This window comes from Shewanella sairae (assembly GCF_023283535.1).
Classification (GTDB): domain Bacteria; phylum Pseudomonadota; class Gammaproteobacteria; order Enterobacterales; family Shewanellaceae; genus Shewanella; species Shewanella sairae.
Genome location: NZ_JAKILT010000013.1, coordinates 1 through 57,671 on the forward strand (window position 1 = coordinate 1; position 57,671 = coordinate 57,671).

Below are 57,671 nucleotides of genomic sequence, written 5' to 3' on the forward strand. Positions count from 1 at the left end.
GCTTTTTTCGTTATTGTCTGGACTCTCTATTACGAAAAGTGACCGAACGAACATGGGGAAATAAAAAGCCCGAACGCAGTGAGGTTCAGTACCCATGTGGAGTAGGGTGAAGCCCTTGTGCTTATCAAACGAAGTTTGATGCATGGGGTGAACGCGGAGAACTTGCTCGAAGCTGGCCATTTCCAGGCGCCTATTTATTCTCGAAAGAGAAGCAAGAAAGCCCGCTACCATGTAGCGGGCTTTTTTACGTCTGTAATACCATTCCATCTTAACACTTATACCATTCCATCTTAACACTTAGTCATCTTTGCCCAGTATCTTCGGCATAGGGGCATCACTCTTTTCGTATCACTAATGAAGTTGTTCCAAGCATCGCAGCAGGCATTAACGATATCCTCATAACCATGAAAGTGACGATTAGCTAAGTAGTGCTGGCGCAACCAACTCCATACCTGCTCTATCGGATTTAGCTCCGGCGAGTACGGTGGCAACTTTATAATGCTGAGGTTGGTAAACTCATCTGCAATATCAGCTGTATGCCAACCTGCGCCATCCATTACCACTACAGCATGTCGTCCCGGTTTTGTCCTTTGCGCAATTTGCGATAGGTGCTGACGCATGATGTCTTTACTTAAGTACGGAACAATTAATGCTTCAGTCTCTCCGGTTTCTGGGCAGACTGCGCCAAAGAAGTGTGCATATTCAAATTGTTGCTGGCGAACTGCTCGTGGGCGGGAGCCTTTTCTAGCCCATATGCGTGTTGTCGTGTTTTGCTGCCCAAAACGCGCTTCATCTTGAAACCATTACTTTTACAAATAGCTAGACAAGCTCGAGTGCTACACTACCAGGTATGTTATACCAATCAGTATAAACATTTAGTCGCTCAGCGAGAGTTTAGCGGTTTTGAGGCAAGGCAACGAGCGAAGGGCATAGTTGTTCTACGTTCAAGTTCGTTAACACAGCATCAGAATCGCTAAAACTCGCCAGTCTGGAACGTTTTTGGCTGCCTACTTCTGTGTTGAATAGATTTATAAGGGAATAACCATTATTACAGCTATTCGCCTTGAATTAGTTTGCCAAAAATCGTTCTGAGCTGAGCAAATTCTTATACTGATTGGTATAAGGATCGTTTCCAACTGGAACTTTTTTAAAAGCCGTTTGGGCTTCTATTGATTGTTTTGGATGTTTGGAACGACTGGTTATCCAACTAATACCAATCAGTATAAACATTTAGTCGCTCAGCTAGAGTTTAGCGGTTTTGAGGCAAGGCAACGAGCGAAGGGCATAGTTGTTCTACGTTCAAGTTCGTTAACACAGCATCAGAATCGCTAAAACTCGCCAGTCTGGAACGTTTTTGGCTGCCTACTTCTGTGTTGAATAGATTTATAAGGGAATAACCATTATTACAGCTATTCGCCTTGAATTAGTTTGCCAAAAATCGTTCTGAGCTGAGCAAATTCTTATACTGATTTGTATAAGGATCGTTTCCAACTGGAACTTTTTTAAAAGCCGTTTGGGCTTCTATTGCTTGTTTTGGATGTTTGGAACGACTGGTTATCCAATTAAAACCCAATTGCTCCAATAACTTGTAAATCGCATTAGGGTGGTAATCCACATTAAAACTCAGCTGGATATATTTGAGGATCGCATCGCCAGTTAGTCTGCCGCCCGAGGCGTTTGTGCATCGGTCTTCAATATAGCAACTAAGCTGCTTCTTTTGAGTTACGGTTAAATAGCTATCACGGCCTTTATTCTTTTTGGCATCGAGTCCTTTACACCATTAGCAAGATATTTGGCGACCCAAGCATTAACACTAGCACGGGCCACTTTCAGTCTTAGTGCAGCTTCAGTTCGGCTGTTTCCTTCTCGGAAGAGTGCAACAGCGAGTAATCGCATGCGTTTACGCGGCTCTTTTTCAGCTCGAGATAAAGCTAATATCTCTTCTGCGCTATAAGTTTTCAAGTGTAGATACAGTTTAAGAATGGTGGCTATATTAGCTCACACCTCATTACTGATTGGTAGAGTCTAGATTACAGCTAACAGTAAGTCAGCCTTACTGGCATAAAAAAGCCAGAGCGGTGCTCTGGCTTTCTAGTTTCTATATCGCGCAAGTAGAGTTTACTTATCTTCTTTAAGCCACTGGGCTGCGCGTTTAGCGAAGTAAGTCAAAATACCGTCTGCGCCTGCGCGCTTAAAGCAAAGTAGTGATTCCATCACGATCGCTTTTTCTGCTAACCAACCATTTTGAATGGCAGCCATATGCATAGCGTATTCACCACTTACTTGGTAAGCAAATGTTGGTACTGCAAGCTCGGTTTTTACACGATGTACGATATCTAGGTAAGGCATGCCTGGTTTAACCATAACCATATCTGCACCTTCTTGGATATCTAAAGCAACCTCGTGCAGCGCTTCATCGCTGTTAGCAGGATCCATTTGGTAGCTATGCTTATTGCCGCCTTTTAGATTACCAGCTGAACCTACAGCATCACGAAATGGACCGTAGTAGTTTGAAGAGTATTTAGCTGAATATGCCATTATTTGAGTATTTACATGCCCAGCTTCTTCAAGTGCCTTACGGATGGCACCAATACGACCATCCATCATATCTGATGGGGCTACAATATCAGCTCCGGCTTCAGCATGAGAAAGAGCTTGCTTAACAAGGATCTCAGTAGTGATGTCATTCATGATGTAGCCGGTTTCATCGATGATTCCGTCTTGACCATGAGTCGTGAATGGATCAAGAGCTACGTCTGTCATGACGCCTAACTGAGGAAATGCTTCCTTCAGCGCACGAACAGCGCGTTGTGCCAAGGCATCAGCATTATAAGCTTCTTCTGCCATTAAGGTTTTCTTCTCAGCTGGAGTCACAGGGAAGAGTGCAATTAAAGGAATACCAAGCTCGACTAACTCTTCAGCTTCTTTCAAAAGTAAGTCGATTGATAAACGCTCTACACCAGGCATCGATGCAACCTGTTCTGTGCGATTGTTGCCTTCTAGAACAAACATTGGGTAGATGAGGTCATTTACCGTTAGCTGATTTTCAGCCATTAGACGACGGCTGAATTCATGTTTACGCATGCGGCGCATTCTACGTTGTGGGTAGGCACTAGTAATAATATTCACATTTGGCTCCAGACGATGGTGATATTAATTTTATATTGGGCTGTATAGTTTAGTACGATTACGCCCTTCATTCTTTGCTTGATAAAGTGCTTTATCAGCTTGCTCTAGCAGCAAGGTTGTATGTTCTTCTGAGGTGACAATTTCACTTTTTACACCGATACTAACGGTTAGCGGGAAGCTATCATCACCCCAAATAATTGGCTGTTCACTAATGGCTTTTCTTATAGTCTCAGCCACTTGTAAAGCACCAACTTGATCAGTGTTGGGTAATATAATAGCAAACTCCTCACCACCAAAACGTGACACTAGATCAGTTGGTCGCTTTAAGTTTTGTTTTAGTGTTGTTGCGACAACCCGTAACGCTTGATCGCCAGCAAGATGTCCATATGAGTCATTGATTGATTTGAAGTGGTCTAGATCAAGCATCAATATCGACATAGGCGTTTGTTGCCTGCGGCTGATCCGTCCTTCAGCAACGATACGTTTATCGAAGGAATTTCTATTTTTTACGCCTGTTAGACTATCTATTTTTGCTTGTTCTGTCAGCTTCTGGTTTGCATCATTGAGCTCACGTAATGCGATTTCTAGTTCTAAGGTACGTTCTTGTACTTTTTGGCTTAATTGTTCACTACTACGGGCTTCGATACGTAGTGCTTTATCTTTATGTTCTTTAGCTTCCTTCGCTTGTGCTAGGGCTTCTTGTTGAATTTTTAATTTAGCTAAACGTTCGTCGTTATAACGTATCGCTAATAGTGCAGCCATGAATAGTACTTCGAAACTTAAGCCAATAAGAAAAGGAGTTTTTGCCTCGATATCCCAATTAATTAAGTCAAGATAAAGTGCACCGGAAAGCAGTGAACCAAGCATCATACCTATCCAGCCGATAGCGAATAGTTTTGCTAATTTATAACCTTTAAATGCTTGTGTCGCCGACATATACATTAACATGACGCTGGCAAACATCACTGAGTATATGGTTAATTTTAAGGCTATGGTGTAGCTAAGAAAAAGCCCACTGATTAGCAGTAATATAGATAGAGCGGCGCAGATGCGGCACAGCCTTAACATGGTTTGATTGTGATATTTAAACTGCATAACTTTTTCTGAAAACAGAAAAACAAACATCATCGATAAGCTTAAAAGTGCCGGTAAAGCATACTGTTGTAATACTGGAAAGTTTGGCCAAATAAACCGAAACGCAAGACCATGCAATGTTGCGACGAAAAAGGTTATTGAGAGCACATATCCGGAAAAATAGGTATAGCTAAAAGAGTGAGATGTTATCGCAATAAAGAGGCTAAAGAGTCCGATAGCTGCGAGAATGCCCAACTGAAAACCATAGAAAACCGCTTGTAGCTCTGCATCTTGATAATAGGCATCACTCGACCATAATGTGAGGGGGATATTGGCTGCACCTGTGTTATCAATTTTTAAGTAAAACTGATGGTTGTCTAATTGATTACTTGAGAAAGAATATAGAAAGTTTGTACTGATAACCTCTCTTTGCTTAAAAGGTAATAGGTCGCCTAAGTGCAGGTGTTCAACCAATTGTGAATTTTTGACATGGTATAGTTCGATGAAGTCTAAATGCGGATTAGCTAACGACAAGGTTTGCTGCCTAGTCTGTTTTGCGATTTGACTGATACTAAACTTTAACCAATATGTTTTGTTGTTAATCCCACGGATATGTTTATCTTCATATTGCTGCCAATCAATAGCTGCTGACTCTAGGTAAGCTAAATCCACTTTGACTGGTTGCTTTGCTAGGTAAAGTACTTGGCTTAACGGCACTTCGTCAGATGTTTTCTCTGTAATAATAAGCCGCTCTTCTGCGCTAATTATGCCAGAAAAAAAGAGAATAAATATGAGCGCTAGATGGTTAAAGCTAAATCGCATTAATTATGTAAACCAAAAAAAGTACGGCTATTTATATAAGTTTGAGAGGCAAAACCTTTAACGGATTGCTGTCTGAGCACAGCAATATACTCCGCAATATAAGGCAGATACTTTGGCTCATTTTTACAGGATTTTGGCTTAGGTCGCATACTTCTAGGGATGAGGTATGGGCTGTCTGTTTCGATAAGAATACGGTTATCAGGAATAAGCGGTACAATCGAAGCCAACTCTTGGCCGCGGCGTTCATCACAGACCCAGCCAGTAATACCAAGGTATAGATCTTGCTCAATATAGGCTTCTAAAGCAGCTCTATTACCGGTAAAACAATGCAAAAGTGCAGCTGGTAACTGCGGGCGATACTCTTTTAAAATTGCTAAAAAGTCTTCATGAGCATCACGTTCGTGCATGAGTACTGGCATATTAAGCTCAACGGCCAAGGCAAGCTGAGCTGCAAAAGCTTTACGTTGCATGTTACGTGGAGAGAAGTCTCTATTGTAATCTAAACCGCATTCACCGATAGCGATAACGCTTGACTGGCGAACAAGCTCTCTTATCATTTCTGCACTATCCAATTGCCATTCGCTAGCATGGTGAGGGTGAACCCCTGCTGTACTATATAGCTGTTCTGGGAATTGCTGACAAAGCTTGGCAGCTTGCTTACTCTCTTCAATATGGCTACCGATGACAACCATAGAGGTAACAGAGTGCGCCTTGGCATCATCAACAACTCGTTGAATATCTTTTTCTAAAGAGCTGCCAATGAGGTTGACAGCTATATCCATATATTGGGGCATTATTTTAAACGCTTCACTCGAATCGTGGTATTGCGGTCATCAGTTCCAAGCATGAAGGAGCCTAATGCAGCTTTTTCTATAAACACTTTTTGTTCTGCTTTAATTCTATAACTGCGGCTATCTGTTTGCTTCCAAACTTGGCCATTATTAAATGTAATCTTTAATGCACCATAAGGATCTTTAGTTACTTTATTGACTTCTAAATAGATTTTGCTGACTTCGTCTTCTTCTGCTTTCTTTACTTTACCAAAGTTATCTTCTATGGAGCTTTCGACTGTTGAAGCTACTGTTGCGGTTGAAGCCGCAACGGCAATCGCTTCAGTGGTAACGCTTGTTTTTGCTTGTGAGTCTAAAGAAGATGATAGGTTGTCGTAACAGATTAGGCGATCTAGCTTGTCTTTAATTGCAGCGCACTGTGATAGTTGGCTTTCTAATGATGCATTGGCAGTGGTTGAGATAAATAACGATGCAACACTGAGTAGGATTAAACGAGGCTTGATCATCTGTAACTTCCTTTTATTTTTATAAAGCAGGCTTGTAGCTGATTTTACATTTTATTGGGTTAATTGAAACCGCAAAATTAATCTGTACAGCCACTATAAAAATAAAAAAGGTACTATCTAAACCTGTTAAGGACGAGATAATACCTTTTCATAGGATGATTAAGAAAGTGAATTACGACTCAGACTCTTTCTGTTCGTCTCTTTCTGCGTTTTCGTCATCTTCTTCATTATCTTTACTGTAAAAACGCGCTGCAATCAAACCACCTTCAAACAAAATTAGCATTGGAATCGCTAACATTGTTTGCGAAATAATATCTGGTGGTGTTAGTAGCATACCGATAATGAATGCACCGACTACGATATAAGGGCGTTTTTCTTTTAGGTCAGCAGGAGTTGTTACACCGGCCCAACATAGCAGTACAACCGCTACAGGGATTTCAAAAGCTAAACCAAAAGCAAAAAATAGTTTTAGAATAAAGCTTAGATAACTACTGATGTCGGTTGCGACTTCCACCCCTTCTGGTGCGGCACTGGCGAAGAAGCCAAAGACGACCGGAAATACGATATAGTAAGCAAACGCGATACCTAGATAAAAAAGCAGTGTGCTACTAGTGAGTAATGGCACTACCAAACGCTTTTCATGCTTATATAAGCCTGGTGCGACAAAAGACCACACTTGATAAAGGACATAAGGAACTGCAACAAAAAACGACAGCACTAATGTCAATTTAAAAGGGGCAAAAAATGGCGCAGCTACATCAGTTGCAATCATACTGCTTGATTCAGGCAGAACTTGCATTAATGGTGTGGCCATATAATGGTAGATATCGTTAGCCCAGTAAACTAAGCAAAGAAATACCAAAAGAACACTACCAATTGCTTTTAATATCTTGGTGCGTAACTCAAGCAAGTGGCTAATTAATGGCTGCTGTTGTGACATGGACTACCCATTAGGTTTGTCTGAATTAGCACTTGTTGTCGAGCTTGTCTCTGCAGTCGAGGTTTCTTTGGCTGGAGTAGTATCTTTCGCCGCAGGAACGTCTTCTACTTGATAAGGACGATTAACAGATTGAGCCGCTTCTTTTAATTGATCGATTGAATCCTGTAACTCTGGAGAAAGGTTTTTTAAGCCCTGACTCTCTGCATTTTTCAAATCAGAATGCAGTTGCTCAATTTTAAGCTCTTGCTCTAATTCGTCTTTTACCGAGTTAGCCATTTTTTTCATGGCGCGGATCCAGCTAGAAATTGAGCGCACAGCGGTTGGGAGTCTTTCAGGGCCAAGTACTACTAGGCCCAAGATCCCAATCAGCAGCAACTCCATAAAGCCGATACCGTCGAACATAGTCGATTACGCCTGTTCTTTACCTTTAGACTCAGCCTTTTTTTCAGCTGTCTCAGCAACTTTTGCAGTTTCTGTCACTTTTGCAGTGTCAGTAGCTGGCTTGTCAGTTGCATTATCTTCTAAAGCTTTCTTTTCTTCTTCAGAAGACATGGCGTTCTTAAAGCCTTTAACTGCACCACCTAAATCGCCGCCTAGTGAACGTAACTTCTTAGTTCCAAACAATAATACGACAATTAAAGCAATAATAAGAAGTTGCGAAATACTAATGCCACCCATGGATGAATCCTCTTAATTAGATACTGGTTCTATTATGAACCTTTGGTTAATTAGGTCTAGCTAAATTTTGCGATTCTTTGGTCTAGATCGCCATCCAAGCACCCACAGAGTGAGGCCTATGCCAATACTGCCATAAGACGCCCATAGTGTAGCGTCTTGGTTTAACAAAATAGTGCCACAGATCACTAAAACAGCCGATGTAATTAAAAGATAGTTACTTTTATGAGCTTTTTGTTGATGTTTGAGATACCGATCTAACAAATTATTTTGATTTTTAGATAGGTTGCGGCCCATTTTGAGGTTGTCGTAGATCAACTCTGGCAATTCGGGCAGGTATTCTCCCCAATAAGGTAACTGTTGTTTAACTTTTGCCGCCATGGCTTTAGGTCCAACTTGCTCAGCCATCCATTGCTCTAAAAACGGCTTAGCCGTTTGCCATAAGTCAAGTTGTGGGTATAACTGACGCCCTAAGCCTTCGATATAAAGCAAAGTTTTTTCAAGTAGCACTAGCTGAGGCTGTACAACCATGTCAAAACGTCGCGCGGTTCTAAATAGCTCAAGTAGCACATGGCCAAAAGATATTTCATCGAGTGGTTTATTGAACATAGGTTCGCAAACCACTTTTACTGCTTGCTCAAAAGCAGCGACGTCAGTATCGGCAGAGACCCAGCCTGACTCTATATATAACTGAGCAATACGGCGATAATCGCGATTAAAGAACGCAAGAAAGTTTTCAGCTAAGTAACGCTTATCTTCATCGGTTAGCGTACCCATGATGCCGCAATCTAGACCGATATAGAAAGGATCGTTAGGGTGCTCACGGCTAACAAAAATATTGCCTGGGTGCATATCGGCGTGGAAAAAGTTGTCACGAAATACTTGAGTGAAGAACAGCTCAACGCCGCGCTCCGCAAGCAGCTTTAAATTAGTGCCTTGGGCTTCAAGTGCAACTTTATCTGACACTGGTACGCCGTCAATACGCTCCATGACAATTAAGCGCGTGAAGCAAAGGTTTTCGTACATGTAGGGGATATAAAGCGCGTTTGAGTCGATAAAGTTATTACGTAGTTTAATCGCATTCAAGGCTTCGAGTTTTAGGTTTAACTCACCTTCAATTGTGGTGCGGTAATCTTCAATGACTTCGGCAGGGCGCAAGCGGTTATTTGCGCCCAGTAAGCTTTCTAAGAAGTCAGCAGCCTGCGACATAAGTAAGATATCAGCATGCACTTTTTGCTCAACGTCAGGGCGCAGCACTTTTAGTACGACGCTAGCACCATTAGATTTCAATGTCGCAGTGTGAACCTGAGAAATAGACGCCGAGGCTAAAGGTGTGTCATCAAAGTCATCAAAGTAATCTTCGATAGGTGCACCTAACTCTGCTTCAATTGATGCGCGCGCGACAGCAGAATCAAATGGCGGCACTCTATCTTGCAGCATCGCTAGCTCTTCAGCCCATTCGTCTGAAAGCAGATCGCGGCGGGTTGATAGCATTTGTCCAAACTTGATATAAACAGGCCCTAGCTCTTGCATGGCGAGCTTTAAACGTTCGCCGCCTACTTTATCTTTGTGCTTATTGCGCAGCCAGAAGAAGCAACCTCTTAGTAATTTAAAGTACCAAGGCGTTAACTTAGAGGGAATTAAATCGTCCAAGCCGTAATGTAATGCAGTACGAATGACGTGATAAGCGCGCCTGATACTTTTTACTGTCATGGTTTAATCTTTACCCTGTTTATAAGCTGATCTACTCGAGAGGATAAGGCGGCAACATCAGTGACTAAGTCATCGATGTTATCGCTTAAATGTATGTACTCGAGTTTATGAGGAGCGAGTCGATATTCTTCGGTGGTTAGCTGGCCTATATGTGAGCGTGTTTTGCGAAAAACGCTCGATAAATCATGTTTTGCTTGCTTTAAACCTTGGCCAATAAAATGTGTTGGTACATCACCAATGTAGCGCGAAAGCGGCTCGGCGAAATCAACATCAATGTGCTGCATGTAATGGCTAAAGCTTTGCAAAAGGCCTAAGTCACCTTCAAGGCTAAGCTTATCTTGCTTAATGAGCTCGGTCAGGTTGGCGCCTTCAGTTAATTGATACAAGGTAGTGATATCGGCATTCACTTTAGTGGTGACTTCACCTTGGTAACTTGAAAAGACTTGAACCTCATCGGCAAATAAAAAATACAGAGGCCAATTGAGTTGAGAGAGTTGAATACATAATACTTTGCCATGCAGAATACGCAGCTTGGCGTAGTCTTCAGGAGATTGCGAGATCAGTTTATTCAAACTGATCTCAATCGCGGCGCAGGCAATTAATGGCAGGTCACGAGACATAGCGAGTCCAATCAGAATTTGTAACCTTTGTGTAAGGCAACAATACCGTCAGTCATGTTGGTGTAGTTGACTTGTTCAAAGCCAGCGTCTTCCATCATCTGCTTTAAGGTGTCTTGATCAGGGTGCATACGAATTGATTCCGCTAGGTATTCATAGCTGTCTGCATCTTTAGTGATCAGCGAGCCCATTTTTGGCAATACTTTAAAGCTGTATAGGTCATAAACTTTACGCATGATTTCATGCTGAGGCTTAGAAAACTCAAGTACCAGTAACTTACCACCGGGCTTTAATACGCGTAACATTGATGCGATCGCTGCGTCTTTATTGGTTACGTTACGTAAACCAAATGCGATAGTGATAATGTCAAAGTAGTTATCTGGAAATGGCAGTGCTTCAGCGTTAGCTTGCACATAGTCAACGTTACCTACAATGCCTTTATCTCTTAACTTTTCACGACCTACTTTTAGCATTGAATCGTTGATATCAGCCAAAATTACTTGGCCTGTATCACCAACTATACGCGAAAATTTTGCGGTTAAATCGCCAGTGCCGCCAGCTAAATCGAGTACTTTCATACCAGGGCGTGCACCCGCACTTTCGATAGTGAAGCGCTTCCACATACGGTGGATACCGAAAGACATAACGTCATTCATAATGTCGTACTTAGCTGCGACAGAATGGAATACGCCAGCAACCATGTCGGCTTTCTTCTCTGCTTCAATGGTTTTGTAACCGAAGTGAGTGCTCTTTGGATTGTCGTCTGACATCTATGTGTTCCTATAACGTTAACGATTAAATTGTTGCGATTGTAAGCCATCAAAGACAATTGCTGAATCTTTCATCTATCAGTCTGTGATGAAGGTTAACTATCCGTATGAGGATAATAAAAAAATGCGTGATGGCGCAGTCCATCGCAAAATTGACAGCGCATTACACCACACTATTTACCAATGTTGAATAGTTATTACATGCTATAGAGCATTAATACGTCCGTTGATATATGAGTAGATCAATTCGCTGATACTTTGCCCTGTTTCACGGTGTCCGGCTATGGCTCCAGCGACGTGACAGCTCGGTGCTGCTTCGGCCAAATGTAAGTATATGCTTGGGCAATGTTTCGCTATATAACTCACGTAGTGTAGGGCGTCGAGCAGTGGAATCCCTGCAGCGGTTGAAGCACTGCTAGGCATATTAGTAATAGCATCGAGATCGAGTTCTATAGCAACGGGCAATTGGGTGTTATTGAGCTGTTTGCTTATCTGTTGCAGTGCGCTTTCAAGACTCAGTTCGCGCCTAACCCAAATTTGCTGCAGGCTATGCCAGTGCCCGCCAAAGGTTTCCAGCTGTTGTAGCGTTGTTTCGCTATTTTTAAGCTCGTGCAAACCTAGCACATGGTAATAACCTAATGCGCCAGATGCTGCGGCGTAGCTAAAGCCATTGCCGCTATGACGGCCTTCTTTGGGTCTGAAGTCTGAGTGTGGATCAAGGTTTACTGCGGCAATGGGGCGTTTTAAAGCTGCTTTAGCAGCCATCAACAGGCCGTAGGCATTGTTGTGCCCACCGCCGATCACGATAGGCTCTAAGCCAGCGTTAAATATTGTCGATAGCACTTGAATCACGCGCTCATCGAGTTGATCAACATGGTTTCTTAATTGCTCTGTTTCGCTGTTTTCTGGCAATGCTAGGTCTTCAGTTGTTATCTGGCCTAATACTAGGCACTCATTGCCGCTAAGAAACCGATTTGATTGTAAATTCAAAAATTGAGCCATAGCACTGTCAAATGCATCGGTCGCGCCGCCGCGCCCTAAATTAGCTCGTGGCCCAATATCTTCACCTATCCCTAAAATGACAAAGCGTACACCGCTTGCTTTGGCATGATTTAAGTTGCTGTCGAGCGCTAGGTTGACTTCCGGAAGCATCACGCGTTGACCAAGTTTGGTTTCGCCGTTACGGGTGTTGAGTAAGCTTTGCAGTTTATCTTGGGTGAAAGTAGTGAGATTCAGCATGATGTTATTCTTATTGTTAGCTTTGATGCGTTCTAGTTTAAGCGGATAAATTTTGTCTGCAAGTTATACTGATTTTAGGTGGAAAACAGCGACAAAAAAGCCAGTCACTAGGACTGGCTTAATATAGTGTAATAGCTTTGGCTATTTACATTTTTAGTACTTAATCAATATCAAGCGGCTCTGGCGACAGGATAATACCGGTATTGTCAGCATAAACATGATCGCCCGGTAAGAAAGTTACACCACCAAAGTTTACAGGGATCTCAAGTTCACCTACCGCATTGCTGTCTGCGCCTACAGGGATAGAGGCTAACGCCTGAATACCAATGTCTAAATCTTCTAATGCATCAACATCGCGAACGGTACCGTAAACGATAATACCTTCCCAATTGTTTTCTACCGCTTTAGCGGCGATATTTGCATCAAGTAGCGCACGGCGCAGTGAACCACCGCCATCGATAAGGAGCACCTTGCCTTCACCATCTTCTTGGACAGCATCAATGATCAGGCCATTGTCTTCAAAACATTTAATGGTGCTAATTGAACCACCAAAAGAGTTAGACCCCCCATAATTACTGAACATGGGTTCGACAACATCTACAACATCGATATAAGTGTCACAAAGTTCTGAGGTGTTGTATTCCATAAGAACACTCCTAATAGATAGAGATGCCCAGTAGTCCGAGCAAACAAGTAATTGCACTCAGTATATAAGGGATTCTTAAAAAGAAAAGCGTTATCAATCACGCAATTGTCCAATAGAAGTGCGGTTGCTCTCATTGTAGTAAAATTTCTCCTTAGTGGTTAATAAAAGCGCTAAAACATGATTCGGGTCATTATATGACGTTTTTTTATTACAAAATGCAGTGCTATTTGTTAGCATGTCATCAGATAATTTAACTTAAACGTAATTTTTAACCGCTTTAGGGGCAAGGATCCCTCGAATAGCTTAGGGAAGGCATAGGGCCTAAAGAAGGTGCCTTATGGAAGCTGTGAATACGATAGAAATCATTGGTTATGCCGCGTCAGTTATGGTGGCTATTTCATTGATGATGAAAGACATTATTTGGTTAAGATGCCTTAACTTCGCAGGTTGTTCTTTGTTTGTGATTTATGGCGCATCTATTGAAGCTTGGCCAGTTGCGGGAATGAATGCATTTGTTGCTTGTATCAACATCTACCATTTATTGAAACTTTACCGTACTCGTAATCAAGTGGCACTATCTGCAGAATAACGCTTTTGCTCACCTTAGAAAGCCTAGCGACTGTACCAGCTTAGCCGACCTTAGGCTGGTCAACTCAACATTCCCCCACTTCTAGTAAACTACCTTCAAATTCTATATCTGCGGGCGGTTGTATTTATGCCTCAATCAAGACTTGCTTGCCGGGCTGTGTCATAAAACTTTAGATAAGCTGTCACCGTGGCGTCATAGAGTTTACCTAGTTTGCAACCTATAGAGAGGCGAGTAATCACTTAGGGGCATGGTTATGGTGTCAATTACCGCGTATGACAAACAGCTGTATCGATACATAGTGCAACAAGGCGAATATCATGGCCTGCAAAGACTGGCGTTGTCAGTATCAACTTCGGGCAATGGTCCTGTTTATTTATATCTTGCGGTGTTATTGCTTCTCGTCGACTCTAAAGGAGAAAGCTTTCTTTTTTCGATGGTTGCAGCCTACCTTGTCGAGCTCCCTCTATATTTTGTGCTTAAAAACATGATCCGTCGCCCTAGACCCTGCCATGCACTAGTCGATGGCAGCGCAAGCATCGAGCCTGCGGATAAGTTTAGCTTACCCTCAGGCCATACAGCAGCGGCTTTTGTGATGGCCACCAGTGTTTACTTTATCTATCCCGAACTTGTTTATATTGCGGTGACATGGGCGCTTGCCATTGGTATCTCGCGGGTGCTTCTCGGCGTACATTATCCTTTAGATATTGTCGCCGGAGCATTGCTGGGTATGGTGTCGGTTCTTATTAGTCAGCAAATTATCTAGGAGCGTAAATTGCGAATTCTTTATGGTGTTCAAGGGACTGGTAATGGCCATTTGAGCCGCGCTAGAGTGATGGCTAAGGCACTGCAGCGTAAAGGCGTAGACGTTGACTTCTTCTTTTCAGGGCGATCACCGGAGCAGTTTTTTGATATGCAATGCTTTGGTCATTATAAAGTGCAATCAGGGCTAACCTTTGCAACAGAAGCTGGGCGGGTTAGCGTGGCTAAAACGGCCAAGCAGAACGCGTGGCTGGGCTTTATTAAAGATGTCAAAAACCTTGATTTGACTGGCTATGATTTAGTGTTAAATGACTTTGAGCCTGTATCTGCTTGGGCAGCTAAGAACCAGAGGATCCCTTCTATTGGGATCAGTCATCAGGCGGCGCTGCACTTTCCGGTGCCTAAAGCAGGTGACAGTTGGTTTAACGATATGATGTTGAATTACTTCGCCCCGGTTGATATTGCATTAGGCTGCCACTGGCATCACTTTGGCTTCCCTATCTTACCGCCTTTTGTTGAGGTTGACGTTGTCGAGCAACAACTCGCACACCAGATTTTAGTGTATTTACCTTTTGAATCACCGGACGATATTGCCCGCTTTTTGGCCCCGTTTAGTGATTACACCTTTTTGGTTTATCACGCTTCTGCTGCTTCGGGATCTTTACCTGAGCATATCAAATGGCATGGCTTTGATCGTCATGGTTTTAAAGCTGCTATGGCAAATTGTGGTGGAGTGATTGGTAATGCTGGCTTTGAGCTGGCAAGCGAAGCATTAACCTTAGGTAAAAAACTGTTAATTAAGCCATTGCTAGGCCAGTTTGAGCAGCTATCTAATGTTGTTGCACTTGAATTGTTGGGCGCTGCAGAGTGCATGAAAACAAGTTTGGATTCTGACGTATTGAGGCGCTGGTTAAAAGCACCAATGCCAGAAGCGATTGCCTATCCAGAGGTTGGCGATGCATTGGTAACATGGCTACTAGAAGGGGATTGGACTCAACCAGAAAAACTTTGTCAGTCATTGTGGCAAGAAGTGACCCTACCCGTAAGTTGGCAGAAAAAAAGCCCGTAACCGAGTCAATGTGGCTTGTTAAAGGCGTATAATTAAATCATCTATCGTCAGGATTTTAATTAAATAATACGGCTATGCAGCTAAAACCATTAGCGAAAGGGCGCTTTCATTCTTTATGGGAACAAGAGCATGATGCGATTGAGCAGATCATGCGCGAGTGTATTACCGAAACCAAAGTGGTCGCTGCACAGCATAAATTGATGCAGCAAGGACAGCAGATTAATGCGTTGATTTTAGTGCCTCATGGCCGGATCTCTATGGGTTATACCGCCAGAAATGGTCGTAGTTTTCAACTCGGCACTATGATGTGTGATTCGCAACTGTTTGGTGAAATGGAGTTCTTTACAGACTACTTATGTCAGCTTGATATCATTGCCGAAGAGTCACTTGAGATCTCAATTATCAATGGTGATAAATTGCAGCAAGCATTAGCTAAAACGCCGAAGTTTGCCTTGTTCTTCGCCAGTGCGATTGCCATTGATTACCAAGATACAGTCGATATTTTTACCCGGCGTATGTTGTACCCCATTGCTTACAATATTGCTTATGATCTCTATCATCAGTACCTCCAAGATCAACCTGTAAAAGGGTTTACCAAGTGTTATCTTGAGGCTGAGCGTTTTGCGACAACAGATAGAGTGTATCGTAGAGCAGTGAAAAAGCTTGAGGAACAGGGGCTAATTAAACGTGATAAAGAAGGTCTGATTATTCAAGACTTAGAAGGTCTTAAAGCCTTTATAGAATAGCCCCAGTTGGATAACAAAACTGGAGCTAGATAATAGCTAGCTTGTTGAAGTTAGCTTTAGCTTAGTTCAGCCACTCATGCCTTATTGGCAGGCTGTTTCTAAAGCTAACTCAATCATGTTATTGAAGGTCAGTTGGCGCGCTTCTGCCGTTGTTTCTTCACCTGTTAAACAGTGGTCTGATACAGTTAGAATCGCTAATGACTCAAAACCTTTATGATGAGCAAGGCCGTATAAACCAGCAACTTCCATATCCACGCCAAGCACGCCAAAACGTTCAAGTGCAGGGATCATATCTTCATCAGGATCGTAGTACATATCACCGCTGAACACGTTACCCACTTTTACGTTGAGCTGTTTTTGCTTGGCAATCATGTAAGCTTTGTGCAATAAATCAAATGTTGCTGATGTAGCCATTTGGTAGCCACTGCTGCGCTTGGCATTGGTTGGTGAGTCTGTGCCAGCAGCTTGGGCTAAAATCACGTCATTGATTTTCACATCGTGCTGAGTTGCACCTGCGCTACCTACACGAATGATACGTTTAACACCAAAGTCCGCCACAAGCTCGTGGGCATAAAGCACCATAGATGGAATACCCATTCCGTGGCCCATGACCGAAATACGCTGACCTTTATAAAAGCCAGTGTAGCCAAGCATATTACGAATGTTAGTCACTTCTACCGCATCGTCTAAAAAGTTTTCAGCGATGTATTTTGCGCGTAGTGGGTCACCAGGCATGATGATGGTTTCAGCGAAATCGCCAAGTTTGCCATTGATATGTGCAGTCATGAGTTATCCTCTTTTTTGATTGCCCGCGATACTAAATGGCATTTGCGATGACATAGAGGACTTAAGTCCGCATTCACTCAATTTGAGACAGATTTTGGTATTAGCTCACACTGTATTTGCGTTAACTAATTCTAGCGAGGGAGATGAGGGGTAATTTTTTGGGGGAATTGAAAAGATAGGATCACCTAAGCAGGTTTAGGTGATCATATATAAACGTAAAGCCGTAAGCTTATTTGTGGTACTTCACTGCCATATCGATTAATGGTTCGCGGCTAGCCTTGGCTGCGCGCAGACGGGCAAGGTACTTTTCCCATAAATCCATTTGATGAGTGGCAAGATCGTGCAGCACCTTCCAAGAAAACAAACCAGTATTATGGCCATCGTCAAAGGTGATTTTAACGGCGTAATTACCAACCGGGTCAATGGCGCTGATATTGACGTTTTTCTTATGAGTCACCAGCACAGGGTTACCGTGGCCATGCACTTCTGCTGATGGCGAGTATACACGCAGCATTTCACAGCTTAGCTGGTGGGTCTCACCATTATCGAAAGTCATCTCAAGTTGGCGAGATTTACGTTTTAGCTTAATCGCTATCACATTTGGTGTGCTGTTATCTTGAGTCATCTATTAACCGGCATAATTTTAACGAGTATTAGAAACAGAATAGCGGTTAAGGAGCATATTGTCCTTAACCGCTATCACTAATTTAGCCATTATTTGGCAACGATTTTAAGCTGAGCTTATAGAATAAAGCGGCTTAGATCTTCGTCTTGTACTAAGTTATCTAGGTGCGCTTTAACATATTCGGCATCGATAACTGAAACAGAGCCAGACTTGTCAGATGCTTCGTAAGAAAGCTCTTCCATCAAGCGCTCCATCACTGTGTGTAAGCGACGTGCACCGATGTTTTCAGTACGCTCATTTACTTGCCAAGCAGCTTCTGCAATGCTGTCGATACCATCTTCGGTAAACTCGATGGTGACGCCTTCAGTGCCCATCAAAGCGATATACTGTTCAGTTAGCGATGCGTGTGGCTCAGTTAAGATACGCTTAAAGTCACCAGCTGTTAGTGCATCTAGCTCAACACGGATAGGCAGACGACCTTGAAGCTCAGGGATCAAGTCAGATGGCTTAGACATCTGGAACGCGCCCGATGCGATAAACAAGATATGATCCGTTTTAACCATGCCGTGTTTAGTATTAACCGTACAACCTTCAACAAGAGGAAGTAGGTCACGCTGCACACCTTCACGAGATACATCTGGGCCTGACGATTCGCCACGCTTACAGATTTTATCGATCTCATCTAAGAATACGATACCGTGTTGCTCAACAAGCTCAATTGCTTGTTCTTTTAAGTCTTCTTGATTAACTAGCTTAGATGCTTCTTCTTCAATCAATAGTTTATAAGCTTCTTTGATTGGCATCTTGCGGCGCTTACTCGCACCCGGTCCCATATTTTGGAACATACTTTGTAGCTGGTTAGTCATCTCTTCCATACCTGGAGGAGACATGATCTCAATGCCCGCTTGTGGCGCAGTAATATCGATCTCAATTTCTTTATCGTCTAGCTGACCTTCACGTAACTTCTTACGGAAGATTTGACGTGTTGCGTTGTCATCCGCTTTTTCGCTATCCCAATCTTCTTTTGGCTTAGGTAGCAAGGCATCTAAAATACGCTCTTCTGCCGCTTCTTCAGCGCGGAATTTACACTTCTTAATTTGCTCTTCACGAGTCAATTTAATTGCCGAGTCAGTTAGATCGCGAATGATCTGCTCAACTTCTTTACCTACATAACCCACTTCAGTGAACTTAGTCGCTTCAACTTTAATGAAAGGGGCTTTAGCAAGACGTGCTAAACGACGAGCAATCTCAGTTTTACCTACACCGGTAGGGCCAATCATAAGAATGTTCTTTGGTGTCACTTCTTGACGTAAGTCAGCAGCAAGCTGCATACGGCGCCAGCGGTTACGCAGTGCAATCGCAACTGAACGCTTGGCTTTTTGCTGGCCGATAATGTGGCTATCTAATTCGTGAACAATTTCACGTGGTGTCATTTCAGACATATTCTTTCCTTATGCTTTACAGCATTTTACTCAGCGTTTGCGCTTAGTACTTTAATTCTTCAATTGTCTTAAATTGGTTGGTGAACACACAGATGTCACCAGCAATTGTTAGCGATTTCTCAGCAATTTCGAGTGCACTTAAATCGGTATTTTCAAGTAGTGCAGTCGCTGCTGATTGGGCAAAGTTGCCACCAGAACCAATCGCGATAAGATCATTTTCAGGCTGAACCACATCACCGTTACCAGTAATGATTAATGAAGATTCAGCGTCGGCCACTGCAAGCAATGCTTCAAGCTTGCGTAGCACTTTATCTGAGCGCCAGTCTTTAGCCATTTCCACGGCTGCGCGCATTAGGTGACCTTGGTGCATTTCAAGCTTAGCTTCGAAACGCTCGAATAGGGTGAATGCATCGGCTGTACCGCCAGCAAAGCCCGCTAGTACCTTGTTGTGGTACAAACGACGAACTTTTCTAGCATTGCCTTTCATAACGGTGTTACCGAGAGAAACTTGGCCATCACCGGCGATAACGACTTGGTTATTTCGGCGTACTGATACGATAGTGGTCACAATAAATCCTCTTCTCTAGCCAGCGACATTATGCCTGCTGGTTGACGATAATAAAGATATGGGGATGCTGATTTGAATATCAAGGGGCGGCGGGAGTGCTGGCATAAAAAAACGCTGCAAAAGCAGCGTTTTTATTGAGGTTGGTGATTTAACCTTCCCAGAACCAGATCTGGCAACCGTTAGTGCCAGCGTTTTGCAGCACATGGCGCTGTCTTTCAGCATCGCGCTTTTTGTCATAAGGGCCTAATACAACCTTATACCAAACTCCGCTGCTGCCTGTAGCCTTACGTACTTGTGCCTCAAGACCTTGGAAAGCGATAATCGCTTTTAGCTCATTGGCCTGTGATTCTTTTCTAAACGAACCACACTGCATTTGATAAGGACGTTTTGGTTTATCTGATACTTCAGGAAGATCGACTTCAACCTTCTTGTTTTCTAGTTCTTCAAGATAGGTCCATTCCTCTTTTGGTACCGGAGGAAGTGCGTCAGGATCTTTCTTTTTTGGTTTAGGCTTTGGTTGCTCAACCACCACCGGCGCAGTGGTTGGCTCATCATTGCTGCTTAATATCCACAGTAAATAACCAAAGCTAGCAATACCTACAAGCGTGATAAGCAACAGCAGAATTGGAACGCGCTTTGGCGCATTTCCTTTTGAGCTCTTTTTGCGAGCGCTGTTCTTACCTTTTTGAGCAGGCTTACGGTTTGCATAATCACGATTTGTCATGGGCTAAAGATTACATCCGTTCTAATGTTTCTAGACCAAGCAGGTTTAAGCCTTGTTTTAGTGTCTTAGCGGTTAGCTGTGACAATAATAAACGGCTCTTCTTAAGCTCTTCAGATTCAGCGGCTAACACTGGGCAAGCTTCGTAGAAACTTGAGAACGCACCGGCTAGCTCAAATAGGTAACCGCAAAGGGCATGTGGTTGGCCTTTGCTAACCATACGTGCCATCACTTCGCCAAACTGAGCAAGCTTAGTGCCTAAGTCTTTCTCTTTTTCGTGTTCTAGGATGATTTTTGCATCGCTTAAATCAACATCCTGAGCACGCTTGAAGATCCCCGCTACACGCGTGTAAGCGTATAGTAGGTACGGTGCTGTGTTACCTTCAAAGCTCAGCATCTGCTCAAAGCTGAAGATGTAGTCACTGGCACGGTTCTTAGAAAGATCGGCGTACTTAACTGATGCAATACCCACAACGCGAGCAATCTCAGCTAGTTCAGCTTCGTCCATATCTGGATTTTTGCTACGAACAAGCTCTAGTGCACGAGTATCAGCTTCTTTTAGCAGGTCAATCAGCTTAACTACCCCGCCTGAACGTGTTTTAAATGGGCGACCATCTTCACCGTTCATGGTACCAAAGCCCATGTGCTCGAAGCTCATTTCTTCGCGTACAAATTTAGCCGTTTTAGCTAGCTTGAATACTTGTTGGAAGTGTAGCGCCTGACGTAAATCAACAAAGTACAATGCGCGATCAGCATTAAGTACATTTGAGCGGTAACGCATTGCAGCTAGATCGCTAGTAGCATATAGGTAACCGCCGTCGGCTTTTTGGATAATAACCGGTAGAGGCTCGCCTTCTTTGTTTTTGAATTCGTCTTGGAAAACAACTTTTGCGCCATTGCTTTCAGACAATAGACCTTGTGCATCAAGATCGGCAACCACTTGGGCAAGATCGCTGTTGTAAGCACTTTCGCCGCGCACATCTGCGCGAGTTAGGCTCACACCTAAGCGCTCATATAGCTCATGGCAATGGCTTAGCGATATATCGTTAAATTCGCGCCATAGTTTGTTGCAGTACTCGTCGCCTGATTGTAATTCAACAACCAATTTACGTGCGCGAGTAGCAAATTCTTCTGATTCGTCAAAACGAACTTTAGCAGCGCGGTAGAACGTCTCTAGATCTGACAGTTCCATTTTAGCTTGCTCACCATTGGCAGCTCGCAGCTCTTCCATGTAAGCAAGCAGCATACCGAATTGAGTACCCCAGTCGCCTACGTGGTTTTGACGAATAACTTTGTGGCCCATAAATTCTAGGGCGCGCACAACGCTGTCACCAATAATGGTTGAGCGTAGGTGACCTACGTGCATCTCTTTAGCCAAGTTTGGCGAAGAGTAATCAACAACCACTGTTTGTGGCGCAGGCAGTTCAATACCAAAACTATCGCTGTTTAACCCCGTCATTAACTGGTTTGCTAGGGCGTTGTCATCGATAAAGAAGTTAATAAAACCTGGGCCTGCAATTTCTACTTTTTCAACATGAGCTGATTCAGGTAGGTTATCGATAAGCAGTTGAGCGAGTTCACGTGGATTTTTGCCCGCAGCTTTAGTCAGCATCATTGCCAAGTTAGTTGCAAAATCACCGTGGCTTTTATCTTTCGTTCGGTCAACTTGAATACGTGCTTCAAAGTCTGCAGGAACAATCCCTTGTTGTTTAAGGGCATTTAAAGATTCAGCGAGTAAAGATTGAGTATGTGATTTCATTGGCGTTTAATCGACACTTACATAAAGAAAAATAATAAGGGGTAACCGACTATTTTAGCCGCTAGTGGCGGTGAATTACTATCCTCTAGCGAACTTTTTCTGCTTTGGAGTGAATAAAGTCGATTTAAAGCAAATCTTGTGGGTCTCTATCTATGCTCCAGCGACACTTTTTAGCCAGCGGTAGTTGTTCTATTTGTGGCAATGCTCGCTCAAATTCTGCCTGTAAGCGGTTGCGGTTTTTTGTCTGGAACAATAACTGACGACGATATTTGCCGGCTTTTCTATCGAGCGGTGCTGGCATTGGGCCAATGACTTCGCACTCTTCATCTTGTGGCAGCAAAGCACCAATCTGACTGAGTAAGTTGTCGGCATCGATCGCTTGATGAGCCTCGGCGCGGATTAATATCATGTGCCATGCTGGTGGCAATAACGCTTGGGTGCGTTCAAATAGTTGATTACGGGCAAATTCGCCGTAACCTTTATGCATGAGTTCGCGCAGCATAGCGTTATCGCTTTGATGGGTTTGCAGCAATACTGTGCCGGGCTTAGTAGCACGACCGGCGCGGCCCGAGACCTGAGTATAAAGCTGACCAAAGCGCTCAGGCGCTCTAAAGTCGGCGCTAAACAGGGCGCCATCAACATCAAGCAAGCCAACTAAGGTTACGTCTGGAAAGTGATGACCTTTAGCTAACATCTGGGTGCCGACAAGGATTTTGTATTCACCTTTATGGATAGCGTTTAAGTGGCTTTCCAAAGAGCCTTTATTACGCGTGGTGTCGCGGTCGATGCGTACCACAGGGTGATTTGGAAACTCTTTCTCTAAAAATGACGCTAATTGCTCGGTACCCACGCCTTGCCCTGCAAGCATAGTACTGCCACAGCTGTGGCACTGTCTTGGGATCGCATATTGATTGCTGCAGTGGTGACAGCGAATTTCGCCGAGCGCTTGATGCACGGTAAAAAAAGCATCACAGCGGTCGCATTCATGTAGGTGACCACATTCATGGCAAATCAGCGCTGGTGCAAAGCCGCGACGATTCAAAAACAGAATAACCTGATTACCGGCATCGAGGTGAATACGCATCTCATTTAAGAGTGCGTGTGACATACCTGAGCGCAGTGGCTGATTACGTATGTCAACAATACCTTGGCGCACCTTTTCAGCTGCACCGGCACGCTTGCCTAAATGTAGGTGTTGGTAACGACCATTTAGTGCATTTTGCAGTGTTTCTAGCGATGGTGTTGCGGTGCCTAAAAGTACCGGGATATCTTCTAAATGCCCACGCATAACCGCTAAATCACGGGCGTGATAACCGACGCCTTCTTGTTGCTTAAAGCTTGAATCATGCTCTTCATCTAAGATGATAACGCCGGGATAAAGCATCGGCGTAAACAGTGCCGAGCGGGTACCGATAATAATTGCTGCTTCGCCAGATTTAGCTTGGCGCCAAGCATCTAATCTTTGATTATCGGTCAGCCCGGAATGGATCACCGCCACCTTAACGTTGAATCTGCGACGAAAACGGTTGATGGTTTGCGGTGTTAAGCCAATCTCTGGCACCAGTACTAAAGCTTGCCTGCCTTGCTTGAGTATTGTTTCAAGCATAGCGAGATAGACTTCGGTCTTGCCCGAACCTGTTACACCTTCAAGTAAAGTGCAGTGATAGCCTGTTTGCTGGGTGAGAGTGGCAACAGCAATGGCTTGCTCGGGGTTAAGCCTATGAGGTTCTTCAGTCATCTCAAGCGATTCTCGCCAGCTTAAATCGGTATCGAGCACTCGGGTCTTTTTTTCTATCCAGCCTTTATCATCTAAGGCTTTTACGGCGGCTTTACTTAACTCTAAGCTGGTTATGTCGCTCAGTTCTAAATCGCGATCTCGCAAGCTATGCAGCAGCTTTCGCTGTGCTGGAGCACGGTTTAACTGATTAATATCCGCCTCTTTGCCCGCATCGGTTAGGGTCCAATAGGTCACACTAGAGGCTTTAACCTCTGCGCCTTTACGTAGCGCGACAGGAATCGCTTGCGACAGCATTTGCCCTAAGCTGCAAAAGTAATACCTTGCGGCCCAAGCGGTAAGCTTATACAGCGACTCAGGTAGTAGTGGTTCACTATCTAAAATAGCAACAATGGGTTTTATTTGTTTAGGCGTAAGTGAACAGCTGTCAGTTACAGCAGTAATTAGCCCTATGAGTTGTTGGCGACCAAAGGGCACTTGAACACGCATGCCTTTTTGAGGCGTAATAGTGATGTGTTCAGGGACTTGATAGCTAAAGTTTTGTCGCATTGGCACGGGAAGGGCGACTTCAACAAACAAAGGCATAGGGTTACTATTTCGAAAGGATACTGAGGTTAAGTGTACCGAGGCAATGAAACTAGAGCTAGCGACAATTGATTTAATTGTTGGCGGTAGTGGCAGTATTTAGATTATAAATGCGATAGTGCCCTGAAGACCCTTACAATCATTTGATAACGTTAAGATGCAATGGTCGCGGAAATAAAAATGAGCAAAGGTAGTCTAAAATGAATAGGCTATAATAACTTAAGCTGTCTCTGTTTGGATTGATTACCAATCAATGTGTATACCGTGCTTAAAGTAACTTATTAACATATAGAAGGTTATTCATCGGAACATGGAAGGCCCGAATTAACAGCATTCAACCTCAATAATCATGATAACAATGGCCGAATGGGAAACACACTCTATGAAGAGCATTATATTGGCGCTGATGACGCTGTTAATGTTGGCACCGGCTTATGCCAAAGTATCCCATGTAAGCATTAATCAAAGGCTGTTTGAATTAGGTGGACAACCCCAATTAAAGCTTAATATTGTGTCGTCACATAACAGTGTAAAAAAACTTCAATTTACCATTAGGCAGACTGATGGTGAAGAACGTTTAAGTTTGGAACCACTAAATAATTTTAAAATTAAAGTGGCCGGTATTGAAAGCGTCACAGATAAGAATGCGGTGTTAATTGTAAAAGAGTACCGGATTAATCGTTGGTATCAGCTGAAGGTCATCAGTTTGTTTAATGAGGCGTTGCCAGAATCAGCGATGAATAGCTATTACACATCAGATCGCGCTAAAGCTAAAGTTTCAGAGCAGGGGACGCGAATGTCTGATGCGGTGATGGCTGATGACAAACTCGCGGCAGCCTTAGGTTGGGGAGAGGAGGCTAGCACAGTCAAGATCTCTTTAAATAGTAGCCAGGCTTGTGACGTAGCTTTTAACGGTAAAGAAAGCCTTTGGCGTGTCGCTAATCGTCATGCTCCACAATGGGGATTAAGTGCTTATGGCGCAATGTTGGCTATCTATGAAAGTAATCTTAAGGCCTTTAATCAGCTAAGTATTCATGGTTTACGTGCGGATGCGAAACTAAAGTGCCCATCAGCCAGTATTATTGAAAAATATCAGAATGCTAAGGCGGCTGAGAAAGCGTTTAGCGCAATGGAATAGAGGTTTAATAAACTCAGGAAAACCTTGAACGGCTGGGCTTTTTAGCGCGATTGAAGATTATTCATTATTGCTGTATTTTGCTGCTTGAATCTAGCATGTAGATGCTGTAGTATTCGCCGCCTAAATAATTTTATTTTAACAGCATGTGGTGTCCGACTTCGGGTTGGAAGAGCGACATGGCCTTTTACTGAGGTAATTCCAATGAAAGCAGGCATTCATCCTGATTACGCAGAAATCACTGCGACTTGTACTTGTGGTAACGTTATCAAAATTAACTCTACTGTAGGTAAAGATTTACACCTAGACGTATGTGGTGCATGTCACCCATTCTACACTGGTACCCAGAAAGTTATGGATACTGGCGGACGTATCGACAAGTTCAACAAGCGCTTTGGTGCACTTGGCAAGAAGTAATTATTACTTTTGCAATGAATTTAAAAAAGGCGCCTTTATGGCGCCTTTTTGCTATCTAAAATTTGTATTAGCTGCACACAACCGTATTTTGTCGTACTCTAGTTTTGGTTGATATGTGTAAGCCATGGAGCGGATCATGAAGCCAATGACTTTGGTGCTATTACTGTTAGCGACTGTTCAGGCATATTCGGTACGTGCTAGCGAATGTATGCCAACGCAATTTGATGAAACGGTCACCTTAGCGCATGTCAATGATGGTGATACAATTACCTTAACTGACGGTCGCTTAGTTCGACTTATCGGTATCGATTCTCCAGAAATAGATTTTCAATTCCCTAAGCTTTCTCAACCTTATGCTACTAATGCAAAAGCGTTTTTGGCTAGCATTGTCAAACCCGGTCAATTTTTGCAACTCGCATTTGATAAGAGGCGCCTTGATCCTTATGGCCGCACCTTAGCTTATGTTTATACTGAGCAACAACAGCATCTGCAAGAGCTGATGCTTGCCAATGGGTTTGCTAAATCTAGAGTCTATCAAAATGATTATTTTTGGCAGTGTTTGAGCGCAATTGAGCAGGAGGCGCGTGAAAATAAAATAGGCTTATGGAGTCATAAGGATTATCAACCACTCACAACAGAGCAACTGACTCGAGACGATACCAATAAGTGGCAAGAGATCAGAGGAGTTGTAACTGGTTATGAAAGAAAAGGTCAGAATTTCGAGCTCAATATCGACAATAACTTAGTTTTGATGCTGTCTCAGCAAGATATTGGTAATTTTAGTAACATTTTGACGCTAAACTTACTCGAAAGCTCAGTCGTTGTGCGGGGTAAACTGTATTATTCTTACAGTAAATATCGACTAAATGCCTCGCATCCATCGCAGATAACCTTAGAAAATCGACCTTAGGAATAATATATAGCAATAAAGTTAAAAAATGAGAGGAACTTATTTGAAATGATATGAGATTCAAGTATCTTAGCGGCTATCAGCTAACTGTTTTTTGCTCAATTTAGAATTCTACTTAAAGGATCAATATTGAGTATTTTATAGACCATTAGTTGCAGACCTTTCGCTTAGGATATTATTAGTCGCACTCAGGATTAGAAAAATGGCAGATTTTCGTCAACAAGCCCTCGATTACCACGAATTCCCAGTTCCAGGCAAAACAGCAGTTTGCCTAACGAAACCCGCAGAAACTAGCATGGATCTAGCCTTGGCTTATAGCCCAGGTGTTGCTGAGCCAGTGCGTGAGATTGCGGCTAATCCAGATAATGCTTACCGTTACACAGGTAAAGGTAACACAGTTGCGGTGATCTCTAATGGTACAGCCATCTTAGGCTTAGGTAACTTAGGCCCACTAGCTTCTAAACCTGTTATGGAAGGTAAGGCTTTACTTTTCAAGCATTTTGCGAATATTGATGCAACAGATATTGAAGTTAAACACAGAACTTCAGAAGAATTCATCAACACGGTAGAAGCGATTGCTGACACATTTGGCGGTATTAACCTAGAAGATATCAAAGCGCCTGAGTGTTTTGAGATTGAAAAAGCGCTAATTGAACTGTGTAATGTGCCTGTATTCCACGATGATCAACATGGTACCGCAATCGTTACTGCTGCGGGCATGATTAACGCGCTGGAAATTCAAGGCAAGTCAATCGAAGATGCTGTGTTTGTATGTATGGGCGCTGGTGCGGCGGCAATCGCATGTATGACGATGATTGTTAATTGCGGTGCGCAACGTGAAAACGTTTATATGCTTGACAGAAAAGGCGTTATTCATACTCGTCGTGATGATATCAACGAGTATAAAGCGTTATTTGCTAACAATACTGACAAGCGTACTTTGCAAGATGTGATTAAAGGTGCTGATGTATTCCTAGGTCTTTCTGGTCCTGATGTTTTAGGTGCTGAAGATGTTGCGTTAATGGCTGAAAAACCAGTTATTTTTGCATGCTCAAATCCAGATCCTGAAATTAAACCAGAGCTTGCACACGACGTGCGTAAAGACTTGATTATGGGCACTGGTCGCAGCGACTATCCTAACCAAGTTAACAACGTACTTTGTTTCCCGTTCATTTTCCGTGGAGCATTGGATGTGCGTGCTTCACGAATCAACGATGAAATGAAAATTGCTGCTGTGCATGCAATTGCTGCTTTGGCTAAGGAGCCTGTACCTGCTGAAGTATTAGCTGCCTATCCTAATGTTGATACATTGGAGTTTGGTCCTGATTACGTATTGCCTAAACCAATTGATACGCGTTTATTGCCAAACGTAGCTAAAGCGGTTGCACTCGCAGCAATTGAATCTGGCGTTGCTACAATCACTGAATTACCTGAAGGCTATATGGAGTCGTAAGACTCATTTAGTCATAAAAAGGGGCCTAAGGGCCCTTTTTTGTTGCTGAGTGTTTTTTGATTACGTATAAATACTAAGTGTTGCTCGATTGCGTTGTATTGAAATACCTCTAAACGCTAGCTGAATACTAATAAGATCTCGCGGGAAGCGGACAAATGAAATTGACTCGAATGTTAACTAAAAAACTTACTAGCTTTTGGCTTATGTCACTTGTTGGTGTCGCGTTTATCTGTTTTTTAACCGCTATGGTTAGCTTCGTCCAGCTTACTTATACTTTTCAACAGCAAAAAGTCACAGAGTTAGAGTCGTTGATAGAGCAACAGTCTAGCCGTCCTGAACGTTGGGGGTATCAAGAATGGTTACCGCCACTATTAAATTCATACCGAGCTCACGCCTTTACGCTATTTAAAGGTGAGCAGTTGATCTTTGAATACCAACCAACTCAGCATCAAACTGGTGGTGTGAATTACAAAAGCGAATTGGCAGATGGTCAATTAGTGATGAAGTTAACTCTGCCTCAGCCGTTTAATAAAAGTGATATTGGCTGGTATGGCATATTAATCATCTTTATCGGTTGCCTAGCGGTTTGCTTATTTGTTCGCTTTGGTTTTCGTTGGTTCTCAGCAGAGTTAAATGGGATTGAACACTTAGCACAACGCTCGAGTTTGATTTTATCTGGGCAGCATGACAAGGCGTTAGCGGAAAAGGGTCAAGGTAAACCTAGGTTGATCAATCGTGCATTAACCCATCTGTTATTAGAGTTAGATGACGCACACAAAGAACGCGCGCGTTTTGATCAATATATTCGTTCTAATACCTTTCTTGATGCAGAAACAGGTATAGGTAATAGCTTATTTCTCAAAAATCGACTCGATGCTTTGAGTAGCACCTCGGGCATGATGACACCTGGGGTGCTTTACCTGTTTGAAATGGAGGACTTTGATTTATTGGCAAAAGATCTCGCTGAGCATGAAGTTGACGAGCTGCTGTTACAGTTGATTGGTGTCGTCAACCAAATCTTAGCAGATAAAGCTAACAGCATTTTTTCACGGCGTTCGTATAATCAATTTGCCGTTGTCGTACCACAAATATCCCAAGTCGAAGCAGATCAGTTAGCGGCGAAATTATTGCGGCTGAGCTTAAATCAGCTTAACGCTTTGGTGCCTCTTCCTGAGGACTTTCTGCATTTAGGCGGTGCTTACTTTAAAGTGGGTGATGATAAAGACGCTTTAGTTGAAGAAGCTGAATTAGCATTGCGTTCAGCACAATTCCAAGGCGAAAGTAGCTGGTTTATGTACGACAAAGGGTCCGTTGATGGCGACTTATCAAAAGGTTCTGTACGCTGGCGCAGCTTTATTGAAAATGTTTTAGTCAGTAAAAGAGTATTTTTATTTTCGCAGCCAGTTGTCGATAGTGACTCTTTAGCTCACCATCAGGAAGTGACCTGCCGACTGCGAGATACTCAAGGCAACTTGGTACGTGCAACGTTATTTTTGCCTATGGCGATAAAGTGTGGCTTAGTACCACAAATAGAGCGACAAGTTATTGAGATGGTTTTGTTTGATGTATTGCCTAAACACAAAGACAATACACTTAAGTTTAGCATTAACTTAAGTTTTGATACGTTAACGAGCCGAGCCTTCATTAGATGGTTGAAAACCACACTATTGGAATACCGTCATCTTGCACCACGCCTGATTTTTGAAGTCAATGAAGATATTTTGGTTAATCATCTACAAGAGTTAAAAGAACCACTTGATATGCTGACTAAAATGGGCGCAAAAATTTGTATCGATCGAGTCGGTCTGCAAGTTGTTAGTACTGAATATATGCACCATTATCCCATCTCGCTGATTAAGTTACACCGTTCGATTGTAAACCAGATTCATTTGCGAACAGAGAATCAATTATTTGTTCGAAGTCTGATTGCAGGCTTGTTTCGAACTGATGTACAAGTTTGTGCTGAAGGGGTTGAAGTCTTGCAAGAGTGGCAAACTTTACAAATTCTAGGGGTGAGTGCGGGGCAAGGTAGTTTCTTTAGTGAACCAATTGAGGAAGTATAATCTGTTTCATGTTTAGAGTAGTTTGTTAATGAATGTCTATGAATTGGGATTTTATCTATAATAATCAGGAATAACCCGCTAGACTAATGGCATAATAAGAATCTTGCGCTATTGAAATAGTAATTAGCGGTATTTCATACACGAGTTTAATCGTTTAATACGGCATTATGGGTATTTAAATTAGTTTTAAGATAAATTTTAAGGCATGGATTAATGGAAAAAAGCCTGCTAGGTAAAATCCAGTTTTGGCGTAAACCTGCTCTAACGAAAAGTTTAGGGCTTTATATTTGCGCAGATAAAATATCAGTCTTTCAGGCTTCAGCTGCACAGGTTGAGGCTAAAACTATGACGTACTCGTTTAAGCATCATGGCTGGAGTGATGCATTTTCCCAAGTAGTGAAAGATTTTGGTCCTGCTAATGTCCAAATTGTTCTTGCTGCTAATTTCTACCAGCTCCTTTTAGTCGATAAGCCAAATGTTCCTGAAGAGGAATTAAGCGCCGCATTGCTCTGGTCGGTAAAGGATATCGTTACGCAGTCCGTTACAGACATACACCTTGATTACTTTGAATCCTCAAAACAAACAGCAAATAAAGTGAATGTTGTTGTGACTGAGAAATCGTTGTTATCGCAATTATTGGTGGCAGCCGTAAATTCAGGGCTAGAGGTTGTCGGTGTATCGATTGAAGAGATGGCGGTGAGTAACCTGTTTGATGACAATCAAGCACGAGTGGTACTGAGCCACCGCGAGGGACAAGAATTACTATTAACTGTAGTGAGAAGTGGCGAAGTATTTATGCAACGCCGAGTAAGAGGCTTTTTAGAGATCGATAAAGTGTCTGCTGACGATCTTTCCTATGGTACAGCTGACAACTTAAGTTTAGAGCTACAACGTTCTATGGATTATTTCGAAAGTCAGTTTCGAGAGGCTCCAGTGTCTTCTATTGAGTTAGTTATGGATGGGGAACGAGTGAAGTTGGCTAATTTGATTAGTGCTAACTTTGACCAAAATGTTACCCCTTATGATAGTTCGTCTGTAGAAGCCGTGTTTGCTCAGCTAGCGTTAGCCGAAATTGCTCGAGGACAGGTGCAATGAAGTTAAGAGTTAACTTATATTCTTCGGATCTATTACCAGTAAAGCTGCGCTTATCTTTTTTACGGTTATGTCAGGCGTTTGTTGGCTTGGTTATATTTTTACTGATTTTGACTGCTATCACCATGGGGTTAAATAATGGCTTAGAGTCAGACAAAAAGTTGTTAATGATTGATAAAAAGCACCTTAATTCTGAAAAGCAAAATCTCGAAACCGCTTTAGCACAGCGTGGCCCTACAGAGTCGTTAGTGGCTGAAGTTGAATTAAAGGCACAGCAGTTAGAGTTAAAGCGAAAGTTATTTGACAAGCTAAGCAAGGAAGAAGAGCTTACGAGTTATAGCTATTCCCCCTTAATGACTGATTTAGCCAGTGTGGCAAACTCAAAAGTTTGGTTGAACCGAATTCGAGTAGATGAAAATCGTTATATTTTTGAAGGTTTTACATCCTCTCCAGAAGGGGTACCACTCTGGGTTGAAAGGCTGAAAACCACAAAAACGCTTAAGGGCCATGCTTTTGCTTCTATGACAATGAATTTAGGCGAAAATCAGCCGTTAGCATTTAAGCTAACAAGTGAGGCAGATGCTGATAAGGAAGTGACTAAATGAAACAAAAGTGGAGTCAGCTTGCTGAAAAGTTTGATGGTTTAAGCCAGCGGGAAAGAGTATTGGTTGCAGCTGCTGTGCTTATTGTAACCGGCTTATTGCTCTATTTACCTTTAGAGTCAGCTTTAAATCGTCATAGTAAATTGAGTGCGCAAAATAGTGCTATTGAAAGTGAAAACCGCATTTCAACTGAGCAAATTTCGCTTTATGAGGCGAGTTTACGCAAAGACCCTGACGAAGATTATCGTCACCGTTTGGAAAATATTCACCAACGCCATAAGACTATTGATGATCAATTGTCTTTTCAAATGGTAGATATGGTACCTGCGGATTATATGCCAACTTTATTAGCGGGTTTATTGTCCAATATTAATGGCATCCAGCTTAAATCGTTTAAGTCTATTGCCCCAACGCCTTTATTAGAGGTCGGTGAAGAAAAGAAAATTAATTTGTATAGACATGGTATTCAACTTGAGTTGGTGGGTGACTATTTTTCTGTTATGAGGTTTATCGAGGCAGTCGAAAGTATGCCAAATAAGCTTTATTGGAGCAGCATGGATTATCGAGTCGATGCGTACCCCAAAGCGAATATTTTGCTGGAGCTTTACACTTTAAGTATTAATAAGGATTTTATCAGTGTTGGCAAAAAAGATTAGTGTGCTACTGATTGCTTGCTTAGGTTGTACTTTGATGGCACAGCTTAATGCGGCACAGTTACGAGATCCCACTTTACCAGGCGATGCATCGGGCAGGGTAGATGTTGCAACTCACTCTGGTGAGCAAAACTTAATACTTAATAGCGTTGTAAAAACAGATAGCTCTGCCTATGCAGTGATCAATGATCAAATTTTTACAGTAGGCGAAAGAGTGAAAGGTATCAAAATTGTGGGTATTGCTAAGGACTCTGTTTCGTTAGCTGATGGCCGCAAATTAGAAATGTTTCAAGCTGTTACAGATTTTAAGGGACAATAATTAAATGCGCTCAATGACAAATATCACCCTTTTACTATCACTGATGTTAGTGGCTTGCCAAACAGTAGACAGGCCTGACCCAGTTGAATCGAAACAGGCGTTAGCAGACTCTCTTGTTGCTCAGCAGGCAGCGCCTTCAACGCCACCACCTGCGGTAATGCCAGATGAAGTACAGCGAGAATTATCTTCTAATAGTCTTTTGGAGGGTTATACACCTTCTCAGCCAACAGAACGTCGTTTTGATGTTTCTGCTAATAATGTTGATGCTAAAGTTTTCTTTCCAAGCCTTGCTCAAGGGACGCCTCTAAGCGTAGCTGTGCACCCCAATGTAACTGGAAAAATCTCTCTCTCGTTAAAGAGTGTTACTTTGAGAGAGGCACTACAAGTTGTTGAAGATATCTATGGTTACGAAGTGAGTCGAGAAGGGCGCATATTACGTATTTTCCCAGCAGGTATGCGTACAGAAACATTCTCATTAAACTATCTGTATATGGAGCGCCAGGGTTTATCTTTAACCTCAGTTAACTCTGGACGAATTTCTGATAATAACGATTCGAATTCAAATAGCAGCAATAGCAACGACTCTAACAGCTCTTCAAACAGCTCAAGTTCTGACAGTAACAGTAATAGCAACGAACAAACCAACGGTACTTTTATCCGATCGAAGACCAAGTCCGATTTTTGGGGCGAGCTACAAGAAACCCTAGTTTCTATTATTGGTACAACTGGCGGCGGTCGCCAAGTTGTTATCACGCCACAAGCAGGTTTAGTGACGATTAGAGCTTATCCAAATGAAATTCGTCAGGTTAGAAGCTTTATCAAAACCGCTGAGACTCATTTGCAGCGTCAAGTTATCTTGGAAGCTAAAGTTTTAGAGGTAACCTTATCTGATGGCTACCAACAAGGTATTCATTGGGAAAGTGTGCTTGGTCATGTCGGTAGTACAGATATTTCTTTTGGTACTAGCCCGTCGACAGGTTTAGGCGACACTATTACTTCCGCTTTAGGTGGAGTCACTTCAATTAAACTAGCCGGTTCTGACTTTAGCACTATGATCAGCTTGCTCGATACGCAAGGTGATGTTGATGTGCTATCTAGCCCTCGCGTTACGGCGTCGAATAATCAAAAAGCAGTGATTAAAGTAGGTACTGATGAGTACTTTGTTACCGATGTATCTTCAACAACGGTTGCTGGTAATACCCCTGTTACTACGCCTGAAGTTGAGCTAACGCCATTCTTCTCAGGAATTGCGTTAGATGTAACGCCACAGATTGATGAAAAAGGTGATGTTTTACTGCATATCCACCCGTCAGTTATCAATATTAAAGAGCAGACTAAGACGATTAAGATCTCTGATAGCACATTAGAGCTGCCTCTAGCTCAAAGCGAGATCCGCGAATCAGATACAGTAATTAAAGCGGCCAGCGGCGACGTAGTTGTGATCGGTGGTTTGATGAAGAGCGAAAATATCGAACTGGTTTCTAAAGTACCATTGTTAGGCGATATTCCTTATCTAGGTGAAGCGTTTACTAACCGCGCAAATTCTACTGTAAAAACCGAATTGGTCATTTTGCTAAAGCCGGTAGTTGTTGGTGCAAACACTTGGGAAAGTGAATTAAAGCGTTCTCAAGATCTGCTTGAACGTTGGTACCCTGAGGAGCAATAAGCTTGTATCTGCAGCATTTTGGGTTGACCGAAACCCCGTTTTCTCTTACGCCGAATACGGGGTTCTTCTTTGGCCTGGCACCGCATGTAGAAGCATTGCAAGTGCTACAGACAGCGTTACAAACAGGTGAAGGGTTTATTAAAGTCACCGGCGAAGTTGGAACGGGTAAAACTCTAATTTGTCGCAAATTAATGAACGATCTGCCAGAGCGTTTCCACTGCGCCTATTTACCCAATCCTTACCTCAGTCCTGATGAGTTACGCTGGGGAGTCGCATTGGAATTAGGGCTAAAATATTCAAATCAGATCGATCAGCAACAGTTAACAAGCCTTATTCAGCAACAACTTTTAGCCCTAAGTGCACATGGGCACTCTATTGTTTTAGTGTTAGATGAGGCGCAGGCTTTACCTGACGAAAGTTTAGAGGCACTGCGTTTATTTACCAACCTAGAAACTGAAAGTCGGAAGTTGTTGCAGGTTGTACTATTTGCTCAACCAGAATTAGATGAACGCCTAGCTTTGAATAAGTTTAGGCAGCTTAGACAAAGAATTACTTTTAGTTATTGTTTGCGCGCGCTGACAAACGATGAATCAGCGGCTTATATTCAACATCGATTAACAGTAGCCGGTAGTGAAGCTGGTCGTTTATTCAGTGAGGCGAATGCCAAGCGTATTGCTCGAGCAGCAAGAGGGATCCCTCGATTGATAAATGTTATATCTCATAAATCTTTACTGGTTAGTTTCGGTGAAGGAGCACAGAAGGTTGAAACTCACCATATCGGGGCGGCAGTGGCTGATACTAGCGATGCTATCCAGCACCAATCCCGAACCATTATGTGGTCGCTTGTCGGTATATCTGTTGTGCTTATTGCTTGTGGTGCCCTGTATTGGTTTAAGGGAGGTGTTGTATGAGCATTATTAATAAAATGCTCAAAGATTTAGATAAGCGCCAGCAGCCACATGGTATCGAGAGCATGTCTCCCGCACAGATGGCTGTTTTACCCAAAAAGGCATCTAAAAAACCTGTGTTATTAGCAAGCTTAATATCGTTAGTGGTCGGTGGATTATCGGTTTTTTGGGTGCTTAATGTAAATCAACCCAGCGATGCGCCAATATATAAAGCTGTTACCCTTGAGGCGGCTGTTTCCGCAGATACACCGAATGACAGTCTTGCTGCTAACGATGCGCTACAAGTAACGCAGCAGCCTGCAGCGCAAATAAATACTGATTACACAAAAGAGGAATCAACCGACGAATTGGTTTCAATGAAAGCAAGTCGTGTTGATGCGGATAAAGAGCCGCAGAAACTCAATCAACAGGAGCCGACTAATCTTAAGTCTCTGGCCGCTTCTAAAGAGGCTGTTGTGGCTACAGTATCGAAAGAGATTAATACCGAGACTGTTGAAATAGAAGCTAAATCGGATTTCAATGTAGCCCAGATAGACAAAGATACAACGAAACAAAATCAGGGCTTAAAACCTGCCTCTATTACTCGTGTAAATAATATTGCGGCAGAAGTACCTGCTACGCAGGCGCCAAAGCTTAGTATTTCTCATGCAACGCGCCAAAATAACGAGTTACATAGCAGCAGTAATATGGCTGTTACCGAGGTTAAGCTTAGCCCTAAACAGCTGGCACAGAAACAGATGCAAGCGGCGAGCGATGCACAGCAATCAGGTTTACACAGTGAAGCATTGAAGCATTACGAAGCGGCGTTAGCGCATTATCCGGCGCAGCATGAAGCCAGAAGGCAAGTCGCTGCATTGTATTACGGACAGAATAAGTTAGCTAAGGCTGAACAGGTTTTAGAGCAGGGACGTTTGTTATTTCCAAAGCATTATGAATTTTCATTATTATTATCACGAGTGCTACAGGCGAGCGGTCGAAATGCCCAAGCTTTGCTTAGCTTAAATGCCATTCCTGATGCCAGTGATTTTGCGGTAAAAAAGTGGCACCAGCAAAGCGATTTGGCACAAAAACAAAACAATTACCCGGTAGCAGAGCAGAGCTTTCGTCAACTTGCTAAGCGCGAGCCAAATCAGGGACGCTGGTGGATGGGACTAGCTTACGCTCTAGATTCACAGCAAAAATATACTGATGCCAAGCTTGCTTATCAACAAGCTTTATCTCAGGGAAATTTATCTACGCAGTCAAAAGTATATGTAGATAATCGTCTACTGCAGTTAGGAGCATATTAGTGAAACCTAAGTTAAAAATGCGATTAGGTGATCTGCTAGTTCAAGAGCACATCATTACAGAAGACCAACTGCAACAAGCGTTAACTGAGCAGCGAACTACAGGCAAAAAGCTCGGCCGGACTTTAATTGATCTACTGTGTATTACTGAGCAGCAATTACTGCAGTTTTTATCGCAGCAGCTGAATATTCCATTTCTCAATATCAGTAAACGTGCGATTGACGCCAAAGTCGTTGGCTTACTGCCTGAAGTACAAGCACGGCGTTATCGTGCATTAGTGATAGAAGATAATGGTGATAGCGTATTAGTGGCGATGAGCGATCCAGCCGATCTCCAGGCTATGGATAACTTAGAAGTACTCTTGGCACCGAAAACGATCTCGATTGCGGTCGTAACAGAAGAGCAGTTGTTTGATGCGTTTGATAACTTATATCGTCGTACGGACGAAATCGCACAGATAGCTGGTCGGCTAGAAGAAGAGTACGCTGCTAATGAGTTATTTGATTTAGGTAGCTTAACCGGTGGTGATAGCGATAACGAGACCACGGTTGTAAAGCTGTTGCAGTCAATCTTTGAAGATGCGGTGCAAATGCGTGCATCAGATATTCATATTGAGCCGGGTGAAAAGGCACTGCGAATTAGACAGCGTATTGATGGTCAGCTACATGAAAATATTCTACCTGAAGTCAGTATTGCTGCAGCGCTAGTATTACGCTTAAAGTTAATGGCTGGCTTAGATATCTCAGAAAAGCGTTTGCCGCAAGATGGCCGTTTCCATATGGAAATTAAGGGCCATAAGATAGATGTGCGTATGTCTACTATGCCTATTTATCATGGTGAGTCAGTGGTAATGCGTCTGCTTGATCAATCAGCGGGCCTACTCACACTGAATGAAACAGGGATGCCAGCTGAAATGCTGGCGCGGATCCGCCGACAGATCAAACGACCTCATGGCATGTTATTGGTTACAGGCCCGACAGGTAGCGGTAAGACAACAACCCTTTATGGGGTACTAAGTGAGTTAAATACTGCTGATCGCAAGATCATTACGGTAGAAGATCCGGTTGAGTATCAATTGCCACGGATTAATCAGGTTCAGGTTAATCATAAAATTGGTCTCGATTTTTCGAACGTACTCAGAACAACCCTACGTCAGGATCCCGATATTATTATGGTCGGTGAGATGCGTGACCAAGAAACCGTGGAAATTGGTCTTCGAGGCGCGCTCACTGGTCACTTTGTTTTATCTACATTGCATACTAATGATGCGGTTACCAGCGCGCTGCGCTTATTAGATATGGGCGCGGCAAGCTACTTAGTTGCAAGTGCATTGCGGGTGATTATTGCCCAGCGTCTAGTCAGACGAGTTTGTCAAAACTGCGCAACGGATCATCAACTAAATGCGCAAGATAAAGCATGGTTATCAAGTGTAAGTAAGCTTGATTATTCGCAAGCAACTTTCCGAGTTGGCACTGGTTGCCAAAGCTGCAACGGTAGTGGTTATCGCGGCCGTATCGGCGTATTTGAAATTTTAGAGCTTGATGAGCCTATGATTGAAGCCATGCGAACTGGAAACCCACAAGACTTTACCAAGGCAGCTTACCAAAGTCCGAATTTTACTCCCTTAGCTCAGTCGGCATTAAAGTATTTAGCGCAAGGAATGACGACTATTGAAGAGGTTGCAAAGCTAGTAGAAGACATTGATGATACCACTTTAGAGATGAGTGAGGCTTAATCATGCCGTCTTACCAGTATCGTGGCCGTAGCTCTCAGGGTGAACAGGTAAAGGGAATTATTGACGCAGGTTCAGAAAGTGCAGCTGCCGATCAATTAATGTCTAGAGGAGTGATCCCGTTAGAACTGACGCTCGCCAAAGAGACGAAAGAGTTTAGTTTACAGAGTTTGTTTAAAGGTAAAGTCGCGTTAGAAGAGTTGCAGATCTTTACTCGGCAGATGTATTCGTTAACCCGATCGGGGATCCCAATACTTAGGGCGATCGCTGGGCTGTCTGAGACGACACATTCTGTGCGTATGAAAGAGGCGCTAGATGATATCTCTGAGCAGTTAACGTCTGGGCGACCTTTGTCTTCCGCTATGAACCAGCATCCAGATGTGTTTGACGCACTATTTGTGTCTATGGTTCATGTTGGTGAAAATACCGGTAAACTCGAAGATGCTTTTATTCAGTTATCAGGCTATATCGAGCGAGAACAAGAAACGCGACGTCGAATAAAAGCTGCAATGCGTTATCCAATATTTGTGTTGATAGCTATCGCTATTGCGATGGTGATTCTTAACATCATGGTTATTCCTAAATTTGCAGAGATGTTTTCTCGGTTTGGCGCTGACCTGCCTTGGGCGACAAAACTATTGATTAATACATCGAGTATTTTTGTTAATTACTGGCCTGTAATGATTGTTGGGCTTATCACCGGTTTTGTTGGGATCCGTTATTGGCACAGTACCGAAAAAGGTGAGAAGCAATGGGACAAGTGGAAGTTAAATATTCCTGCAGTAGGCAGTATTATAGAGCGCTCAACTTTGTCACGTTACTGTCGTAGCTTTTCAATGATGCTCAGTGCGGGAGTGCCAATGACGCAGGCTTTAAGTCTAGTGGCTGATGCCGTAGATAACGCTTATATGCACGACAGCATTGTTGGCATGCGTCGTGGTATTGAGTCTGGTGAGTCGATGCTTAGGGTCTCAAACAATAGCCAGTTATTTACACCTTTAGTGTTGCAGATGGTGGCAGTTGGTGAAGAAACTGGGCAGATAGATCAGCTCTTGAATGATGCTGCAGATTTTTACGAAGGCGAAGTGGATTACGATCTTAAAAACTTAACCGCCAAGCTTGAGCCGATTTTAATTGGGTTCGTTGCTTGTATAGTACTGATTTTAGCTCTGGGTATATATCTACCGATGTGGGATATGTTGAATGTTGTAAAAGGCGGTGGTTAATGCAACTGCAGAGCGCTTGTTGTGCATAGTCAGCAAAAGTCAGAAGGTGAATTATTAGCCATTTTAGGCCGAGTATTTGCAATAGTGATACTTTTGATACTATTGTTTTATCTGGGTTTTAGCTATTTTAATGCCGTCAGTAAGGTCGGCCAGCAAAATATTCATTTAACCCATAATCGCTTACTTAATGTGTTGGGCGGGATTCGGTCACAGTGGTTAATTCAAGGTCAACCCACTGAGCTAACGCTTAATTGGCAAACAGAAATAGAGCCAAATGACTATTCTGTAAGCCATGTACAAATGTCATCTGGCGGTTGGCCTATTCCTAGTGAGACAAATGTTGCTGGATGTCGGCAATTGATGGAGAGTTTGTTGGGAGAAAACTACCAGCAAACGCTAATCACCAAGTATGATTTTAGCACTGCAAGCTGCCGATATATTGGCACTGCAGGCGGTAGTATTAACTATCAGACCATATCTGGACGGGTCATTTTTTTGACAGAGGAAGGATGAATAGCGAAATTATCTGTTTTCTAATTTTAACAAACTGTTAGAATAGCCGTATACAACACTGGGGGTAAAATGAAACAACAGTATCAAAAAGGCTTCTCGCTCATAGAGTTAGTCATAGTGATTGTAATATTGGGCTTATTGGCCGCAACCGCAATCCCACGTTTTTTGAATATTACTGAAGATGCTGAAGATGCTAGTGTTGATGGCGTTGCTGGTGGGCTAGCAACTGCAGTGAGCTTTGTTCGCTCTCAATGGGAAGTCGATGGGCGAAATAATGACAGCGTAGTGCTCGATGGTGCTCGCGTTTATCTTGATACCCGATTTGGCTTCCCTACAGGAGCAAGCGCTAAGCAAGCAACGGATATGGATGCTAATAGCTGTAGTGAAGTATTTAATACAGTACTGCAAAATGCACCGCGCAATGTTGAAGCAACAGCTGATGCAAGGGGCGCGCGTTATACCGTAAGCGTTGAAGATGGTGCTGGTGATACTGTTATTGATCTTAACGGTAATGATGTCAATGGAGTGGATTTATGTGTTTATCACTTAGTTGAGTCGCTAAAACTTAATGATAGTGACGGTAAGCCAAATCCTGCTCCTAAACAAACTACAGCTGGTAGTAAAGGCGTGACTTACAACCCTGCTAGCGGTCAAGTACAGAGTTTTATTAACTAAGTTTGCATTGCTTAGTTTATTTATTTGCTAATAACTGAGTCATTTGTGTTTAATAATGCCAATGATTTACGAAATAACGTGAGGATTTTTACATGCAAAAGCAAAATGGTTTTACCCTAATTGAATTAGTGGTTGTGATTATTATCTTAGGTATTTTAGCTGTGACTGCTGCGCCTAAGTTTATCAACTTGCAAACAGATGCGCGCCAATCAGCGCTTCAAGGCGTTAAAGGTGCTATCCAAGGTGCTAACGGTTTAGTGTTTGCAAAAGCGGCGCTAGCGGGTGAGGAAAGAGCTGATGCTGCTGCAGGTACTGATGTGACTATCATTGGTGTTGACGGTTCAGGTACTGAAGTAAAAGTTAAAACCATTTATGGCTATTTAATTGCTAAAGAAGCAGATTTTTCTAAGGCCATGGACGTGAACTTTGCGCTTTCAACTGCGGACGCTGCAACCCAAGCTGCTGCTGATTGGATCATTGAGGAGTCTGGTACAACTGCAATTATCCATCAAGTTGGCGCACCAAATGATTCTAACACGTGTCAGCTAACATATACCCAAGCAACTGCAACAGATATCCCGCAATATGAGATTTCTGGTGAAGGCTGTTAATATCACCTCGTTTATTTGAGAGAAAACATAAATGAAAAAACAAAATGGTTTTACGCTAATCGAATTAGTGGTTGTTATTATTATTTTAGGTATTTTGGCTGTTACTGCTGCGCCTAAGTTTATCAATCTGCAAGGCGATGCTCGTGAAGCGACGCTAAATGGTTTTAGAGGTGCTTTGCAGGGCGCGAATAGCCTAGTGTTCTCAAAGGCTGCAATTGCAGGTGAAGAGCGCATCGCTGATGATGCTGGTTGGTCTAGTAATACTGGCAATACTGATGGTGTAGATATTGGTACAGCTAACCCAATTAAAACTGTTTACGGTTATTTACCTGCAACTTCTGCTGCACTGGAAGAGGCGATGGATATTGACTTGACAGAGTGGACTATTACAGGTTCCGGTCCATTAGTTATTAGCCCGATTGGTGCTCCTGTTGATACATGTCACTTTACTTATGCTGAAGCAACGGACACAACTGGTCCAACTTATACTCTTTACACTCCAGGAAGTGGTGAGGATCCATTTGGCTGCTAAATAGCAACCAATTTTAAAGGCCTGCTTCGCAGGCCTTTTTTGTATCTGGCATATTAATATAGGCTTTATTTGCCATACTTATTAAATTGTTAGACACTAGCTCTTGTGAGTTAGCGCTCAATATATTTTGCTGATAAACCTCTAAATCTAATCCGTTTATCGCAGTACTGTTCAGGACTGACAATGCACAAAACACAGCAACAAACAGGTTTTACCTTAGTTGAACTTGTCACTACCATTATTCTTATTGCCATTCTTGCTGTAGTGGTTGTTCCTCGTTTGCTAACATCTTCAAGTTACAGTGCATTTGCCCTACGCGATGAGTTTATTAGCGAATTACGCAAAGTGCAGATTATGGCGATGAATAATCAAGATCGTTGTTATCGCTTGTCAGTCACGCAAACTGATTATCAAGTTTCTCGCTTCCGCGGTGGCTATAGTAGCGGTTGTACCGGCACGCTGGCGCGCACAGATGCACCGCAATCGTTTCAGGGCGGGGCAAGTTTAGCCTTGCTCAGTAACGGTAATAGCAATTTTAATATCGAATTTAACCAACAAGGTGTGCCATTCGTCGCAGGTGCCCGCTGTAATGGTAACTGTATTAGTGTGATTGCTGACGAAACGTTATTTTTAGCGATAGAATCCGAGGGGTATATCCATGAGGGGTAAGCCGCTGGCAATCATGAGCATACATACTCAAAAAGCATTTACCTTAGTTGAGTTAGTCGTGGGCATGGTAGTGATTAGTATCGCCTTTGTCCTATTAAGCACCATGTTATTTCCTCAAGCTGAACGTTCGGCTGACACCTTGCATCGAGTTCGTTCGGCAGAGCTTGCCCATTCGATTTTGAATGAGATCTGGGGTAAACGATACGATCAAAATACCAATGCTAATGGTGGCGTGCCTGCGTGTGGTGCTGCTGAAAATACCTTACTTGGTTTGCCTAAAGGTGAGGATTGTAGTGTTAGCTTGGGCCCCGATACGATAAATGGTGTAAGAGAAACGAGAAACGATTATAACGATGTCGATGATTATAATGGGCTCAATATCAATAGCCCGATGCTTAACACTTCGGGGACTTATGCTGAGCGTTATAAAAACTACTTATTATCGGTTTCGGTTACTTACAATAATCCTGCGAGTTTGAACACTAAGCTTGTTACCATTAATGTGACTACGCCTAATGGGGAAGTGATAACTTATAATGCGATTAGGAGTAACTATTAATGCCGACATTAATACCTCCAACTTCAAGAGCCCAGTTACGACAGATATGTCAGTTAAATCAGATCGGGCAGAGCAAGAGTAAGGGTTTTACCTTAGTTGAGCTGGTTACCGTTATCATTGTGCTTGGCGTGCTAGTGTTAGGTGTCAGCAGCTTTCTTATATTCGGCACTCGGATTTTTATCGATGCCACATCAGTTGATCAAGTGATGAGCCAAAGCCGTTTTGCAATAGAGCGAATGACCCGTGATATTCGCAATGCAGTGCCGAACAGCATCCGGGTGAGTAATGGCACACGTATTAATGGTATTGCTTGGCAGTGTATTGAAATGATGCCTATCCAAGCCAGCGCATCCTATATTGAGTTACCCATTATTCCCGCCGCGAAAGCACAAGTAGGTACAGTGATGGCGCCGAGTGCTGAAGCACCATTAAGAGCGGGGCAATTTTTACTGGTTTACCCGTTATCGCCTGCCGATGTATATACCTCAACGGCAAACAGTAACACCGAGGGTAAGCTATTTAGTATTAATGCTGTTACGATCAACTCCACTAATGATGTGAGTGTCGACTTTGGTCGCCAAGTGCGTTTTGCCGCACAATCACCAAGGCAGCGCTACTTTGCTGTGCAAGAGGCGGTGAGCTACTGCTTTGAACAAGTCAGCACAGAGCTCAGTTTACTTAACCGTTATAGTGGCTACGGATTTAATAACCCGGTTAATCAACCATCGCCAGATAATATGGGCAATGGCGTATTAATGGCTGAAAATATAGTGAATACCATAGGCAGTAACAGCCCCATTACCTACACTCCAGGCACCTTAAAAAATAATGCTATGGTGCATTTGAACCCATTGTTTGATGTTCAAGGCCAGAGTTTTCAATACCATCATCAAGTGCAGGTGATTAATGTTCCTTAAACAGCAGTCTAAATACCGAGCGAGTATCATGACGAATAGTTCTGCTATGGCTAAGCAACGTGGTAGTGCGCTGGTTATTGGTGTGTTTATTATCACCGTGATGTTTTTGTTAGCCGCGACCTTAATAAATGTACTTAATGATGCGGACCAGCAAGTAAGTGTAGAGGTATGGGGTACAAGAGCATTAGCTGCTGCCAATAGTGGGGCAGACCGCAGCCTAGCGGTTTTATTCCCTATTGATGGCAGTGCCGGTAGTTGCACAACTTTTGCTACTTGGAACATTGGTGCAGACACTGGGTTGGCAGGCTTTCATGGCTGTACAGTGTTGATGGAGTGCTCTAGTGTGACAACGAGTTTCCCAGCCCCTAAAACGAATATGACGCAGTATTTGATTACCAGTACCGCCACCTGCAGTACTGGTGAGTGCGACTCTGGTATCAACAGCGACTCAAGCTGTATTCGCGTGAGCCGCCAAGTAGAGGTTGAAGCTCGTGACTAGATTAAGCCAATGTATATTTGCCGTTTTATTGTATTTAGTACTTGCGGTGTCTGCGCAACCAGCATCAGCTGCGGATTGGAATTGGCAAGATACATTCAATGAAGGATTAAATTCCTATACGGCAAATGGAGAAATTAATTTTACAAGCAACGGTAAGCTTTACAATGCGCCTATTCGTGGACAACTACCATCTTTTAATGTCCGAGAAGACACTAAATCGTGTGTGCCTTCAGGGATGAAAGCTAAAAATTGTAAATCGGGTAGATATACGGCGAGTTTACCTTCTACAAGATTGCCATTTAGTCAATGTCGGTCAAATAGTGATATCAACTTAGGCCCTCCAAGTTCAGCTAATGGCGAAATAATAGTACCTGTTGGTCATTATGGTTCAATCACCTCAAGAGAAGATGGTGGGACTATTACTTTTCAGTCTGGTACAGGAGAAAATATATACCGTATTAAGTCCTTGGATGTGAGAGGAGGAGTGTTGCGATTGGCTCCAGGACAATATTGGATTGAGAATCTGAATATTGCCTCTAAGGCTATAGTTGTTGTTCCACATAACTATTTTGGGTCGGTTGCTATCTTTGTGGGGAATGATTTTACTCTTAGTAATACGGTGCAAACATATACTTCTGATTCATTTTTGATCTATGGTTATTCCGATATTGATATTGCTGCTACGACCACGTTTAGAGGGCATGCCGTTGCCGAAGGGCGATTATCTTTAGGCAGAGCAACAGATGTGGTAGGAGCCCTGACCTCTGATTATATTAGTGTTCCTATGGATGCTCGGGTTAATTATGATGCAACTGCACATAAAATTGATGTAATACCTAATTGTGGAGAAGATGCGCCTAATCCAGCAGTTCCGGCCCAATGTCCAGCCGAACAAAGTAATGTAGAAGGGTTAACTTACCGCACTTATGATGCCAGAGCATGGAGCACAGGAAATAACAGTCCTGTTAATCATGGACAGTTTAATGATTTGATCGATCAAGTTCGTAAAACGACTTATCAAATAGGCGAGTCAATAGAGACTAACTTTGATCAAAAAGGCGATGGTATCAACCCTCACTCAGATGAGGATGCCGATCAAGACTTGTATTTAGGTTTATTCGAGGGGTATATCGATGCCCCTGAAACCGGTGAATATACTTTTGCCATTGATGGTGATGACGCCATTGAACTATTGATTGATGGCGAGGTGATAACCGGTTTTTATAATCGACATGGAACCTGTAATTGTTTAACTAAACAAGGAAAGGTATCTCTTGAAAAAGGCACCCATACCATAGAGCTAAGATTGCATGAAGCTACCGGTCAAGAGGCATTTAGGCTTTACTGGCAGCCGCCGTCTGCTAATTCATTAACCATTGTTCCTAAAGAGCAGTTATTAACCTGTCCAGCACCTCAATTTGAATTTGGCCAAGTAGAGCTTGATGGTAATGGTGTGGCTACCGTTTATTTTAAAAACTCCTACGCTGCAGCACCTGTTGTTATGGCTATGCCGACGATTGATATCACAGGGACTAATGATAATAGTGATCGTCCATCTACTATTAGGGTTAATTATTTAACAGACCAATACGCGCAAATCCAGCAGATAAACTCAAATCCACCATGGGGGCTCAATAAAAAGATGACGAAAATTGATTATTTTGTCATGGAGCCTGGATATCGCTTTATTGAAAGGGGCAGCGCGTTACAGGCTGGCTCAGTATCGACTACATTCTATCAAGGTAAAAATACTACAGGGCCTAATCGAGGTTATCAGAGCATCGACTTTGACCATAATTTTGGTGCGCGTCCAGCAATGATAGGTCAAGCATTGACGCGAGCTAATAACCGTTTTATTACGACGGTAATTAACGATGTCGATTTGAATGGTAGTGATTTTAATATTGCTATTGAAGGTTCTGAAGTTAGCGGAGGGATCTGGCAGCCAGAGCTTTTAGGTTATGCCGCCGGTTTAGGTCGCGGCACAATCAGTGTTGCAGATGAGGAGATTATTTTTAAATTTGGCCATGCTTTAAATCACGGCAGTGGTAATTCAGTAAGAACATTAAGCCAGCAATGCGCATTTAATAACAGTTACTTTGAAAAAGGCTTCTTAGCTCAACCTATTACCATAGCTAATAAAAACCAGCGCAATGGTGGCGATGGTGGTTGGGTCAGGCGTTGTCTTAAGGATGAGTTTAATAATGACGTCAGTTTTGCATTAGACGAAGATCTAAATGATGGTGAAAGACAGCATATTGCCGAAAGCATTGGCTATTTTGCTTTCGAAATCGCCGCTGAGCCACCTGCGGTGAATCATTACAGAATTAGTTTTGATTCTGGTGCATTAAGCTGTGCGGCTAAGCCTATTACAGTGCAAGCATGTGCGGATGCAGATTGTACTTCACTGCTAAACGATCCGGCTTCTGTTGTTATCACAAAAAATGGCGCCGATTATACGACTGCTGATGTTGTTGGCAGTGCTCAAGTAAATATATGGCATCCTCAAGGCGGCCTTGTCACTCTTGGGTTAGGTAATACCGTACCTAGCGGGGAGTTCTTTTGTTATATCGACGGTAATTTAGTTGATAACAGTCAGTGTCAGCTTAGTTTTGAAAATAGTGGTATCTATTTTGATATTGATGATTTAACTGCTTGCAAAAATTCAGCTAACTTTGAAATGTATGCGGTTAAAAAAGATGAGCTAACCCAGCAATGCACGCCGCTATTTGCCAACCAAACAAAGCCGATTTCGATGGCATTTAACTATATTACACCAGATGCAGCAGAGGTTAATGCTACAGAGAAGCTCACCATTAATAGCCTGCATTCACCTGAAACGAGTAAAGATATTGCTGGTGGTGATAGCCAAGAGTTGCAAGTGCATTTTGATGCAAACGGTAAAGCCTTGCTGAATGTAAATTATCCCGAGGCAGGTAAAGTCGAGTTAGCGGCAACACTTACTGAGACTATCAATTCACCAGACGGCAGTACCAGCGAGACTTTAGTGCTTGAGCACAGTGATCAGTTTGTTTCTAAACCCGATGGTTTTCATTTCTTTAATGGCTCAGGCGTTAATGGTTGCAAAGGTGCAAGCTGTAATATTCTAGAGGAAGCGGGTGACGATTTTGCAATGAACGTAAAAGCGGTGTGTGGTGCGGACGATGGCACTAGCTATAAAGACCGTTCCGCACTTAAGAATTTCAGATTTTCCGATATGAAAATTAAGTCTGTGTTGCAAGCACCATTGCTGAGTAATGGTGATGATAAAGATGGAACACTAGGCACGTTAGGGCTTGCCGAGATTAGTTTTACTAAAACGAATAGTGCACCGTTAACAGTGACCAATCAAACATACTCTGAAGTCGGGGCCATGAGCTTAGCGCTCGATGGTGATGTTAACTACTTAGGAACGACTATCGAAGAGGCAAAATCAACGAGTGATCTATTTGGCCGTTTTACGCCTTATTTCTTAAGGGTAGAAGCTAATTCTCCAAAGCTTCAAGCCCAATGTAATAGCTTTACCTATATGGACCAGCCTTTTGGTTTTCAGTCAGGTTCAGAGCCTACCATCGCCGTAAAAGGAATGAATAAAGCGGGCGCTGAAACTGGCAACTATCAAATTGGTGATTGGTGGCGTTATAAAGGTAATCAATGGTTAAATCGAACTTATAGTGACACCTCTGGTGCGACATCAGTTGATGGTGCAGCCTTGCAAATTCTCGATGCGTCACCAGCTTCTGAACAAGTAAATTATTACCCTCAGGATGATACTAATTTAGTACGCAGGGCTTATTTAATTGATACCGAATTACATTATGCGCGTACATCGTCGCTAGCAATCCCTTTTAATGCGCAATTTGACTTGCAACTGCCGCAAGCTGGCGTCACCGATAGTGATGGTATTTGTTATCGAGACTCTGCAGACTCAGCTTGTTTAGACTTCACCTTCAATGACATTGCTAAAGATGATGCTTTTGCCATGCGTTACGGTCGGTTTATTTTACAAAACGGCTATGGGCCATCTACTGAAGAGCTTCGCCTCGCAGTGAATACCCAGTTTGTGAATAGCGGTGGCGTTTGGGAAGTTAATTCAGCTGATATGTGCTCGGAGTTTAATACGACGAGTGCAACCGAGTCTGCAGAGGTAGGCCTGTACCTTACACCTGATACAGGACTTGAAGCGGTTAAAGGTTATACCCAAACAGGGGGGACGGGTCAGTCTGGTATGATTGATGATGGTAATAGCTTTATCTATTTCCCGGCGCCGAATGCGGACGGAGAAGTGGGTTTACAGCAACACGTCGATAAATGGCTAAAATGGTATTGGAATTTTGATTCTACCAGCGGGTTACAGGATCCAAGAGCGACCGCTAATTTTGGTACTTACCGTGGTCATGATCGCATTATTTATTGGCGAGAAGTGAATTAAATGACAATATTTTAGAGTGAGACAAGGTATTGGCTCACTCTTTAGCATTTATATCGCAAAAAACACGGTTTCATTAGCAATTGTTAACCTCTCTGGTCTTGTGGATTTTAAGAAGCGTGATAAAGTTACCTGATTTCTTTTTTCTACGATTCCACATAGACAGGCTGGTTACATGTTCAAGAAGCTACGCGGCATTTTTTCTAATGATCTTTCGATCGATTTGGGTACAGCAAATACGCTAATTTACGTCCGTGAAGAAGGCATTGTACTAAACGAACCATCAGTGGTTGCTATTCGTGGAGAGCGAAGCGGTTCTGGTCAGAAGTCGGTTGCGGCCGTCGGTACTGAAGCAAAGCAAATGCTAGGTCGTACACCGGGTAACATTCAAGCAATTCGTCCTATGAAAGATGGCGTTATCGCCGACTTTTATGTCACAGAAAAAATGCTGCAGCATTTTATCAAGCAAGTTCACAACAACAGCGTATTTCGCCCAAGTCCACGCGTTCTTGTGTGTGTTCCTGTTGGGGCAACTCAAGTTGAACGCCGTGCAATTCGTGAATCGGCAATGGGCGCTGGCGCTCGTGAAGTGTATTTGATTGAAGAGCCAATGGCTGCAGCAATTGGTGCAGGTCTGCCTGTGTCTGAAGCAACCGGTTCTATGGTTGTTGATATTGGTGGTGGTACCACAGAAGTTGCCATCATTTCGTTAAATGGTGTGGTTTACTCGTCTTCTGTACGTATTGGTGGTGACAAGTTTGATGATGCAATCATCAACTATGTGCGTCGCAACTACGGTAGCTTAATCGGTGAAGCAACGGCTGAACGTATTAAGCACACAATCGGTACTGCATACCCAGGTGATGAAGTGCTAGAAATTGAAGTGCGCGGTCGTAACCTTGCTGAAGGTGTACCACGTAGCTTTACCCTAAACAGCAATGAAATTTTAGAAGCGCTGCAAGAGCCTCTTTCGGGTATTGTGAGTGCGGTTATGGTTGCGCTAGAGCAATCACCTCCAGAACTAGCATCAGACATTTCTGAGCGCGGTATGGTACTAACGGGTGGTGGAGCATTGATTCGCGATCTAGACCGATTACTAATGCAAGAAACGGGCATTCCAGTGATGATCGCTGAAGATCCACTGACTTGTGTGGCTCGCGGCGGTGGTAGAGCTTTAGAGATGATCGATATGCACGGCGGCGACCTGTTCTCTGAAGAAAACTAACCACGGTTAAAAAGGGCGGTTTTCAACCGCCCTAGTTTGTTATGAAGCCTATTTTTGCTCGCGGAATATCCAATCAATTTAGACTAACACTGGCTGTAATTTTGTCGGTGATTTTGCTTGTCGCTAATGACAGGCTTGAACCTGTGCGTAACTCCCTCTCTTCGCTATTAAGCCCTTTGCAATACGTTGCGAATATCCCCGGGGCACTGCTGGATCTTTCTGCTGAAAGTTTGGCTACTCGCAATATGTTAGCCAAGCAAAATAAAGAGTTACTGCGTCATCAATTACTGATGAGTGAGCGCTTACAGCGTTTTGAGCATCTACGCCAAGAAAACGATCGTCTGCGTGGGTTACTAGGCTCGCCAGTACATATGGATGCAAAAAAGGTCGTGGCTGAAGTCATGGAAGTAGCTAGCGATCCTTTCCATCAGTATGTAGTCCTTAATCATGGTTCACGCAGTGGTGTATTTGTTGGTCAGCCGGTGGTCGATGCTCAAGGTGTGGTTGGTCAAGTCGTTCAGGTGAGTGAATTAACTAGCAGAGTTCTATTGTTGTCGGATACGACCCATGGCATTCCTGTCAGAATTACTCGTAATGATGTACGTCTAATGGCTGTGGGTACGGGTGTACTTGATGAATTAGAGCTTAGGCATGTGGCCAAGAGTACCGACGTGCGGGTTGGCGATCTGTTGGTGTCATCAGGGTTAGGTAAACGCTTTCCTGAGGGCTACCCAGTTGCTCGGGTAATGAGCGTAGAAAAAGACGATGGTAAGAGTTATGCCACTGTGGTTGCACAGCCGTTAGCCGCTCTAGATAGAATTCGTTATTTATTATTACTTTGGCCAGATGTTGAGTCTGAAGAAGGCGAACTTTTACCGCCAAAAGGGGTGGTGGAAGCGATGAAAGCCAATCAAGAGGTCGCACCATGAGTTTACATGTGGCACATGGCCGCTGGGTGGTCTGGTTAAGCCTATTAGTGGCGATGTTATTTCAGATCATGCCTTTGCCAGATCTGGTAGAAGCTTGGCGTCCAGACTGGTTATTATTGGTTATCATCTACTGGGCGATGGCATTACCTCATAGATATAACATCCTAACAGCATGGATACTTGGGGTGATGCTCGATATCTTGCTTGGAGCGACTTTAGGCATTCGAGCCTTTGCTATGTCAGTGGTTGTGTACGTTGTGGTGCTGCATTTTCAGCGTTTGCGTAACTTCCCTATGTGGCAACAAGCACTGGTTGTGGCGATGCAAGTCGCACTTTATAACTTAGTGGTATTTTGGGTCCAATTTGTTGCCGACAGCGCTGTATTTGATATTAGTCTGTTTTACCCTGCAATTTCGAGCCTAGTTATGTGGCCGTGGATTTTTTGGATCCTGCGCCGTGTAAGACGTCTATATAAGGTTCGATAACGGTCAATCTTAATTGTTTGCTTAGGTTTGCTCAGCCTAATTAATTATTGGGCAAGCCAACTGAGCTAGAATCGAAAAGGTACTTATTATGAAGTTAGTCCTTGCCTCGGGTTCACCTCGTCGTAAAGAGTTGTTAGGTCAATTAGGCTTTTTAAGCACTAATAATACAGCGCCATTTGAATTTGAGATTTTAGCTGCTGATATTGATGAAAGTCATCAAGCCGGTGAGTCAGCAACAGACTTTGTTGTGCGCTTAGCTAAAGAGAAAGCGTTAGCAGGTTTAGCACTTTACGGTGAAGCTAAAAATGCCGTTGTGTTGGGTTCTGACACCATTGTTGTACAAGGTGATACGATTTTAGGTAAGCCAACAGATGCCGCAAATGCAGCGGAAATACTGGCAAGCCTTTCAGGAAAGCGTCATCAAGTGATGACGGCAGTTGCGCTAACTGATGGTTGCAAAACCATAAGCAGATTAGTGACAACTCAAGTGCAATTTTGCACGTTAACCCAAGCCGATATTTTAGCTTATATCGCAACGGGTGAGCCTATGGATAAAGCCGGTGCATACGGGATCCAAGGGTTAGGTGGAAATTTTGTTGAAGCTATCGAGGGCAGTTATTCCGCGGTAGTAGGGTTACCTTTGGTAGAAACCCGTGCGTTGTTGTGTGAGATGCAAGTTTTATAGCAATAAATAGAGTCATAAATAGGCCTTACCCGCCCAGCTATATAACACATTGAAAGCAGACTATTACTGATAAATGAATCAAAATTGGCTCATTTATCAGATCACAATCTACGCCAAATCCTTTTTTAATTTAGCTATTTCCCTAAGTGGGGTGAGTTGTGAGTAGAAGTCGATTCGCGCAAAACAGAGTGCAGAAAAAAATAGGCTCTGAACTCTTAATCAATGTAACACCTACAGAAGCTCGAGTGGCATTAGTGGAGCATGGTGTACTGCAAGAAGTTCATATCGAGCGACGTATGAAACGTGGCTTGGTTGGCAATATTTATAAAGGCAAAGTCAGTCGAGTACTACCCGGTATGCAGGCAGCTTTTGTTGATATCGGCTTAGATAAAGCCGCATTCCTACATGCTTCAGATATTGTGCCGCATACAGAGTGTGTTGCTGACGTTGAAAAGGGCAACTTTGTTGTGCGTGATATTGCTGAGCTTGTTAGGCAAGGTCAGGACATTATGGTGCAAGTGGTAAAAGATCCACTCGGCACAAAAGGCGCACGCCTAACAACAGATATCACCTTACCTTCACGCTATCTTGTATTTATGCCTGGTTCGAGCCACGTAGGGGTTTCTCAGCGAATCGAGTCAGAAGCTGTCCGTGCCCGCTTAAAGAAAATTACCCAGCCATTCGTTGATGATGACGGCGGTTTTATTATTCGCACAGCGGCAGAAAGCGCCGGTGAAGATGAGTTAATCCAAGACGCAGGCTTTTTACGACGCGTGTGGGCTAAAGTTAGCGAGCGCCGTAAGCGCCGCGGCGTTTCTTTGTTATATCAAGACTTAGCGCTGCCAGTGCGCATTGTGCGCGACTTTGTTGGTACTGAGCTAGATCAAATTCAAGTTGATTCGGCGCAGACCTATGAAGAGTTACAACAATTTGCGCAAGAGTTCATGCCTGAAATTGCTGAAAAACTAGAGCACTATAATGGACCGATCCCCATTTTCGATCTGTATGACGTTGAAAATGAAGTGCAAAGAGCGCTCGGGCGTAAAGTTGAGCTAAAATCAGGTGGCTATTTGATCATAGATCAAACCGAGGCAATGACCACGGTTGATATTAATACCGGCGCTTTTGTTGGTCATCGTAATTTAGAAGAAACCATCTTTAATACTAACCTAGAAGCAACGCACGCGATTGCCCGCCAACTGCGACTGCGTAATTTAGGCGGCATTATTATTATCGATTTTATCGATATGCTTAATAATGAACATAAAAAACGTGTGCTTGCCAGTTTAGAAAGCGCTTTAGCCAACGATCGAGTTAAAACTAATATCAGCGGATTCTCAGGCCTAGGGCTGGTGGAGATGACGCGAAAACGTACTCGAGAAAGCCTAGAGCATGTACTCTGTGGTGAGTGCCCTGCATGCCAAGGCACCGGCAACCTCAAGACAGTTGAAACCGTATCTTATGAAATTTTCAGAGAGATAATTCGCTTGAGCCGTGTTTATGATGCCGATGAGTTTTTAGTCTACTGTGCACCTGCGGTTTATCAGAGCCTAAAAGGCGATGAGAGCCATCTACTTGGCGAACTTGAAGTTTATATTGGTAAGCGGGTGCGACTGCAAAGTGAGCCTATGTATGCACAGAATAAATTTGATGTGGTGATAATGTAGTGCCATCAGATACCTGTGCGCCGAAAAAGCGCTCTTTTAGTCTTGCACGTTTTTGTTGGCAATCTCTTGCTATCGTTTTAGTGCTATTTGCGTTAACAGTAAGCCTATTTAGAGGCTTACTGCCGCAACTTGATCAGGTTCGTATGGAGCTGATTAGCTTCGTAAAGTCTGAATATAACGTTGAAGTTGAAGTGGGGAAGCTTGCTGCAGAATGGCAGGCGTACGGCCCTGCCTTAACGGTTAAAAACTTCGTATTGCCTGCTCAAGAAAACCTCCCAGTTACTCTGCTTTTCAATCAAGTGCATGTTAAGTTTGATTTTTGGCAGTCTCTAGTTACCGCTTCGCCGCAAATTGAAGATGTTATTTTTGATGGTGTAAATGTGGCGTTAGATCTTGATCGTTTACAGGCGATGACCCCAAAAGACTCAAGCAGTCAAATGCAAACTGATTGGCTATATAAGTTGCTACTTGAGCAGTTAGATCGATTTTCTATAACGGATGCAAGATTTCAATTGCTCAGCAAACGCCATGATTATCGACCGATTTTCATTAAAGATATGCGTTGGCGAAATACTCACAACCGTCATCGCGGTGAAGGCAAACTATTTCTCGATCACGAGGCATCTGAAGTTGAAAAGCTGGCATTGAGTGTTGATCTAAAAGGAAGTGGTTACCGCCCCGAATCAATCGCAGGGCAATTTTATCTCGCAGCTAGTTCGCTGGATATTGGCGAGTGGGCGTCAAGACAGCCTAATCCATATGACAAGAGCAAAAGCTTGCCTTTAGAAGGTGTGGTCAACTTACAGGCTTGGGCCGGTTTTTCGAACCGCAGCATCAACAGTGTAACTGCTGAGTTTCAACCAAGTTGGTTAGAGTGGTTCCTTAGTGGGGAGCAGCAAAAGTTTACCATTAATTCTGGCGCACTTGTTTGGCAACCAGAGGCGGAAGGCTGGCATCTTAACAGCCATGAATTGAACTTTTCGACTAATGAGTTCACTTGGCCCGCGCTGTCATTGATGGCTCACAAAACAGAGCAAGGTGTTAGTGCCAAGCTTAGTCAACTTCAGCTGGATATGTTGTTGCCTTTACTGCCGCTAATCCCTGGAATTGGGCTAGATACGCTGCAGACTTGGCAATCGTTAAAGCCGATGGGAAAGGTAAAAGATATCAACGCCCAATGGCAAAATTTATATCAACCACCTAAGGTTTCATTGGAATTGGATAAGGTTGCTTGGGCTGCACATAACGGCATCCCTGGACTTGCACCATTTGATGCAAACATTAGCTATGTTGATACAGAAATAGGCTTTAATCTACCGAAGCAAAACTATCTAATTGATTTTGATGGTGGCTTTGAGGCTCCACTTAATATACAAGGCGCTAGCTTTAGTGGTGATTTTAATTTATCTGACTCAGCTTTATCGCTTCCTCAAGTACATTTTAGTAATCAAGACTTAGATATTAAAGCCGGGGTAAGGCTTGAATTTACCGATGCCATGCATATGGCGTTACTCGCTGATGTCGACATTAATGATGTTTCGAACATACATGACTATTTCCCACTTAAGGGCATGAGTAGTGAGCTGGTTAGTTATTTAACTACAGCGCTGCAAGCGGGTAAAAGCGATGATGCTGTGGTGGTTTGGCACGGGGCTTTTAGCAATTATCCCTATGCAAGCCATGATGGTATTTTTCAGGCGGGCTTTACTTTAACTGATGCCACTTTTGAATTTGAACCAAGCTGGCCAGCCGTCGATCAATTGAACCTTTCAGCCTTGTTTGAAAACGCGGCGATGGATCTTTGGATCAATCAAGGACAACTGCTAGATGTGAATGCCAGTGGTGCTTATATTGGTATTCCTGCTTTAGGCGAAAAAAGCTTATTAAAAGTGAAGCTCGATCTGGCTACTCAAGCAGAAGCTGCTAATGAAGTTATTCAACAATCGCCTTTAGTTGATTCTGTTGGTGCAACACTTGATGTGGTGCAGATCTCGGGTGATATCACCGGTAAGATTGACCTTAGTATTCCGCTTTATGATGGCGAAACTGAAGTCATAAAAGGCACGGTTAATTTTAAAGATACACCAGTTTATATTACTGAGCCGGGGATCCAACTCGACAAGGTTACAGGCCAGCTGCAGTTTGTTAATGATGTCGTTAGCGGCTCAGGTTTTAGTGCGACTATGTATCAACAACCGCTGCAATTTAGCTTCGATACTGAGAGTATGAATCAAAATTATGGTGTAAACGTTGATTTAGAGGGGCAATGGCAATTAGCTGAGTTACCTAAAGAACTGCATAACCCATTAAGTGACTACTATAAGGGGCAAGCTAATTGGATTGGCGATTTAAGGCTGATCTTCGATCCTATCGGTTACCGCATCCAAGCGCGAGTCGAGTCAGATTTGTTAGGAACCGAGCTTAATTTGCCAAGGCCTTTTGCTAAAAGTGCTGATCAAACTAAGCTGTTAGTTGCCGAGCTTATTGGTGACAACAAACAAGCGTCGTTAGGTATTAAGCTGGATAACCAAATGGAATTTTGGGGTGGCTTTGACGCAAACTCAGGTAATGCACTTGCCCACTATGACATATTACTCGGGCGTCTATTTAAGCCGGGCGATATGCTGCGTAAAAGCCAAGGTCATTTGCAAATTGATATCGACGATACGGAGTTTTCGCCTTGGCTGCCGATCATTGAAGGCTTTGTCGCCGAAAAGAAGCCAGAGCAAACGTCTAACGAGTCAGCGGTTAATCTAGCTGGAGCTGCAAACTTCTTCCCGGCTCTTGTTTCAATTGATGCAGATTTTAATCGTTTCGATTTAATGGGGCAGCCTTTAGCTGAGCTTCATTTTAGTGCTGAGCCAACGGAGCATGCGTGGCGCTTTGATATTACTTCGCAAGAGTTTGATGGGCGTATTGATTTCTACCCAGACTGGGTCAATCAAGGTCTTAAAATTGTTGCTTCTAAGTTCCATATGGCGCCTGAGCCACGTACAGAAGAAACTGCCCATTATAAGTCTGATACCATTATGGCAAATCTGCCGCCATTGGCTGTCGATGTCGATGATTTTGCACTTTATGGCAAATCATTGGGGCATCTTGTACTCCAAGGTGCGCCCAATGGTAATAAGTATCAGATCCAAACCGTATCGATGACCACGCCTAATGTTGAATTAAAAGGCAAGGGCGACTGGGATATGTCTGAAGGTAAAAATTTAACTTCATTTCAATTGAGTCTTGATGCGACCAAGTTTGACTTCTTATCGCAGCAACTAGGCATAGATCCAGGGTTAAAGGATGCGCCAACCGCTGTGAAAGCTAATATTTCATGGACTGGCGCACCTTATGCGTTTTCACTTGAGACTCTCAATGGCGATGTGAGTTTTGACTTAGGCAAAGGTCACTTGTCAGAAGTCAGTGATAAAGGTGCACGTATTTTTTCCTTATTCAGTTTAGATTCTTTACTGCGTAAGCTGTCGTTAGATTTCTCCGATGTATTCGGTAAAG

At 43.1% G+C, this 57,671-nt stretch carries 55 protein-coding genes and 1 pseudogene (1 of these 56 running past the window's edge); 33 read left to right on the forward strand and 23 right to left on the reverse strand.

The window, feature by feature from the left end:
• The 16 genes and pseudogenes from L2748_RS07350 to rraA all read right to left on the reverse strand — a co-directional run.
• Positions 1 to 267, reverse strand: a 267-nt coding sequence (locus L2748_RS07350) for a hypothetical protein (RefSeq protein ID WP_248957678.1), incomplete at its 3' end; no start/stop codon positions are given.
• A 23-nt stretch (positions 268 to 290) separates the two neighbouring features.
• Positions 291 to 803 (reverse strand): annotated as a pseudogene (locus tag L2748_RS07355) (IS630 family transposase); the annotation flags it as partial.
• A gap of 620 nt (positions 804 to 1,423) precedes the next feature.
• On the reverse strand, positions 1,424 to 1,696 hold the full coding sequence (locus L2748_RS24620) for a helix-turn-helix domain-containing protein (protein ID WP_220778915.1): 273 nt from the start codon (positions 1,694 to 1,696) through the stop codon (positions 1,424 to 1,426).
• A 32-nt stretch (positions 1,697 to 1,728) separates the two neighbouring features.
• Complete coding sequence (locus L2748_RS07360; RefSeq protein ID WP_220778907.1) at positions 1,729 to 1,962, reverse strand: helix-turn-helix domain-containing protein; 234 nt, start codon at positions 1,960 to 1,962, stop codon at positions 1,729 to 1,731.
• Positions 1,963 to 2,118: 156 nt separating this feature from the next.
• Positions 2,119 to 3,129 (reverse strand): porphobilinogen synthase, encoded by a 1,011-nt coding sequence (gene hemB, locus L2748_RS07365; RefSeq protein ID WP_028766639.1) that lies wholly within the window; start codon positions 3,127 to 3,129, stop codon positions 2,119 to 2,121.
• Between the two features lie 30 nt (positions 3,130 to 3,159).
• A complete protein-coding gene (locus tag L2748_RS07370; protein ID WP_220778905.1) occupies positions 3,160 to 5,025 on the reverse strand; it encodes a sensor domain-containing diguanylate cyclase in 1,866 nt (621 codons plus the stop codon).
• Positions 5,025 to 5,819 (reverse strand): TatD family hydrolase, encoded by a 795-nt coding sequence (locus L2748_RS07375; RefSeq protein WP_220778903.1) that lies wholly within the window; start codon positions 5,817 to 5,819, stop codon positions 5,025 to 5,027. Before L2748_RS07375 ends, L2748_RS07370 begins: the two co-directional genes overlap by 1 nt.
• Complete coding sequence (locus L2748_RS07380) at positions 5,819 to 6,322, reverse strand: hypothetical protein (RefSeq protein ID WP_220778901.1); 504 nt, start codon at positions 6,320 to 6,322, stop codon at positions 5,819 to 5,821. The genes L2748_RS07375 and L2748_RS07380 overlap by 1 nt, the downstream gene beginning before the upstream one ends.
• Positions 6,323 to 6,494: 172 nt before the next feature.
• Positions 6,495 to 7,262 (reverse strand): twin-arginine translocase subunit TatC, encoded by a 768-nt coding sequence (tatC, locus tag L2748_RS07385; protein WP_220778899.1) that lies wholly within the window; start codon positions 7,260 to 7,262, stop codon positions 6,495 to 6,497.
• A 3-nt stretch (positions 7,263 to 7,265) separates the two neighbouring features.
• Positions 7,266 to 7,664 (reverse strand): Sec-independent protein translocase protein TatB, encoded by a 399-nt coding sequence (gene tatB / locus L2748_RS07390; RefSeq protein ID WP_028766634.1) that lies wholly within the window; start codon positions 7,662 to 7,664, stop codon positions 7,266 to 7,268.
• A 6-nt stretch (positions 7,665 to 7,670) separates the two neighbouring features.
• Positions 7,671 to 7,940, reverse strand: a complete 270-nt coding sequence (gene tatA, locus L2748_RS07395) for a twin-arginine translocase TatA/TatE family subunit (protein WP_220778897.1) — start codon at positions 7,938 to 7,940, stop codon at positions 7,671 to 7,673.
• A 60-nt stretch (positions 7,941 to 8,000) separates the two neighbouring features.
• Positions 8,001 to 9,650: a ubiquinone biosynthesis regulatory protein kinase UbiB gene (gene ubiB / locus L2748_RS07400; protein WP_220778895.1), complete on the reverse strand. Its 1,650-nt coding sequence runs from the start codon at positions 9,648 to 9,650 to the stop codon at positions 8,001 to 8,003.
• Positions 9,647 to 10,270 (reverse strand): ubiquinone biosynthesis accessory factor UbiJ, encoded by a 624-nt coding sequence (locus tag L2748_RS07405; RefSeq protein WP_220778893.1) that lies wholly within the window; start codon positions 10,268 to 10,270, stop codon positions 9,647 to 9,649. The genes ubiB and L2748_RS07405 overlap by 4 nt, the downstream gene beginning before the upstream one ends.
• An 11-nt stretch (positions 10,271 to 10,281) precedes the next feature.
• Positions 10,282 to 11,037, reverse strand: a complete 756-nt coding sequence (gene ubiE, locus L2748_RS07410) for a bifunctional demethylmenaquinone methyltransferase/2-methoxy-6-polyprenyl-1,4-benzoquinol methylase UbiE (protein ID WP_220778891.1) — start codon at positions 11,035 to 11,037, stop codon at positions 10,282 to 10,284.
• 204 nt (positions 11,038 to 11,241) lie between these two features.
• Entirely contained in the window at positions 11,242 to 12,276 is a 1,035-nt protein-coding gene (locus L2748_RS07415; RefSeq protein ID WP_220778890.1) for a formimidoylglutamase, read from the reverse strand.
• Between the two features lie 160 nt (positions 12,277 to 12,436).
• Entirely contained in the window at positions 12,437 to 12,922 is a 486-nt protein-coding gene (rraA, locus tag L2748_RS07420) for a ribonuclease E activity regulator RraA (protein WP_220778888.1), read from the reverse strand.
• Between the two features lie 337 nt (positions 12,923 to 13,259).
• Between rraA and L2748_RS07425 the strand changes: the two genes are divergently transcribed.
• From L2748_RS07425 to L2748_RS07440, 4 genes are all read left to right on the forward strand, one after another.
• A complete protein-coding gene (locus tag L2748_RS07425; protein WP_220778881.1) occupies positions 13,260 to 13,511 on the forward strand; it encodes a YgjV family protein in 252 nt (83 codons plus the stop codon).
• A gap of 253 nt (positions 13,512 to 13,764) precedes the next feature.
• Entirely contained in the window at positions 13,765 to 14,274 is a 510-nt protein-coding gene (locus L2748_RS07430) for a phosphatase PAP2 family protein (RefSeq protein ID WP_220778879.1), read from the forward strand.
• A gap of 9 nt (positions 14,275 to 14,283) precedes the next feature.
• Positions 14,284 to 15,339, forward strand: coding sequence for an MJ1255/VC2487 family glycosyltransferase (locus L2748_RS07435; protein ID WP_220778878.1), 1,056 nt, complete (start codon positions 14,284 to 14,286; stop codon positions 15,337 to 15,339).
• 74 nt (positions 15,340 to 15,413) lie between these two features.
• Complete coding sequence (locus L2748_RS07440; RefSeq protein WP_220778876.1) at positions 15,414 to 16,085, forward strand: Crp/Fnr family transcriptional regulator; 672 nt, start codon at positions 15,414 to 15,416, stop codon at positions 16,083 to 16,085.
• Between the two features lie 81 nt (positions 16,086 to 16,166).
• On the opposite strand, the gene deoD is transcribed toward L2748_RS07440, so the two are convergent.
• The 7 genes from deoD to priA form a co-directional block, all read right to left on the reverse strand.
• The gene (gene deoD / locus L2748_RS07445; protein WP_220778875.1) at positions 16,167 to 16,871 is read right to left on the reverse strand and encodes a purine-nucleoside phosphorylase; all 705 of its coding nucleotides are present in this window, start codon (positions 16,869 to 16,871) and stop codon (positions 16,167 to 16,169) included.
• 229 nt (positions 16,872 to 17,100) lie between these two features.
• Positions 17,101 to 17,496 (reverse strand): gamma-butyrobetaine hydroxylase family protein, encoded by a 396-nt coding sequence (locus L2748_RS07450; protein WP_220778873.1) that lies wholly within the window; start codon positions 17,494 to 17,496, stop codon positions 17,101 to 17,103.
• A 116-nt stretch (positions 17,497 to 17,612) separates the two neighbouring features.
• Positions 17,613 to 18,938 (reverse strand): ATP-dependent protease ATPase subunit HslU, encoded by a 1,326-nt coding sequence (hslU, locus tag L2748_RS07455; RefSeq protein ID WP_220778871.1) that lies wholly within the window; start codon positions 18,936 to 18,938, stop codon positions 17,613 to 17,615.
• A 43-nt stretch (positions 18,939 to 18,981) separates the two neighbouring features.
• Positions 18,982 to 19,506, reverse strand: coding sequence for an ATP-dependent protease subunit HslV (gene hslV / locus L2748_RS07460; protein WP_220767023.1), 525 nt, complete (start codon positions 19,504 to 19,506; stop codon positions 18,982 to 18,984).
• Positions 19,507 to 19,654: 148 nt separating this feature from the next.
• A complete protein-coding gene (locus tag L2748_RS07465) occupies positions 19,655 to 20,230 on the reverse strand; it encodes an SPOR domain-containing protein (RefSeq protein WP_220778869.1) in 576 nt (191 codons plus the stop codon).
• A 10-nt stretch (positions 20,231 to 20,240) separates the two neighbouring features.
• Positions 20,241 to 21,986: an arginine--tRNA ligase gene (argS, locus tag L2748_RS07470; protein WP_220778867.1), complete on the reverse strand. Its 1,746-nt coding sequence runs from the start codon at positions 21,984 to 21,986 to the stop codon at positions 20,241 to 20,243.
• Between the two features lie 124 nt (positions 21,987 to 22,110).
• The gene (gene priA, locus L2748_RS07475) at positions 22,111 to 24,306 is read right to left on the reverse strand and encodes a primosomal protein N' (protein ID WP_220778866.1); all 2,196 of its coding nucleotides are present in this window, start codon (positions 24,304 to 24,306) and stop codon (positions 22,111 to 22,113) included.
• A 382-nt stretch (positions 24,307 to 24,688) separates the two neighbouring features.
• Here priA and L2748_RS07480 point away from each other — a divergent pair, with 382 nt between their 5' ends.
• From L2748_RS07480 to L2748_RS07620, 29 genes are all read left to right on the forward strand, one after another.
• Positions 24,689 to 25,444: a FimV/HubP family polar landmark protein gene (locus L2748_RS07480; RefSeq protein WP_220778865.1), complete on the forward strand. Its 756-nt coding sequence runs from the start codon at positions 24,689 to 24,691 to the stop codon at positions 25,442 to 25,444.
• Between the two features lie 201 nt (positions 25,445 to 25,645).
• On the forward strand, positions 25,646 to 25,858 hold the full coding sequence (gene rpmE / locus L2748_RS07485) for a 50S ribosomal protein L31 (RefSeq protein WP_012156969.1): 213 nt from the start codon (positions 25,646 to 25,648) through the stop codon (positions 25,856 to 25,858).
• A 136-nt stretch (positions 25,859 to 25,994) separates the two neighbouring features.
• The gene (locus L2748_RS07490; RefSeq protein WP_220778863.1) at positions 25,995 to 26,768 is read left to right on the forward strand and encodes a thermonuclease family protein; all 774 of its coding nucleotides are present in this window, start codon (positions 25,995 to 25,997) and stop codon (positions 26,766 to 26,768) included.
• A 202-nt stretch (positions 26,769 to 26,970) separates the two neighbouring features.
• Positions 26,971 to 28,221 (forward strand): malic enzyme-like NAD(P)-binding protein, encoded by a 1,251-nt coding sequence (locus L2748_RS07495; RefSeq protein WP_220778861.1) that lies wholly within the window; start codon positions 26,971 to 26,973, stop codon positions 28,219 to 28,221.
• A 155-nt stretch (positions 28,222 to 28,376) separates the two neighbouring features.
• Entirely contained in the window at positions 28,377 to 30,284 is a 1,908-nt protein-coding gene (csrD, locus tag L2748_RS07500) for an RNase E specificity factor CsrD (protein WP_220778859.1), read from the forward strand.
• A gap of 213 nt (positions 30,285 to 30,497) precedes the next feature.
• Positions 30,498 to 31,379, forward strand: coding sequence for an MSHA biogenesis protein MshI (locus L2748_RS07505; protein ID WP_220778857.1), 882 nt, complete (start codon positions 30,498 to 30,500; stop codon positions 31,377 to 31,379).
• On the forward strand, positions 31,376 to 31,981 hold the full coding sequence (locus L2748_RS07510) for a PilN domain-containing protein (protein WP_220778855.1): 606 nt from the start codon (positions 31,376 to 31,378) through the stop codon (positions 31,979 to 31,981). The genes L2748_RS07505 and L2748_RS07510 overlap by 4 nt, the downstream gene beginning before the upstream one ends.
• A complete protein-coding gene (locus tag L2748_RS07515; protein ID WP_220778853.1) occupies positions 31,978 to 32,634 on the forward strand; it encodes a type IV pilus inner membrane component PilO in 657 nt (218 codons plus the stop codon). Before L2748_RS07510 ends, L2748_RS07515 begins: the two co-directional genes overlap by 4 nt.
• On the forward strand, positions 32,615 to 32,950 hold the full coding sequence (locus L2748_RS07520; RefSeq protein ID WP_220778846.1) for an MSHA biogenesis protein MshK: 336 nt from the start codon (positions 32,615 to 32,617) through the stop codon (positions 32,948 to 32,950). Before L2748_RS07515 ends, L2748_RS07520 begins: the two co-directional genes overlap by 20 nt.
• Before the next feature lie 4 nt (positions 32,951 to 32,954).
• Complete coding sequence (mshL, locus tag L2748_RS07525) at positions 32,955 to 34,616, forward strand: pilus (MSHA type) biogenesis protein MshL (protein WP_220778844.1); 1,662 nt, start codon at positions 32,955 to 32,957, stop codon at positions 34,614 to 34,616.
• 2 nt (positions 34,617 to 34,618) lie between these two features.
• Positions 34,619 to 35,527 carry an ExeA family protein gene (locus L2748_RS07530; protein ID WP_220778842.1) on the forward strand — a complete coding sequence of 303 codons (909 nt, stop codon included), beginning with the start codon at positions 34,619 to 34,621 and terminating at the stop codon, positions 35,525 to 35,527.
• A complete protein-coding gene (locus L2748_RS07535; protein WP_220778840.1) occupies positions 35,524 to 36,813 on the forward strand; it encodes a tetratricopeptide repeat protein in 1,290 nt (429 codons plus the stop codon). Before L2748_RS07530 ends, L2748_RS07535 begins: the two co-directional genes overlap by 4 nt.
• Positions 36,813 to 38,546, forward strand: coding sequence for a GspE/PulE family protein (locus tag L2748_RS07540; protein ID WP_220778839.1), 1,734 nt, complete (start codon positions 36,813 to 36,815; stop codon positions 38,544 to 38,546). The genes L2748_RS07535 and L2748_RS07540 overlap by 1 nt, the downstream gene beginning before the upstream one ends.
• 2 nt (positions 38,547 to 38,548) lie before the next feature.
• Positions 38,549 to 39,769 (forward strand): type II secretion system F family protein, encoded by a 1,221-nt coding sequence (locus L2748_RS07545; RefSeq protein ID WP_220778837.1) that lies wholly within the window; start codon positions 38,549 to 38,551, stop codon positions 39,767 to 39,769.
• A gap of 21 nt (positions 39,770 to 39,790) precedes the next feature.
• A complete protein-coding gene (locus tag L2748_RS07550) occupies positions 39,791 to 40,282 on the forward strand; it encodes a hypothetical protein (protein ID WP_220778831.1) in 492 nt (163 codons plus the stop codon).
• A gap of 69 nt (positions 40,283 to 40,351) precedes the next feature.
• Entirely contained in the window at positions 40,352 to 40,957 is a 606-nt protein-coding gene (locus L2748_RS07555) for a type II secretion system protein (RefSeq protein WP_220778828.1), read from the forward strand.
• 92 nt (positions 40,958 to 41,049) lie between these two features.
• Positions 41,050 to 41,568, forward strand: coding sequence for a type II secretion system protein (locus L2748_RS07560; protein WP_220778821.1), 519 nt, complete (start codon positions 41,050 to 41,052; stop codon positions 41,566 to 41,568).
• A 31-nt stretch (positions 41,569 to 41,599) separates the two neighbouring features.
• The gene (locus L2748_RS07565; RefSeq protein WP_220778819.1) at positions 41,600 to 42,100 is read left to right on the forward strand and encodes a type II secretion system protein; all 501 of its coding nucleotides are present in this window, start codon (positions 41,600 to 41,602) and stop codon (positions 42,098 to 42,100) included.
• Between the two features lie 183 nt (positions 42,101 to 42,283).
• Complete coding sequence (locus L2748_RS07570; protein ID WP_220778818.1) at positions 42,284 to 42,769, forward strand: type II secretion system protein; 486 nt, start codon at positions 42,284 to 42,286, stop codon at positions 42,767 to 42,769.
• Positions 42,759 to 43,328, forward strand: a complete 570-nt coding sequence (locus L2748_RS07575) for a type II secretion system protein (RefSeq protein WP_220778817.1) — start codon at positions 42,759 to 42,761, stop codon at positions 43,326 to 43,328. Before L2748_RS07570 ends, L2748_RS07575 begins: the two co-directional genes overlap by 11 nt.
• Positions 43,328 to 44,245: a PilW family protein gene (locus tag L2748_RS07580; RefSeq protein WP_220778816.1), complete on the forward strand. Its 918-nt coding sequence runs from the start codon at positions 43,328 to 43,330 to the stop codon at positions 44,243 to 44,245. Before L2748_RS07575 ends, L2748_RS07580 begins: the two co-directional genes overlap by 1 nt.
• Positions 44,235 to 44,744, forward strand: a complete 510-nt coding sequence (locus L2748_RS07585) for an MSHA biogenesis protein MshP (RefSeq protein WP_220778815.1) — start codon at positions 44,235 to 44,237, stop codon at positions 44,742 to 44,744. The genes L2748_RS07580 and L2748_RS07585 overlap by 11 nt, the downstream gene beginning before the upstream one ends.
• Positions 44,737 to 49,176, forward strand: coding sequence for a DUF6701 domain-containing protein (locus L2748_RS07590; RefSeq protein ID WP_246616069.1), 4,440 nt, complete (start codon positions 44,737 to 44,739; stop codon positions 49,174 to 49,176). Before L2748_RS07585 ends, L2748_RS07590 begins: the two co-directional genes overlap by 8 nt.
• A gap of 172 nt (positions 49,177 to 49,348) precedes the next feature.
• Positions 49,349 to 50,398: a rod shape-determining protein gene (locus tag L2748_RS07595; protein ID WP_012156947.1), complete on the forward strand. Its 1,050-nt coding sequence runs from the start codon at positions 49,349 to 49,351 to the stop codon at positions 50,396 to 50,398.
• A gap of 41 nt (positions 50,399 to 50,439) precedes the next feature.
• On the forward strand, positions 50,440 to 51,327 hold the full coding sequence (gene mreC / locus L2748_RS07600) for a rod shape-determining protein MreC (protein WP_220778814.1): 888 nt from the start codon (positions 50,440 to 50,442) through the stop codon (positions 51,325 to 51,327).
• Positions 51,324 to 51,812 (forward strand): rod shape-determining protein MreD, encoded by a 489-nt coding sequence (gene mreD, locus L2748_RS07605; RefSeq protein WP_220778813.1) that lies wholly within the window; start codon positions 51,324 to 51,326, stop codon positions 51,810 to 51,812. Before mreC ends, mreD begins: the two co-directional genes overlap by 4 nt.
• 88 nt (positions 51,813 to 51,900) lie before the next feature.
• Entirely contained in the window at positions 51,901 to 52,497 is a 597-nt protein-coding gene (locus tag L2748_RS07610) for a Maf family protein (protein ID WP_276516259.1), read from the forward strand.
• A 200-nt stretch (positions 52,498 to 52,697) separates the two neighbouring features.
• Positions 52,698 to 54,164, forward strand: coding sequence for a ribonuclease G (rng, locus tag L2748_RS07615; RefSeq protein ID WP_373317172.1), 1,467 nt, complete (start codon positions 52,698 to 52,700; stop codon positions 54,162 to 54,164).
• Positions 54,164 to 57,671: the 5' portion of a YhdP family protein gene (locus tag L2748_RS07620; RefSeq protein ID WP_220778808.1), read on the forward strand. It continues 848 nt past the right edge of the window; only the first 3,508 of its 4,356 coding nucleotides appear in the window; its start codon is at positions 54,164 to 54,166; the stop codon falls past the right edge of the window. Before rng ends, L2748_RS07620 begins: the two co-directional genes overlap by 1 nt.

What these genes read in the sequence shown, in the direction of transcription:
- rraA (WP_220778888.1), bottom strand. Translation starts at nt 12,922, where the DNA reads ATGGAATACAACACCTCAGAACTTTGTGACACTTATATCGATGTTGTA.
- L2748_RS07535 (WP_220778840.1), top strand. Translation starts at nt 35,524, where the DNA reads ATGAGCATTATTAATAAAATGCTCAAAGATTTAGATAAGCGCCAGCAG.
- L2748_RS07495 (WP_220778861.1), top strand. Translation starts at nt 26,971, where the DNA reads ATGGCAGATTTTCGTCAACAAGCCCTCGATTACCACGAATTCCCAGTT.
- ubiE (WP_220778891.1), bottom strand. Translation starts at nt 11,037, where the DNA reads ATGTCAGACGACAATCCAAAGAGCACTCACTTCGGTTACAAAACCATT.
- L2748_RS07505 (WP_220778857.1), top strand. Translation starts at nt 30,498, where the DNA reads ATGGAAAAAAGCCTGCTAGGTAAAATCCAGTTTTGGCGTAAACCTGCT.
- L2748_RS07405 (WP_220778893.1), bottom strand. Translation starts at nt 10,270, where the DNA reads ATGTCTCGTGACCTGCCATTAATTGCCTGCGCCGCGATTGAGATCAGT.
- tatA (WP_220778897.1), bottom strand. Translation starts at nt 7,940, where the DNA reads ATGGGTGGCATTAGTATTTCGCAACTTCTTATTATTGCTTTAATTGTC.
- tatB (WP_028766634.1), bottom strand. Translation starts at nt 7,664, where the DNA reads ATGTTCGACGGTATCGGCTTTATGGAGTTGCTGCTGATTGGGATCTTG.
- L2748_RS07595 (WP_012156947.1), top strand. Translation starts at nt 49,349, where the DNA reads ATGTTCAAGAAGCTACGCGGCATTTTTTCTAATGATCTTTCGATCGAT.
- L2748_RS07480 (WP_220778865.1), top strand. Translation starts at nt 24,689, where the DNA reads ATGAAGAGCATTATATTGGCGCTGATGACGCTGTTAATGTTGGCACCG.
- L2748_RS07570 (WP_220778818.1), top strand. Translation starts at nt 42,284, where the DNA reads ATGCACAAAACACAGCAACAAACAGGTTTTACCTTAGTTGAACTTGTC.
- rpmE (WP_012156969.1), top strand. Translation starts at nt 25,646, where the DNA reads ATGAAAGCAGGCATTCATCCTGATTACGCAGAAATCACTGCGACTTGT.
- L2748_RS07375 (WP_220778903.1), bottom strand. Translation starts at nt 5,819, where the DNA reads ATGCCCCAATATATGGATATAGCTGTCAACCTCATTGGCAGCTCTTTA.
- L2748_RS07585 (WP_220778815.1), top strand. Translation starts at nt 44,235, where the DNA reads ATGTTCCTTAAACAGCAGTCTAAATACCGAGCGAGTATCATGACGAAT.
- L2748_RS07450 (WP_220778873.1), bottom strand. Translation starts at nt 17,496, where the DNA reads ATGACTCAAGATAACAGCACACCAAATGTGATAGCGATTAAGCTAAAA.
- L2748_RS07510 (WP_220778855.1), top strand. Translation starts at nt 31,376, where the DNA reads ATGAAGTTAAGAGTTAACTTATATTCTTCGGATCTATTACCAGTAAAG.
- priA (WP_220778866.1), bottom strand. Translation starts at nt 24,306, where the DNA reads ATGCCTTTGTTTGTTGAAGTCGCCCTTCCCGTGCCAATGCGACAAAAC.
- L2748_RS07580 (WP_220778816.1), top strand. Translation starts at nt 43,328, where the DNA reads ATGCCGACATTAATACCTCCAACTTCAAGAGCCCAGTTACGACAGATA.
- ubiB (WP_220778895.1), bottom strand. Translation starts at nt 9,650, where the DNA reads ATGACAGTAAAAAGTATCAGGCGCGCTTATCACGTCATTCGTACTGCA.
- L2748_RS07490 (WP_220778863.1), top strand. Translation starts at nt 25,995, where the DNA reads ATGAAGCCAATGACTTTGGTGCTATTACTGTTAGCGACTGTTCAGGCA.
- L2748_RS07465 (WP_220778869.1), bottom strand. Translation starts at nt 20,230, where the DNA reads ATGACAAATCGTGATTATGCAAACCGTAAGCCTGCTCAAAAAGGTAAG.
- mreC (WP_220778814.1), top strand. Translation starts at nt 50,440, where the DNA reads ATGAAGCCTATTTTTGCTCGCGGAATATCCAATCAATTTAGACTAACA.
- deoD (WP_220778875.1), bottom strand. Translation starts at nt 16,871, where the DNA reads ATGACTGCACATATCAATGGCAAACTTGGCGATTTCGCTGAAACCATC.
- L2748_RS07440 (WP_220778876.1), top strand. Translation starts at nt 15,414, where the DNA reads ATGCAGCTAAAACCATTAGCGAAAGGGCGCTTTCATTCTTTATGGGAA.
- L2748_RS07575 (WP_220778817.1), top strand. Translation starts at nt 42,759, where the DNA reads ATGAGGGGTAAGCCGCTGGCAATCATGAGCATACATACTCAAAAAGCA.
- hslU (WP_220778871.1), bottom strand. Translation starts at nt 18,938, where the DNA reads ATGTCTGAAATGACACCACGTGAAATTGTTCACGAATTAGATAGCCAC.
- L2748_RS07370 (WP_220778905.1), bottom strand. Translation starts at nt 5,025, where the DNA reads ATGCGATTTAGCTTTAACCATCTAGCGCTCATATTTATTCTCTTTTTT.
- L2748_RS07555 (WP_220778828.1), top strand. Translation starts at nt 40,352, where the DNA reads ATGAAACAACAGTATCAAAAAGGCTTCTCGCTCATAGAGTTAGTCATA.
- L2748_RS07610 (WP_276516259.1), top strand. Translation starts at nt 51,901, where the DNA reads ATGAAGTTAGTCCTTGCCTCGGGTTCACCTCGTCGTAAAGAGTTGTTA.
- argS (WP_220778867.1), bottom strand. Translation starts at nt 21,986, where the DNA reads ATGAAATCACATACTCAATCTTTACTCGCTGAATCTTTAAATGCCCTT.
- L2748_RS07415 (WP_220778890.1), bottom strand. Translation starts at nt 12,276, where the DNA reads ATGCTGAATCTCACTACTTTCACCCAAGATAAACTGCAAAGCTTACTC.
- L2748_RS07560 (WP_220778821.1), top strand. Translation starts at nt 41,050, where the DNA reads ATGCAAAAGCAAAATGGTTTTACCCTAATTGAATTAGTGGTTGTGATT.
- tatC (WP_220778899.1), bottom strand. Translation starts at nt 7,262, where the DNA reads ATGTCACAACAGCAGCCATTAATTAGCCACTTGCTTGAGTTACGCACC.
- L2748_RS07380 (WP_220778901.1), bottom strand. Translation starts at nt 6,322, where the DNA reads ATGATCAAGCCTCGTTTAATCCTACTCAGTGTTGCATCGTTATTTATC.
- L2748_RS07430 (WP_220778879.1), top strand. Translation starts at nt 13,765, where the DNA reads ATGGTGTCAATTACCGCGTATGACAAACAGCTGTATCGATACATAGTG.
- csrD (WP_220778859.1), top strand. Translation starts at nt 28,377, where the DNA reads ATGAAATTGACTCGAATGTTAACTAAAAAACTTACTAGCTTTTGGCTT.
- L2748_RS07425 (WP_220778881.1), top strand. Translation starts at nt 13,260, where the DNA reads ATGGAAGCTGTGAATACGATAGAAATCATTGGTTATGCCGCGTCAGTT.
- L2748_RS07515 (WP_220778853.1), top strand. Translation starts at nt 31,978, where the DNA reads ATGAAACAAAAGTGGAGTCAGCTTGCTGAAAAGTTTGATGGTTTAAGC.
- mshL (WP_220778844.1), top strand. Translation starts at nt 32,955, where the DNA reads ATGCGCTCAATGACAAATATCACCCTTTTACTATCACTGATGTTAGTG.
- mreD (WP_220778813.1), top strand. Translation starts at nt 51,324, where the DNA reads ATGAGTTTACATGTGGCACATGGCCGCTGGGTGGTCTGGTTAAGCCTA.
- L2748_RS07565 (WP_220778819.1), top strand. Translation starts at nt 41,600, where the DNA reads ATGAAAAAACAAAATGGTTTTACGCTAATCGAATTAGTGGTTGTTATT.
- L2748_RS07545 (WP_220778837.1), top strand. Translation starts at nt 38,549, where the DNA reads ATGCCGTCTTACCAGTATCGTGGCCGTAGCTCTCAGGGTGAACAGGTA.